Raw genomic sequence first — 56,870 nt, 5'->3', positions numbered from 1 at the left:
AGCAGCCGCCCATCGGGTTCTGCCCCCGGGGGCTGCACACCACCGCCCTGACCCCCGCCCGCAGCGCGGCGCGCAGCGCCTGGGGTCTGATCCCCTCGTCGTCCACCGCGACCGGCACCATGCGCAGCCCCAACGCCGGTACGAGGTCGAGGAGATGGTGAAAGCCCGGGTCCTCGACGGCCACCGCGTCGCCCGGCTTCAGCTCGGCGGAGAGCAGCCGGGCCATGCAGTCGAGTGCTCCGTGCGCGAAGGTCACGCGGCTGTCCGGAACCCCGTCCCGTGCGAACCACTCGCGGGACATGTCCTCAAGCCCCGCGCGGCGCGGCGACCCGCGGTGCGAACCGCTGACGGGGACCAGTCGCTCGGGCGGCAGCAGCACCGGCAGCAGCGCCGGGTCCGGGTGTCCGCCCGCCAGGTCGCGCACCCCTCGCGGCACCTTCGGCGGGCGGCGCGCCCCGACTGCGGGGGTCTGCGCGACCACCGTTCCGCCACGGCCCCGCGTCACCACGATCCCGCGCTGCCGGAGCTCCTTGTAGGCCGTCGCCACCGTCCCCGCGCCGACACCGAGCTCGTCGGCGAGCCTGCGCACCGGGGGGAGGGCGTCGCCCGGACCCAAACGGCCCTCGGTAACGGCCTGTTCGACCGAGGAGGTAATGCCCTTGGCGGTCGTACCACTGATCGCATATTGTGCTGACACGTATTCAAATATGTATCGGTACAAAGTCATACGTCAAGTCGCAAGCCAAGGGGGAATGGTGAGCCTCAGCCGTGGGCGGGCCGCGCTGTACGAGCGCATACCAGGGGGTCTCGACGGCCGTCGCATGCTCTGGATCGCCTTGATCAACAAGGCGGGGACCGGGCTCTGGATGGGGGCGGCCGCCCTCTACTTCACTCTGGTCACCGGGCTCTCCGTCGCCGAGGTCGGCGTCCTCATGGGCGTCTCGGGGGCCGTGGGTATCGCGGGGGCGCCGCTCGCGGGCCACCTCGCCGACCGCTTCCCTGTCACGCGCGTCATCATCGGCGCCCAACTTCAGCAGGCCATCGCCCTGTTGGCCTTGCTGACGACGGACGACTTCTCGCTGCTCCTGCTGTACTCGGCCGTGAGCAGCCTCGCCGACCGGGGCGCCAACGTCCTCACCAAGCTGTACGCCGCCCGTATCGCGGGTCCGGACCGCACCAAGTACCAAGCCGTCCAGCGCACCGTGTCCAACGCGGGCTGGGCCATCGGCGGTCTGGCCGGCGCGCTCGCACTCGCCGTCGGCACCACCCACGCCTACCAGGCCCTGCTCGTCGGCAACGTGCTCAGCTTCCTCGTCGCGGCGGTCCTCACGCATCGCTGCGCGGAACCACCGTCCCCGTCCCGGGTGGTCACCGACTCCACGGCGTCCGCTCTCCCCGCCCCGCCGTCGAGCCCGTGGCGCGACCGCCCCTATCTGCTCTTCACCGCCACCGAGGCGGCGCTCTTCCTGGACGACGCCGTGCTCCAGGTCGGCATGCCCCTGTGGATCGTTCACGCGACGGACGCCCCGCACGGCCTCGCCCCGCTGCTCATGGTCCTCAACTGCGTGCTCGTCGTCTGCTGCCAGGTACCGCTGTCCCGCTTCGGGAGCACGCCGGACGCGGCCCGTGCCCTCCTCCTGCCCCTCGCCGCCTGCTTCGTCGTCGGCTGCGCAGCGATGACCGCTTCCGTGGCGGGCGGTACGTGGGTGGCAGTCATCGCTCTGGTGGTCGCGGCCATCGCCTTCACCTTCGCGGAGATACTGCACGCCATCGCGTCCTGGGAACTCTCCATCGCGCTCGCCCCCGACGACGCCCAGGGCGCCTACCTCGGCGTACACGGCCTGTCCTCGTCAGCCCAACGCAGCGGTGGGCCGCTCCTGGTCACCGCTGTGATCGCCGCGGGCCCCCTGGCCTGGCCGCTGCTCGGCGCGGGCGTGATCGCGACGGTCGCGGCGCAGAGCCGGCTCGTACGCAGGAGGCTGCACCGGTCGAACGGGCCGACGGACGCGCCCGGCGGCGCGCGGCGCGAACGAGGGATGCGGCTCGGGTCGTAGCCCGTCGCCGCACGGGGGCCCGACGACGACGTCCCGCCCGCCACGACTGCGTGGCGGGCGGGGAGGTGTCGTCGGTGTGGCGTCGGTTTCCGAGGTGGCTCAGTGGCCGATGCGGATGCGGTGCGCCTGGTCCTGGCCCTCGGGGCCGGAGCCGGACTTGTCCAGCACGAACGCCGTACCGCCCGTCACCTGCACGTGGTTGGGGTTGGCGCCGGTGGCCAGGGTCTCGACGACGGAGCCCTTGGCGGGGTCGACGACCGTGACGGTGCCGGGGGTCCGGTTGGCGACGAGGACCTTGCCCGAACGCCGGTCGGTGGCGACCGACAGGGCGCCCGCGCCGGTCGGCACGGACTTCGTCACGGTGCCCTTCTTGAGATCGACGACCGAGAGGCCGCCGGCGGCCTGGTCGGCGGTGTAGGCGGTGCGGCCGTCCTTGGAGAGCGCGATGGAGATCGGGCCGTCACCGGTGGGGATGAGACGAGGGCTCTCGCTTTTCCGGGTGATCTCGATGATGCGGTCGCCGTTGAGGTCGGCGGCGTACGCCGCGCCGGTCCGCGTGTTCACGGCGAGCCCCGCCGGGCCCGCGCCCTCGACCGTGACGCGCTTCTTCTCCTTGAAGGTGCGCGTGTCGAAGGCGACGACGGTGCCGTCACCGAAGCTGCTCGCCCACGCCGTGTTGTGCCTGGCGTCCACGACGACCTCACGGGCGTGGTTCACGCCGGGCAGCGACGCGAGGTGCTTGCCGGTGCGCTGGTCGTAGACGGCGACGGAGTTGTCGCGGGTGTTCGTCGTCCAGACGGTGTTGTGCTCGTCGTCCACGGCGATTCCGTAGACGGCCTCGACGGCGCCGGTCTCGGTGTTCGTGACCGGAGGCGTGTAGCCGGCCTTCACCTTCAGCGTGCGCGGGTCGACCTTCAGCAGGGTGGAGTTGGTGACGGGCGGCCGGCCCACCGCGGAGGTGGCCCACAGCACGTTGTTCCGCTCGGAGTACGCGGACTGGTAGAGACCCTTCACGAGCGGCGCGGACTCGACGGTCGAGCCGGCCGCTTTGCCGGAGTGCTGACCGGGCTGCGCGGACGCGGCACCGGTCAGGGCCAGCGAGCTGCCCGCGGCGAGCGCGACGGCAACTGCGGCGGTACGGCGGATGCGGCTGGTGAGTGAGGTCATGCTGCGTCAATCTCCTTGACTGAGGCGCCTCCGAGAGAGGCGATCACTCGATAACTTAGCTTAGCCTAACCTAAGTCGCACGCTCGTCATCGTGTGGCGCCCGCCACAGCCGACCCTATGGCCCCAAGGGGGAGCGCGGGGTAAATCCCCATCCCCACTTGCCAGTTGAGACATGAATCGGCCGTTCTTCAGCAGAGCAGCTCCGCCGTGTCCAGGAAGGGTCGGCCCAGTTCCTTCGCGCCGAAGTCGAGCATGTAGAGACCGGTGGACACCCGCTCGAGGTAGCCCCACTCCCAGATCGCCCGCTCGTCCATGCCGGTCCGGTTCGCGAGCAGCGCGCAGTACGAGCGGATCAGAGCGCGGGCCGCGGCCTTGTCCCTGCCTCGCAACTCCGCGCACCAGTCGCGGAGTACGACACCCAAGTCGTACGTGGGGTCCGCGAGGAAACCGTCCGGGTCCACGAAGACGAAACCGGCCTCGGCCCCGGCCCGAGGTGCGGTGACCCGCAGCGCGTTGCCGGGGTGCGGGTCACCGTGCACGACGACGCAGCGGCCGGGATCGAAAGCGGCGGCGCGGCGTTCGGCGTACGTCAGCGCTCGGGTCACCACGCGCTCCGAGCAGGGGCGGCCGAGGCTCTCCCACAGCCGTGCGACCAGCTCGCCCAGGGCGCCGGCCTTCTCCTCGGCCCGGTCGGCGGTGAGCTCCGGGGCGCGCGGCACCCGCCAGGCGCTCCGGAGCATCGCGCACAGCGTCTCGATCTGCTGCGGGGGAGCGAGGCCGAGCCGGTCCAAGGAGGGGCCGAGCGCTTCCTGGAGCATCGCGTGCCGGTCCAGGTCGTGGGCCAGGAGCCTCACATACTCCCGGCCGTCCGCGAGGCGCAGGGTCCGCACCTGGCTCGCGAAGTCCGGTGCGGGAAGGGACACCTTGAGCACCGCGTCCCGGCCGTCGCGGGTGCGGGCCCGCGCCACGTAGGAGGTGGTCCCGCCGGGTAGCGACGGGCCGGTCTCGATCGACAGGCGCCGCTCCAGATCCCTGACGAGAGCGGGCAGTTCGGCCAGCCACCGCTCGCCGGCGCCTCCAAGGCTGATGGCCTTCCGGCGTACGAGAGGCTGGACTTCGACGGCGGGTTCGCTCACGGCATCGATGTTGGCCGAAGGGGTGCGCCTAGGGCAGTGGGCCGCCCCGGGCCGTGATCCACAGGTCGTACCACTCCTCGTGGGTGAGTTCGGGCTCGCGGTGCACCGCGTCCCGGCAGGCGAGGATGCGGTCGGGGCGGCTGGTGCCGATGACGGGGGCGATCCGCGCCGGATGCCGCTGGAGCCACCACAGGAGGATCGTCTCCGGGGTCGTCCGCTTGCGTGCCGCGAGGTCGGCGACGAGCCGCGCGGTCGGGGTCTCGCCACCACCGGTGAACCGGCCCCGGGCGAGGGCGCCCCAGGCCTGCAGTTGGATGCCGTGGGTGGTGCAGTACTCGAGTGTCCCGTGCGGGAAGCCGCTGTCGGCGGCGGCCGGGGTGTTCACGAGCACCCCGGCCTCGATCCAGTCGCGGCTCTCCAGGCTCATCTCCAGCTGGTTGGCGACCAGCGGTACGTCGAGGTGCGCCCGCAGGTGCGCGATCTGCGCGGCGCTCATGTTCGACACGCCGAACCGGCGCACCAGGCCCTGCCCGTGCAGCGAGGCAAGTGCCTTCGCGATCTCCTCCGGTCCCGTCAGCGGATCGGGCCGGTGCAGGAGCAGTACGTCGATCACGTCGGTGCGCAGCCGTGTGAGGCTCTCCTCGACGCGCTGGACGATGGTCGGCCCCCGCAGGTCGTACAGGCCGGGCCGGACGCCGTCGGTCAGGCGGATGCCGCACTTGGTCTGCAGGACGATGCGCTCGCGCAGCCCGGACGCCCTGGACAGGACCTCACCGAAGACCGACTCGGACTTACCGTGCCGGTAGATGTCCGCCTGGTCGAAGACGGTGATGCCGGCCTCAAGTGCGGCCTCCACGGCGGCCTCGGCCGCGGCGATGTCCGCGGCGGCGTACGGCGTGGTGTCCCAGGTGCCACCGAGTCCCATGCAGCCGTACAGCACACGGCCGGTTGTCACGTCGGTCCGCGATGCCATGTCTCTTCCTCCGTGTCGCTCCGTGTCACTCCGTGCAGCCGCGTTTCGCTGCGTGGACGGCCTAGGCGTCTCGGCGCTCCGGCCGGCCGGACGCGGTCGATCCGCGGACCACGAGCTCCGGCATGAAGAGGAACTCGCTGTGCGGCGCGGGAGTTCCGCCGATCTCCTCCAGGAGGGTGCGGACCGAGGCCTGCCCCATCGCCTGGACCGGCTGGCGGACGGTGGTCAGTGGTGGATCGGTGAACGCGACGAGCGGGGAGTCGTCGTAGCCGACCACCGAGATGTCACGCGGTACTTCCAAGTCCCGTTCCCTGGCGGCCCGGACGGCGCCGAGCGCCATCATGTCGCTGGCGCACACGATCGCGGTGCAGCCCCGGCCGATCAGCGTGCCCGCCGCGGCCTGGCCGCCCTCCAGGGTGTAGAGGGAGTGCTCGACGAACTGCTCGGAGTCCGCGGGCGACATCCCGAGGCTTTCGCGCAGGCCGATCTGGAAGCCCTCGATCTTGCGCTGCACGGGCACGAAGCGCTTGGGGCCCACGGCGAGCCCGATGCGGGTGTGCCCCAGGGAGGCGAGATGGGTGACGGCGAGCCTGGCCGCGGCGCGGTCGTCCGTGGAGACGAAAGGGCCCTGCACCTTGGGGGAGAAGCCGTTGACGAGGACGAAGGGCACGCCCTTGCCGCGCAGCACTTCGTACCGCTCCATGTCGGCGGTGGTGTCGGCGTGCAGCCCCGAGACGAAGATGATCCCGGAAACACCGCGGTCCACCAGCATGTCGGTGAGCTCGTCCTCGGTGGAGCCGCCGGGTGTCTGGGTGGCGAGGACCGGCGTGTAGCCCTGGCGGGTCAGAGCCTGGGCGATGACCTGGGCGAGCGCGGGGAAGATCGGGTTGTCCAGCTCCGGCGTGATCAGGCCGATGAGCCCGGCGCTGCTACGTCGGCGCAGCGGCGAGGGACGTTCGAAGCCGAGCGTGTCCAGGGCGGCGAGGACGGATTCGCGGGTGGCCGCCGCCACGCCGGGCTTGCCGTTGAGGACACGGCTGACGGTGGCTTCGCTCACTCCCGCCTGCGCTGCGATGTCGACGAGCCGTGCGGTCATGCGGGGACTGTACCGGTGATCCGCCGGATTGCACACCGGTTGTGAAAGCTTGCAGAAAGTGCCGGTCCTGCAAGGAGCTTGCGGGGCCTTGCAGGTGACCTAGGGAGGGTCAACTGCCACCTCAGGGGCCTGTCAAGCGCAGCAAGGGCAACCGTAAGGACACACAGCGGTAACGATCAGCAGCCCTTGCTGAAATTTCTCGCAAGGTCTTTCGGTGGCTTTTCAATCCTGTTACGTTCCCTGGCAACCCGGCGCCGCGTCGAGTGCGGCTCGTAGGAGGCAGCTCTGTTGGGGGTCTCGCCTCCCCTTGTTCCGGGATCAGTTGAAGGAGTTCACATGCGGCGTGGCATAGCGGCCACCGCAATGGTCGCGGCCCTGGCCCTGACAGCGGCGGCGTGCGGTGGCGATGACAGTGACAGCGGTAAGAAGGGCTCGGGCAAGCTGTCCGGAACCGTCACTTTCTGGGACACCTCGAACGACGCGGAGAAGGGGACCTACGAGAAGCTCGCCAAGGGCTTCGAGAAGCTCCACCCGGACGTCAAGGTCAACTACGTGAGCGTCGCTTTCGGCGAGGCCAACGCCAAGTTCAAGAACGCCGCGGGCGGCAACTCCGGCGCCCCCGACGTGATGCGCACCGAGGTCGCCTGGGTCGCGGACTTCGCCAACCTCGGCTACCTCGCCCCGCTGGAAGGCACCCCCGCACTCGACAAGGCGGACGACTACCTCCCGCAGGCCGCGGCCAGCACCAAGTTCAAGGGCAAGACCTACGCCGCGCCGCAGACCATCGACACCCTGGCGCTCTTCTACAACAAGAAGATGCTCAAGGCCGCCGGTGTCGAGGCGCCCAAGACCTTCGACGAGGTGAGGACCGCCGCGAAGAAGATCAAGTCGAAGTCCGGCAAGACCGGCCTCTACCTGCGCGGCGACGACCCGTACTACTACCTCCCGTACCTCTACGGCGAGGGCGGCGACCTCCTGGACACCAAGAACAAGAAGATCACCGTCGACGACCCCCAGGGCGCCGCGGCCTTCAAGGTCATGAAGGACCTGGTCGACTCCAAGGCCGCCACCACCGACGCGAGCGACGGCTACAACAACCAGCTCAACGCGTTCAAGGACGGCGATGTCGCGATGGCACTCGACGGACCCTGGTCCATCGAAGGCGCCATGCAGGGCAAGGAGTTCAAGGGCGACAAGGGCAACCTCGGCATCGCCCCGGTCCCCGGCGGCAGCGACCGGCAGGCCTCCCCGCAGGGCGGCTGGAACCTCGCGGCCTACGCCGGGTCCAAGAACCTCGACGCGAGCTACGAGTTCATCAAGTACATGAGCTCGGCCAAGGTGCAGCAGCAGACCACCGAGAAGCTGAGCCTGCTGCCCACCCGCACCTCGGTGTACGACGTGAAGTCCGTCAAGGACAACCAGATGGTGCAGTTCTTCAAGCCGGCCGTGGACAAGTCGGTGGAGCGGCCGTGGATCCCGCAGGCCAACGCCCTGTTCGAGCCGATCCGGCTGCAGATGGAGAAGGTGCTCAGCGGCAAGACCTCGCCCGATGACGGGGCGAAGGGTGTCGGCGACGCCTACCGCAAGCTGCTGAAGGACTACAAGTAAATGGCTGTTGACAGCAGCCAGACCCTGACCGGGGCCGTGGACGCGAAGGGCGTCCACGGCCGCGGCCGGGGGACCGGCAAGACTCCCGGGCGCCTGCGCAGGTCCCTTTCCACGCACTGGTACGCGTGGAGCATGGTCGCCCCCGTGGTGGCCGTGATCGGCGTGATCATCGGATACCCGCTGGTGCGGGGCCTGTACCTGTCGACGACCGACGCCAACGAGGCGAACGTCGAGCGCACCATCGGCGTCAACCACATCCCGGCGACCTACGAGTCCGTCGGCCTGGACAACTACACCGCGGTCTTCAACGACGGCGTGTTCTGGGACCGGCTGACCTGGACGGTCATCTGGACCGTCTCCTGTGTCGCGATCTCCTTCGCGCTCGGCCTCGCGCTGGCGAACATGCTCAACCGCAAGCTGGCGGGGCGCTCCCTCTACCGGATGGCGCTGATCCTGCCGTGGGCGGTGCCTGCCTTCGTCTCCGTGTTCACCTGGCGGCTGCTCTTCAACGAGAAGAACGGCATCCTCAACAAGATCCTCGCCGGCGGCGGCATCGACGCGATCCCGTGGCTGAACGACCCCACCTGGGCCAAGCTCTCGGTGATCACGGTCAACGTCTGGCTCGGCGTCCCGTTCATGCTGGTCGCCATGCTCGGCGGACTCCAGTCCATCCCCGGAGAGCTCTACGAGGCCGCGGAGATGGACGGCGCGAACGCCTGGCAGCGCTTCCGGCACATCACGCTGCCGGGTCTGCGGACCGTCAGCAGCACCGTGATCCTGATCAGCGGCATCTGGACCTTCAACATGTTCCCGGTGATCTTCCTGCTCACCCGGGGCGGTCCCGGAGACGCCACCGAGATCCTGGTGACGTACGCCTACCGGCTCTCGTTCGTCGTGAGCCCGCGCGACTTCGCGGGGTCCGCGGCCTGGGGCGTCATCATTCTGCTGCTCCTTTCGCTCTTCGCGGTCGTCTACCGCCGCGCGCTCCGCAAGCAGGGAGAAGTGTGGTGACCACCGTGACCGACCCGAAGAAGTCGCCGTTCTCGTCGGACTCGTCCGACTCGTCCGCGAGCCGGCCCAGGAAGGTCAGGGAGCGCGGCGAACGCGGCCCGCTGGCCTCGGTCGCGCTCCACGTGGGCCTGCTCGTCGCATCGGCCACCGCGGTGCTTCCGCCGCTGTGGCTCCTGATCACCTCGTTCAAGCCGACGAGCGAGGCGTTCTCCACCGACCTGGTCAAGGACTTCACGTTCCGCAACTACGACCACGTCGTCAACGACACCGAGTTCCTGAGCTGGCTCGCCAACTCGCTGCTCGTCGTGGGACTGACCACGGTGATCGGTGTCTTCATCGCCGCGACCACCGGCTACGCCGTCAGCCGCTTCAAGTTCCCCGGCATGCGGCCGCTGATGTGGCTCCTGCTGATCACGCAGATGTTCCCCGTCGCGGTGCTCATCGTGCCGCTCTACAACCTCCTGGCGAGCCTGGGCCTGCTCAACCAGCCCATCGGCCTGGTCGTCACCTATCTGACGATCGCCGTGCCGTTCTGCGCCTGGATGATGAAGGGGTACTTCGACACCATCCCGGTGGAGATCGACGAGGCCGGGCGGGTGGACGGGCTCAACCCGTTCGGCACCTTCTGGCGGCTCATCGTGCCGCTCGCCAAGCCCGGTCTCGCCGTCACCGGCTTCTACAGCTTCATCACCGGCTGGGCCGAAGTCGCCTACGCCTCCGCCTTCATGACCGGCGAGGAGAACCTCACCCTGGCGGGCGGCCTGCAGACCTTCGTCAATCAGTACACCAGCGACTGGGGCTCGCTGACGGCCGCGGCCGTGATCGTCGCCGTGCCCGCCGCGGTGATCTTCGGCTTCGTGCAGCGCCACCTCGTCTCCGGTCTCACGGCCGGTGCGACGAAGTCCTGACTCGAAGCCTTGACACGAAGCCCTGACACGAAGCCCTGAATACGTCGCACACGTACGGCACACACCCCTCTCGCACTCGACCTCTCGATCTCAGGGAAGACATGACCCAGCATCTCGCTGCCCCTGCAGCCCCCGCCTCCGGCACGCACACGGACTGGTGGCGTGGCGCGGTGATCTACCAGGTCTACCCGCGCAGCTTCGCCGACGGCAACGGTGACGGAATGGGCGACCTGGACGGCGTCCGTGCCCGCCTGCCCTACCTCAGGGATCTCGGCGTCGACGCCGTCTGGCTCAGCCCCTTCTACTCCTCACCGCAGGCCGACGCCGGCTACGACGTCGCCGACTACCGAGCGATCGACCCGATGTTCGGCAGCCTCCTCGACGCCGACGCCCTGCTGCGGGACGCCCACGACCTGGGCCTGCGCGTCATCGTCGACCTGGTCCCCAACCACTCGTCCGACCAGCACGACTGGTTCCAGCGCGCCCTGCGCGAGGGCCCGGGATCGCCCCTGCGTGAGCGCTACCACTTCAGGACGGGCAAGGGCGAGCACGGTGAACTCCCGCCCAACGACTGGGAGTCCGTCTTCGGCGGTCCGGCCTGGACGCGGACACCGGACGGCGAGTGGTACCTGCACCTCTTCGCTCCCGAGCAGCCCGACTTCAACTGGGAACACCCCGCCGTGCACGACGAGTTCCGCTCGATCCTGCGCTTCTGGCTCGACATGGGCGTCGACGGCTTCCGCGTCGACGTCGCCCACGGCCTGGTCAAGGCCGAAGGCCTGCCCGACATCGGCCGCAGCGACCAGCTCAAGCTCCTTGGCAACGACGTCATGCCGTTCTTCGACCAGGACGGCGTGCACGAGATCTATCGCACCTGGCGCAAGGTCCTCACCGAGTACGCGGGTGAGCGTGTCCTCGTCGCCGAGGCGTGGACGCCCACCGTCGAGCGCGCCGCCGCGTACGTGCGCCAGGACGAGATGCATCAGGCCTTCAACTTCCAGTATCTGGGCACCCATTGGGATGCTGCTGAGCTGCGCGAGGTCATCGACGCGTCGCTGGCCGCGATGCGGCCCGTCGGCGCCCCGGCCACGTGGGTGCTCTCCAACCACGACGTCACCCGTCACGCCACGCGGTTCGCCAACCCGCCAGGACTGGGCACTCAGCTGCGCACCGCGGGCGACCGCGCGCTCGGCCTGCGCCGCGCCCGCGCCGCGACCCTCCTGATGCTGGCACTGCCCGGCTCCGCCTACGTCTACCAGGGCGAGGAACTGGGCCTGCCGGACGTCACGGAGCTGCCCGACGAGGTGCGCCAGGACCCCTCGTTCGTCCGGGCGAGCGGACAGGACGGCTTCCGTGACGGCTGCCGGGTGCCGATCCCCTGGACCACTGACGGCTCCAGTTACGGGTTCGGCGCGGGCGGCAGCTGGCTGCCGCAGCCCGCAGGGTGGGGCGAGCTCAGTGTTCAGGCGCAGACCGGCGACCCCGCGTCCACCCTGGAGCTGTACCGCAGTGCGCTCGCCGTGCGCCGCGAGCAGCCCGGCCTCGGCGCGGGTAACTCGCTGGAGTGGCTGGAGGCGCCCGAGGGGGTTCTCGCCTTCCGCCGGGAGAGCTTCGTGTGCACGGCGAACACCACCGGCGCGGCGGTGCGTATCGCGGCCCCCGGCCGCATCCTCCTGACCAACGCCGAGGTGGAGACGGCGGACGGCAAGGTCGAGCTGCCGGCCGACACCACCGTCTGGTGGGCGGTGTGACCCTCTCCCCGCCGCGGGACGCCGACCCGGGAGACCGGGGCGTTCCGCGGCTCGCGGACATCGCGGCCCAGTCCGGCGTCAGCGAGGCCACCGCGAGCCGGGTGCTCAACGGCAAGCCGGGAGTGGCCGCGGGCACCCGGCGCCGGGTGCTCGCCGCCCTGGACGTGCTCGGTTACGAGCGGCCCATGCGGCTCAAGCGGCACAGCGCGGGCCTGGTCGGTCTGGTCATCCCCGAGCTGAGCAACCCGATCTTCCCCGCCTTCGCGCAGGTCGTCGAGCAGGTGCTTTCCGGGCACGGCTACACGCCGATGCTGTGCACCCAGATGCCGGACGGGGCCAGCGAGGACGAGCTGGTCGAGCAGTTGGAGGAGCGCCGGGTCAGCGGCATCGTCTTCCTCTCCGGGCTGCATGCCGACACCACGGCCGACCCGACGCGGTACCTCGAACTGCACGCCAGAGGTGTGCCGTTCGTCCTGATCAACGGCTACAACGAACACATCCCGGTGTCCTTCGTCTCGCCCGACGACCGCGCGGCCGTCCGGATGGCGGTGCGCCACCTCGTCGACCTCGGCCACGAGCGGATCGGTCTCGCCATCGGCCCCACCCGCTACGTCCCTTCGCTGCGCAAGGCGGAGGGCTTCACGGCGGCGCTGCACGCGCTGCTCGGTCGGGAACAGGGGGAGGCCGAACAGCGCGTGCAGCGCACGCTGTTCACGGTGGAGGGCGGGCACGCGGCGGCCAGCGCGCTGCTGGACCAGGGATGCACGGCGATGGTCTGCGGCAGCGACATGATGGCGCTCGGCGCCGTCCGCGCGGCGCGTGAGCGCGGCCTCTCGGTGCCGGGAGACGTCTCCGTGGTCGGCTTCGACGATTCTCCCCTGATCGCCTTCACGGACCCGCCGCTGACCACGGTGCGCCAGCCGGTGCAGGCGATGGCGAGCGCCGCGGTGGGCGCGCTGATCGAGGAACTGCACGGAAACCCCGTACAGCACACGGAGTTCGTCTTCCAGCCCGAGCTCGTGGTGCGTGGATCGACGGCGCAGGCGCGGCGCTGAGTGTGTGCGGAGGGTTGACCGGGGTTCTTGAGGGTCGTACGGTCTCGACCGAAAACGGCGTCGCAATATTTCTGCAACATCCTTCAATGGCCATGCAGGAGGCCCTCATGACCGGCCGAAAGAGCAGAGTCCGCAGACCCTTCGCCGCCTCCCTCGCCCTGGTCGCGGGCGCCGCCGGCAGCCTCGTCGCCGGAGCACCGCAGGCGCAGGCCGCGCCGCCCGGCGCCAAGGACGTCACCGCCGTACTCTTCGAGTGGAAGTACGACTCGGTGGCCAAGGCGTGCACGCAGCAGCTCGGCCCCGACGGATACGGCTACGTACAGGTCTCCCCGCCCCAGGAGCGCATCCAGGGCGAGGCGTGGTGGGCCGCCTACCAGCCGGTCAGCTACAAGATCGGCAGCCGACTCGGTGACCGGGCCGCGTTCAAGAACATGGTCGACACCTGCCACGGGGCCGGGGTGAAGGTCGTCGCCGACGCGGTGATCAACCACATGACGAACGCCTCCGGTACGGGCTCGGCGGGATCGGTCTTCACCAAGTACGACTACCCGGGCACGTATTCGGGCGCGGACATGGACGACTGCCGCTCGGACATCAGCAACTACCAGGACCGCTGGAACGTCCAGCACTGCGAGCTGGGGGGCCTCGCCGATCTCGACACCGGTGAGGAGTACGTACGGGGGCGGATCGCGGCCTACCTGAACGATCTGCTGTCCCTGGGCGTCGACGGCTTCCGGGTCGACGCGGCCAAGCACATCCCCGTGGACGACCTGAAGAACGTCAAGTCCCGGCTCAGCAACCCCGGCGTCCACTTCAAGCAGGAGACGATCCACGGCGCCGGAGAGGCGGTGTCCCCGAGCGAGTACACCGCCACCGGCGACGCCCAGGAGTTCCGCTACGGCTGGGACCTCAAGCGGGTGTTCAACGACGAGAAGCTCGCGTACCTGAAGAACTTCGGCGAGGGCTGGGGCTACCTGCCCGGTGGCTCGGCCGCCGTCTTCGTCGCCAACCACGACACCGAACGGCACGGCCAGACCCTCACCTACAAGGACGGCGCGAACTACACCCTCGCGCACGTCTTCATGCTGGCCCTGCCCTACGGCTCACCGGACGTGCACTCCGGCTACGAGTTCAGCAGCAACGACGCCGGATCGCCGAACGGCGGCCAGGTGAACGCCTGTTACAGCGACGGCTGGAAATGTCAGCACGCCTGGCCCGAGATCAGGAGCATGGTCAAGTTCCGCAACACCGCGCGCGGGACCGGCATGACCAACTGGTGGGACAACGGCAACGACGCCATCGCGTTCGGCCGGGGTGACAAGGCGTACGTGGTCATCAACCACGAGGGCTCGACCGTCGACCGGACCTTCCAGACCGCACTCGCCGCGGGTAGCTACTGCGACATCCAGAGCGGCAGGAGTGTCACCGTCAACGGCTCGGGCCAGTTCACGGCCGCCGTGGCGCCGAACACCGCGCTGGCCCTGCACACCGAGGCCAGGGGCTGCTGACCGCCACGCTTCACGGGTCGCCCGGCGTTCGCTTCCCCGCAGCCGGGCGGCCCTGCTCCCGCACCCTCCCGTACCTCCGGCCCCCCGCTTTCACCCCCGTACCTCCCGTCATTCATCCGCAAGGAGAACCGCCCGTGACCGGCTCCCCGCGCCGCACCCTCGTGGCCACGGCCCTCGCCCTGCTCGCCGCCGTCGCACCCCTGACGTCCCTGGCCGGCGCTGCGCCGGGAGCTCCGGCCGCCGCCGCCGACGCGCCCGCCCAACTCGACCTGGCCACGTCCCGGGCCCAGTGGATCGACAAGAACACCGTCGCCTGGGACGTCCAAGGGGACGCCTCATCACAGGAGTTGGTGTATGCCCGCGACGGCCGGCTCACCCTCAAGGACGGCGAACTCGCCGGCGAGGGCCGTCGGATCCGTCTCGCCCCGGCCGACGGCGGGCTCACCGAAGCACAGCGCAAGAAGTACCCGCACCTGAAGGACTACGCGGCCTTCACCGTCGACCCGCGCGACCGGGACCGCATCCGGCATGCCCTGACCGGCCAAGTCGTCGCCACCCGAAGCGGCGCCGACGGCACCCTCCTCGCGGCCACCGGCGTACAGACGCAAGGCATCCTCGACGACCTCTACAGCGCCACCGCCACCAAGGCGGCCCTCGGCCCGCAGTTCCGCGACGGCCGCCCCACGCTGGCCCTGTGGGCTCCCACCGCGCAGTCCGTCAGCCTCGAACTCGACGGCAAGCGCGTGGCGATGCGGCGCGACGACGCCAGTGGTGTGTGGTCCGTCGCCGGGGGCCGCAGCTGGTCGGGCCAGCAGTATCGGTACGTGGTGAAGGTGTGGGCGCCCAGCGTCCAGAAGGTCGTCACCAACAAGGTCACGGACCCCTACTCCACGGCTCTCACTGCCGACTCCCGGCGCAGCATCGCCGTCGACCTCGACGACCCGAGGCTTGCGCCCAAGGGCTGGGAGCGGCTGAAGAAGCCGAAGGCCACACCGCTGCGCGACGCGCAGATCCAGGAGCTGCACATCCGTGACTTCTCCGTCGAGGACCGCACGGCGCGCCACCCAGGCCAGTATCTGGCCTTCACCGACAAGGCGTCCGACGGCATGAAGCACCTGCGCAAGCTGGCCAAGTCAGGGACTTCTTATGTCCACTTGCTGCCCGCCTTCGACATCGGCACCATCCCCGAGCGCGCCGCGGACCAGGCCGCACCCGACTGCGACCTGACGGCGCCCGGCCCGGACTCCGAAGAGCAGCAGGCCTGCGTGACCAAGACCGCGGCCAAGGACGCCTACAACTGGGGTTACGACCCCCTGCACTACACCGTGCCCGAGGGCAGCTATGCGAGCGACCCCGCCGGAACCCGCCGCACGGTCGAGTTCCGGCAGATGGTCCAGGGCCTCAACGGCTCCGGCCTGCGCACCGTCATGGATGTCGTCTACAACCACACGGTGGCGAGCGGGCAGGCCGACAAGTCCGTACTCGACAAGATCGTGCCCGGCTACTACCAGCGGCTGCTCCCCGACGGCACGGTCGCCACCTCCACCTGCTGCGCCAACACCGCGCCCGAGAACGCCATGATGGGCAAACTCGTGGTCGACTCCCTGGTCACCTGGGCCAAGGAGTACAAGGTCGACGGCTTCCGCTTCGACCTGATGGGTCACCACCCCAAGGCGAACATCCTCGCTGTGAGAAAGGCCCTGGACGCCCTGACCGTCGGGAAGGACGGCGTCGACGGCAAGAAGATCGTCCTCTACGGCGAGGGCTGGAACTTCGGTGAGATCGCCGATGACGCCCGTTTCGTCCAGGCCACCCAGAAGAACATGGCGGGCACGGGCATCGCCACCTTCTCCGACCGTGGCCGCGACGCGGTGCGCGGCGGCGGCCCGTTCGACGAGGACCCCGGCGTCCAGGGCTTCGCCAGCGGCCTGTTCACCGACCCCAACGCCTCGAAGGCGAACGGCACCCCGGCCGAGCAGAAGGCGAGGCTGCTGCATTACCAGGACCTCCTGAAGGTCGCCCTCACGGGCAACCTCTCCGCGTACACGTTCACGGACTCGGCGGGGAAGCGGGTCAAGGGCTCCGAGGTCGACTACAACGGCGCCCCGGCCGGATACGCGGCGGCCCCCGGCGACGCCCTCTCCTACGCCGACGCCCACGACAACGAATCCCTTTACGACGCCCTCGCGTTCAAGCTGCCCGCGGACACCACGGCAGCCGAGCGCTCCCGCATGCAGGTCCTCGCGATGGCGACCGCGACCCTGGCCCAGGGCCCTTCCCTCTCCCAGGCGGGCAGCGACCTGCTGCGCTCGAAGTCCCTGGACCGCAACTCCTACGACAGCGGTGACTGGTTCAACGCCCTGCAGTGGAACTGCCGGGCCGGCAACGGCTTCGGGCGAGGCCTGCCCCCGGCCGCCGACAACAAGGACAAGTGGCCTTACGGAAAGCCCCTACTGACCTCCACGTCCCTGACCCCGGGCTGCGCCGAGATCAACGGCACCTCGGCCGCCTACCAGGACCTGGTCAAACTGCGCGCGACGGAACCGGCGTTCTCCCTGACCACGACCGCCCGGGTCCAGTCCCACCTCACGTTCCCCCTCTCGGGCACACCAGCGGAAACCCCGGGCGTCATCACCATGCAGCTCGGAAACCTCATGGTCATCTTCAACGCAACCCCGGAGCCCCAGAAACAGAGCGTCACACTGCCGAAGGGCGCCACCTACTCCCTCCACCCGACCCAGGCAAAGGGCGCGGACGAGGTGGTCAAGTCCGCGTCTTACGAGAGGGGTTCGGACACGTTCGACGTCCCTGCTCGCAGCGTCGCGGTCTTCGAGCGAGACTGAGCGTCGCTCGGAACGAGGTCAGTGTCGCGTGGTCCCGGCCACTCGCAGCGCGGCGCGCGCGCCGGTGCCGCGTTAGCGTGGGCCCTTCAGGGAAAGGCAGTGGAAGTCGCTGCAGGCGCTACTAGGCGGGGAGATCCTGACGTGGCCAGTAAGTTCACCGAGCTTGCGATCGACTGTGTCGATCCTGACGCTCTAGCCCGGTTCTGGTGCGCCGTCCTCGGCTACGAGGTGCAGGAGGCCGAGGACGGGTTCATCTCCATCGGTTCGCCTCTTGAGGCTGACGGCGCGCAGCGCGTCGGGTCGGTGCCGCCCACGCTGGGGTTCGCGCGGGTGCCCGAGGGCAAGGCCATCAAGAACCGGCTCCACATCGACGTCAATCCGACCGACAGGGAGCAGGACGAGGAGGTCCGTCGACTGCTCGGCCTCGGTGCTCGGCACGCCGACGTCGGCCAGACCGGCGACGAGAGCTGGGTCATCCTCGCCGACCCTGAAGGCAACGAGTTCTGCGTCCTCGCGACTCGCCGTCCTTGAGAAGCGGCGCTCCCGCAGCACCGTGGCCGCGATGATGGGCTCCGACCGGTAGGGAACCGCGGACTCACGCGCCCGTAGTCGAAGGAGCCGCATGGCCAAGCTCATCTACTCGATGATCACCTCGCTCGACGGCTACGCCGAGGCGGCGGAGGGCGACCTCGGCACCGGCGCCGAGGACCAGGAGGTGCACACCTTCATCAACGACCTCTTCCGCCCCGTCGGCACGTACCTCTACGGCCGACGGATGTACGAGACGATGGTCTACTGGGAGACCGCGCACACCGAGCCCGACCAGCCGCCGCACATCCTGCAGTACGCCCGCGACTGGCAGGCCGCGGAGAAGATCGTGTACTCCACGACGCTCGATTCGGTGTCCAGCGCGAAGACCCGGATTGAGCGCACCTTCGATCCGGACTCGGTGCGCAGGCTCAAGGCGGAAGCCGAGCACGACCTCACCGTCGACGGCCCGAACCTCGCAGGCCAGGCGATCGCAGCCGGCCTGGTGGACGAGTACCACCTGTTCATCACCACGAGCGTGGTCGGCGGCGGCAAACGCTTCTTCCCCGACGGCGTGCGCCTCGACCTCGATCTCGTCGAGGAGCGCGCCTTCGACAGCGGACTGATCTACGCGCGCTACCGGACCCGCTGAGTCGGCGCCGTGCCGCCGTTGCCGGTGTCTCCGAGGCGGCAGACGCCGAACGCAATTCGGCGAACAGAACCAGCGCGGAACGACTCAACTTCACGCACCCTCGATCGCCAATAGGGGGTGCGGCGTCAGGCGGCTGCCGCTATCTGCGGAGACGCGCCGCCGTCGGGTAGGGCCCGCTAGCGTGTGGCCCGCACTTGTTCCCGTCGGGCCACCTCGGCCCCGGAGGTGAGAGATGGCGGATACCGGCTCGGCGTCGGTCGGTACGGTCCCTGTCCAGCATCTCCGGGCCGGCGACCACGCGTTCGTCGGTTACGCCGACGACGACGCGGGCCGCGACGTGGTGTCCGCCTTCGCGTGGGCAGGGCTCGTACGGCGCGAGAAGGTGATGGTCTTCGCCGCTCCCCACATGGACGACGAACGGGTGTGGTCCCGGCTGGACGCGCCGGGAGCCCTGCTGGGATCCGCCCGCGAGAGCGGGCAGTTGGTGCTCAGCAGCATGCGTGCCCTCATCCACCCGGAGGACGCGTTCACCCCCCACCGCCAGTGGGAGCGCATCACGGAGGAGACCGACAGGGCCCTGGCCGAGGGCTACACCGGGCTGCGCACCTATATCGACATGCACTGGGTGGGGGCCCTGGGCGCTGACATCGAGGTGATGATGCACCGCGAGTCCCACGCTCAGCATCTGTTCACCGACCGCCCCTACACCGAGATCTGTGCCTACGACACCCGCTGGTTCGATCCCGACGTCGTGACGGCCATGCACAAGGCGCACCCCTGTCGGCTGCTGCCACGCCTGGGTGCTCTGCACGCCGAACTGGCGGAAGGCAGGGTGCAGTTGGTCGGCGAAGCGGACCTCGCCACTCGGGAGCAGTTCATCGGCGCCGTGCGCGAAGGGCTCAGACGAGCCGAGGACTCCCGACAGCCGCTGGTCGTGGACCTGTCCGGTCTCGTGTTCCTCGGCGTCGCATGCGCCGTGGACCTGCTGCGGCTGGTGCTCGACCATCCGCACGGCCCGGTCCGGGTCCACTGTCCACCGGCATCGGCCCGCATACTGCGCCGAGCCGGCGCCGATCAGGTGCCTCACCTGGTGCTCAGCGAGGTGGCCCGCTGATGACGACCGCGCCGGGCCCGCACGAGGCCTCTCCCGTCACCCTGCTGGAGTCTCGCTTCACGCAGGACGACCTGCCCCGGCTGCGTATGCTCGTCGCGCAGTTCGCCGACCACCAAGGACTGCCCGAGCCACGGCGCAGCGAATTCATCGTGGCCCTGGACGCGGTGGCGGTCAACGCGGTCGAGCACGCGGGCGGCGGCGGCACGCTGGTCCTGCAGCGCAGCAACGGCCATCTGGCCTGCCACATCCACGACGCGGGCCCCGGCTTCAGCGCCGACGTCATCCCCGACCTTGCCCCCGGTCTCGACGGTCGCGCGAGCGGCCGAGGCCTGTGGCTCGCCACCCTGCTCACCGACGAGCTCACCGTTTCAGGCGGCCCCGACGGCAGCAGGGTGACCCTGGCCGTGCGGCTCCCCGGCCCTCACTGACGCGTCGTCACCGGCTGAACGGGCGCCGCAGCTTGACCGTGTAGTTGGTCCGGGTGGAGGGCGCTCCGTCCGGGGCCGTCAGGGAGTGTTCGTGGGTTTCGCAGGCGAGTACGTCCCACTGCCCGGCCGGCAGATCGAGTGAGGCCAGGACCTTCTCTGGGGTGGGGAAGTCGACGCCCGGGTGAGGTTCGGTCTCCCAGGCGGGGAAGCCCATGTGGCCGACGATCAGGAGTGTGCCGCCCTCGGCGACGGCCGCGGCGGCGGCGCGCAGGATCTGCTCGCGCGGCATTTCGTGCAGGGAGTGCAGGAACTGGGCGGAGACCAGGTCGTAGCTGCCGGCCGGGAAAGAAGCGCCCAGGTCGTGGTGCTGCCAGTCCACGCGGTCGGTGACCCCGGCCTGGTCCGCGTGCTCGGCCGCGCGGGCGAGGGCGACGCGGGAGATGTCGGTGGCGGTGACGCGCCAGCCCTGCCGCGCGAGCCAGATCGCGTCGCCCCCCTCTCCGCAGCCCAGATCGAGGGCGCTCCCGGGGGTGAGCCCCTCGGTCTCGCGGACGAGGGCGGCATTGGGTTCGCCGCTCCACAGACGGCCGCTCTGGTTGTAGCGCTCGTCCCAGAACTCCTCGGCCGATTCGGCGGCGGAGACGGCGGGGGCGCCGGAAGCGGCGTGGGTGCCGGGCGTGGGGTCGGTCGTGTGCTCGCTCATGTGGGCTCCTTCTGCTCTGCGGCAACCCTGCGCGCGGCCCCGGCCGCTTGACAAAGATATTTGCCGACCCGGCAAATGGAGGGATGAGCGACGATGCCGAACTCACGGATGTGCTGACCGCCGTCGGGCCGCGGCTGCGGGCGCTGCGCAAGGCGCGGGGCGCCACCCTGGCCCGGCTGAGCGAGGAGACCGGCATCTCCCTGAGCACGCTCTCGCGCCTTGAGGCCGGACAGCGGGAGCCGACCCTGAAGCTCCTGCTCCCGCTGGCCAAGGCGTACGGAGTACCGCTCGACGAACTGGTCGGCGCGCCCCAGACGGGTGACCCGCGGATCCACCCGCGGCCGTTCCTGCGCCACGGCAACACGTGGGTGCCCCTGACCCGCTACCTCGGCGGAATGCACGCCTACAAGCAGGTCATGCCGGTCGCCGGGAACGGCAACCGGCAGACCACGCGCCCCGAGCAGGGCACGCACGAGGGCTACGAGTGGCTCTACGTACTCTCCGGCCGGCTGCTCCTGGCCCTGGGCGACCACGACCTGGTGCTCACGGCGGGCGAAGCCGCCGAGTTCGACACCCGCACCCCGCACGGCTTTTCCAACGCCGGTGACATCCCCGTCGAATTCCTCGCCCTGTTCGGCGCCCAGGGCGAACGCATGCACGTACGCGTCAGGCCGGGCGGCGGCGAGGGAGACGACGGGGACCAGCACCCCTAGGGGGACCCAGCACCCCTAGGAGGCAGTCAAGGCGGCAGGGTCAGGCCGTGCGGAGCGCCGGGTCGCTGGTGCCGGGCTCGCCCGTCTCGACATGCCCCGCCAGCCGCCGCAGATAGGCGCTGTCGCTGTCGGACCGCACCCGCAGGTCGTACCAGCGCTTGCTGTGGCCGAGGTCCACCCAGCGGGTCTTGCGTCCGCCCGCGGCGACGGTGAGCTCAGTGCTCTTGTCGCCGTAGGCGTTGGTGATGGTCAGGCGGCAGGCGGTCTTGGCGTGGTTGGTGAACGTGAGCTCGATGCGACCACTCCGCTCGTCGTGACGGCCGGCGACTTCCGGGCCCGGGGTCGCGGCGGTGCCTTCGTACGTCCGCAGATATCCGCCCGGCCCGTGCACCGTCAGCTCGTACGTCCCCTCCGAGGGGGCGGTGCTCCACGTGTCGGAGATCTCCTTGCCCGCCGATGCGGTGTACGTCCAGGGCCCGTCGTCGCGGTTGCCGGACGTGACGAGGAAGCAGGCGCCCGTCTCGTCACCCGGCGTGAAGGTGAGCCTGACGTTGCCGTCGGCGGGCTTGACGGCCGCCGTGACCAGCGGCGCGTAGGGCAGGGGCCGGGTGGGCCGCGCGCCCTTCTCCTGCTTGGGCAGGGCGGGGGAGGCCGGCGGGGAGTGCTGGTAGCTGCCGTGCCGTTCCTGGTCCGGCGGCTCATAGGCGTCGGTTCTCGGCAGGTCCGCGCGCTCGGTGTGCTTGAGGCTGAAGTCGAAGGCCGATGTGAGGTCGCCGCAGATGGCGCGGCGCCAGGGGGAGATGTGCGGTTCGTGGACGCCGAAGCGGCGCTCCATGAACTGGATGACGGAGGTGTGGTCGAAGACCTCGGAGCAGACGTAGCCGCCGGTGGACCAGGGGGAGACGACGAGGGTGGGGACCCGCATGCCGAGCCCGTAGGGGCCCGCGCTGTAGTCGCTGTCGCCGGGGAAGTGGTCGAGTTCGGTGTCCACGGTGGACGCGCCCCAGGAGGAGTCGGCCGGCGGGTAGGGCGGCGGCACGTGGTCGAAGTAGCCGTCGTTCTCGTCGTACGTGATGATCAGGGCGGTTTTGCTCCACACCTCGGGGTCGGACGTCAGTGCGTCCAGGACCTGCGAGATGTACCAAGCCCCGTAATTCGCGGGCCAGTTGGGGTGTTCGCAGAAAGCTTCCGGGGCGGCGATCCAGGAAATCTGCGGGAGTTTCCCCGCCTTGACGTCGGCGCGCAGGTCGTCGAGGAGATGGCCGCCCTCCTTGACCTTCGTTCCCTTCCTCGCCTTTTCGTAAAGGGGGTCGCCCGGCTTCGAGTTGCGGTACTTGTTGAAGAACATCAGCGAGTTGTCGCCGTAGTTTCCGCGGTAGGCGTCCTCCAGAACGCCCCACAGCCCGTCCTCGGTGAGTCCGTCACCGATGTCCTGATAGATCTTCCACGACACCCCGGCCTTCTCCAGACGCTCGGGATAGGTGGTCCAGTCGTAGCCGACTTCTTCGTTGCCGAGGACCGGGCCGCCGCCCTTGCCGTCGTTTCCGGCATGCCCGGAGTAGAGGTAATAGCGGTTGGGGTCGGTCGCGCCCATGAACGACGAGTGGTAGGAGTCGCAGACCGTGAAGGCGTCGGCCAGCGCGTAGTGGAAGGGGATGTCCTCCCTGGTCAGATAGGCCATCGTCCCCGACGACTTGGCCGCTATCCAGTCGTCGTACTTTCCCTTGTTCCACGCCTGATGGCCGGTCTCCCAGTCATGGTCGAGGCCGGCGATGAACTGCATGCCCAGGTCGTCCGCGTCGGGGTGATAGGGCAGAACTTCCTCACCGTCGCCGGACTGATGCCATACGGACTTTCCGCTCTCCAGGGTCAGTGGGCGGGGGTCACCGAAACCGCGGACGCCGCCCAGCGTCCCGAAGTAGTGGTCGAAGGAGCGGTTCTCCTGCATGAGGACCACGATGTGCTCGACGTCGTCGATCGACCCCGACCGGGCGGAGGCGGGGATGTCGGCGGCGCGCATGATGCTGGCGGACAGAGCCGCGACGCCGGCGGTGCCACCCGCTGCCTGGAGGAAGCGTCGACGGTTGAATGCGGGCATGAAGATGTACCTCTGAAACATGGGGGATAGAGGACCGGTCACCGTAGACCGGCCTGCCCTCGGCGTTCAAATAGTGAGAAGAAAAGGTGAAGGAATGAACGGCGCAGCCGATGCGAACGACGCAGCCGATGCGAACGACGCAGCCGACGCGAACGACGCGGCCAGCGCCGACGACGCGGTCGAAGCACCCGTCATCCTGAGCAACGCACCCGGCTCCTTCCCCCGAAGCGTGCTCGCGGAGCGGCATCCCGCGCTCATCAAGAAGGTCCGCGACGCCTTCCCCTACGGCCCTCGGCAGCATCGCGCCCTCGACGCTCTCCTGACGCAGGCCACGGAGGGCGTGATCGAGCCGCTGGGGCCCGAGGCGCACGACCGCCACCTGTGGGAGCGATGGGGGCGCGAGTACTTCGGCCTGTCCTGGTTCGACGTGCCCTTCCTGTGGGCCGAGAGCTACTTCTACCGCCAACTCCTCACCGCTGTCGGTTACTTCGAGGCCGGCCCCTGGCAGGGCATCGATCCGTTCCGCCCCTTCAAGCAGGCCGAACTCCACACCGGGGAGGCCGACGAGGAGCTGGCCGCACTCGGCCGCCTGGCCCCGCGTCCGGACGACGAACGGCGCCAGGCCATGCTCCTCGGCTCCCTGTGGGGCAACCGCGCCGACCTCGGCTTCGCCGTGGGCGGCGGCGGATCCGGGACCGTCGACTCGCGGCTCGTCGCCGACGACTCCGAGCTGCTGTGGTCCCTGCTCCCCGAAGGTGGTGCGGCCACGCTGTGCCTGGTCGCGGACAACGCCGGACGCGAGCTGCTGCCCGACCTCATCCTCATCGACCACCTCCTGCGCCGACGGCGCGCGGAGCGGGTCGTGCTGCACGTCAAGCCCTACCCGTACTACGTCTCGGACGCCATGACCGCCGACGTGATCGACTGCCTGCACCGTCTGAAGGGCGCACGGGGCGTCGCCGCGGAGGTGGGCGAACGCCTGTGGTCGGCCATGGGCGACGGCCGGATCACCGTACGCAGCCACACCTTCTCCAGTGCCCCTCTGCCGTACGCGCGGATGCCCGAGGATCTGCGCCGGGAATTCGCCGAGGCCGACGTGACCGTCATGAAGGGCGACCTGAACTACCGGCGCCTGGTCGGCGACCAGCTGTGGCCCGCCACCACGCCGTTCGCGGAGCGCACCGCGTACTTCCCGGGACCGGTGGCCGCCCTGCGGACACTGAAGTCCGACGTGATCGTCGGACTCGACGGGCGGACCGAGGCGACGCTCGTCGCCGAACACGGCCAGGGGTGGCGCACCAGCGGCACCCACGCCCTGATCCAGGCACGGCCGTGACCCCGAGGGTCATGATCCCGAGCGCCGTGACCTGCAGAGATGGCGTAAGGCTTTGCCAATCTCCCCCAAGGTCGTTATCGTCTCGAACGGCCCTGTTGTCTCCGATAGAGGTGGACGTTGCGCATCTGAGGTTCGCGATCATCGCGCCGTACGGCCCTCGCCGTACGCCCGTCACGCCGCAGCCCGGCCTTGCCGTGCCGCCCGTGACCCCGCGTGGATGCGACCTCGGTGCATGAGCCGTCCCTCGATCTCCCGGACCGCCGCACCCCTCTCTCGGCCGGTCGCCGCGTGGTGCTCGCATACGACGCCCCCGCCCACTGCGCCCTGCGACTGCGAGATTCATCATGTCTGTACCCACCACCCCCAGCGCCTCCCTGACCTGCTCCGCCCTGTCCTTCCAGTGGCCGGACGGCACGAGCGTCTTCGACGGTCTCTCCGTCAGCATCGGCAGGGGCCGCACCGGACTCGTCGGCGCCAACGGCACCGGAAAATCAACCCTGTTGCGCCTGCTCGCCGGTCAACTGCGCCCCTCCCAAGGGTCGGTGACCGTCGGCGGCACCCTGGCCCATCTCCCGCAGAACATCACCCTCGACACAACCCTGCGCGTCGACCAGGCCCTGGGCATCGCCGAGCGGCGTGCCGCACTGCGTGCCATCGAATCCGGCGACGTACGCGAGGAGCACTTCGAGACGGTCGGCGACGACTGGGACGTCGAGGAGCGGGCGCTGGCCCAGCTGGGGTCACTCGGCCTCGGTGACATCGAACTCGACCGGACGGTGGGCCAGTTGTCCGGCGGGGAGACCGTGCTGCTGCGCCTGGCGGCGCTCCTCCTGGAACGCCCGGACGTCCTCCTCCTCGACGAACCGACCAACAACCTCGACCTGTTCGCGCGCCGCAGGCTCTACGAGGCCGTCGACTCCTGGCGCTCCGGCGTCCTCGTCGTGGTCAGCCACGACCTCGACCTGCTGGAACGCGTGGACCGCATCGCCGAACTGCGTTCCGGGTCGGTGAGCTGGTACGGCGGCGGCTGGTCCGCCTACGAGGAAGCGCTGGCCACCGAGCAGGAAGCGGCAGGACGGATGCTGCGTGCCGCGGAGGCCGACGTACGCCGCCAGAAGCGCGAACTGGAGGAGACCCAGGTCAAGGTGGCCCGCCGCCAGCGGCACAGCAAGAAGATGGACGCCCAGCGGCGCGCCCCGCGTATCGTGGCTGGCGAGAAGAAGCGCTCGGCGCAGGAGTCGGGGGACAAGCTCCGGGGTCTGCACGAGGAGCGGCTCAGCGAGGCGCGCGAGCGGCGCGAGGAGGCCGCGGACGCGATCCGCGACGACGCCGAGATCCGCGTCAGCCTCCCGCACACCGCTGTGCCCGCGGGCCGCACGGTACTGACCCTGCGCGAAGTGCGACCCCGCTTCGGTACGTTGCGGGAGGGCACCCTGCAGGTGCGGGGGCCCGAGCGGATCGCGCTCGTCGGGCGCAACGGCGCCGGCAAGACGACGCTGCTGCGCACCCTCACCGGGGGGTTGGCCCCACTGTCCGGCGAGGTCAGGACGTCGGTGCCGCTGAGGTTTTTGCCGCAGCGCCTGGACGTGCTCGACGACGGGCTGAGCGTCGCGGCGAACGTCGCCCGCCTTGCACCCGGGCTCACGGAGAACCACATCCGCTCGCAGCTGGCGCGCTTCCTCTTCAAGGGGGCTCGTGCCGAACAACTGGCGGGCACCCTCTCGGGCGGCGAGCGCTTCCGTGCCGCGCTCGCGGCGATGATGCTCGCCGCGCCGGCCCCTCAGCTGCTGATCCTCGACGAGCCGACCAACAACCTTGACCTGGCCAGTGTGCGCCAACTCACCGGCGCGCTCGAGTCGTACGAGGGAGCGCTCCTTATCGCCAGCCACGACTTGACGTTCCTGGAGTCGATCGGCGTCACGCGCTGGGTGCATGTCGCGGAGGAACTCCAGGAGACCACCGCGGACGAGGTCCGCGATGTCTTGGCGGCGCGCGGCAAGGCGGATACCGGAGAATCCTCGGCCTAGGCCAAGAACCTGACGAGAAGCCTGACGAGAAAGCTGACGAGAAGGGAGAGTCACCAAGTGCGTGTGTTGTTGTCTACGTACGGTTCGCGCGGGGACGTCGAACCGCTGGTGGGACTCGCGGAGCGGTTGCGGGAGCTCGGCGCGGAGGTGCGGGTGTGCGCACCGCCGGACGAGGACTTCGCGCAGCGGCTGGCCGCTGTCGATGTGCCCTTGGTGCCGGTGGGCCGGTCGGCGCGCGCCCTGACCACCGCCGCGCCGCAGCCGTCGTCCCTGCCCCAGCGTGCCGCCGAGTTGATCGCGAGCCAGTTCGATGCGGTGAGCGCGGCGGCCGAGGGGTGCGACGTGTTGGTGGCGACCGGTGTGATGCCGGCCGCGGCCGGTGCGCGGTCCGTGGCCGAGAAGCTCGGTATCCCTTCCGTGTCCGTGACCTTCCAGCAGATCACCCTGCCGTCGCCGCACCACGCGCCGCTGGCGTATGCGGGGCGGCCGTTCCCGCCGGAGGTGACGGACAACCGGGTGCTGTGGGAGCTGGACGCCGAGAGCATCAACGCGCTGTTCGGCGAGGCGCTCAACAGGAACCGGGCGTCGGTCGGCCTGCCCCTGGTGGACAACGTCCGTGACTACGTCATCGGCGACAAGCCGTGGCTGGCGACGGACCCGGTCCTTGACCCGTGGCGGAAGACACCGGACTTCGACGTCGTACAGACCGGTGCGTGGATCATGCCGGACGAACGGCCGCTCCCCGCCGAGCTGGTGGCGTTCCTGGACGCCGGAGAACCACCGGTGTACGTGGGCTTCGGCAGCATGCCGATGGGCGCGTCGAAGGAGGAGTCACAGGACGCGTCCCGGGTGGTCGTCGAGGCGGTCCGCGCGCAGGGCCGCCGTGTGCTCGTCTCCCGCGGCTGGGCCGATCTCGACCTGCTCGACGACCGGGACGACTGCTTCGTCGTCGGCGAGGCCAACCACCAGACCCTGTTCGGCCGGGTGGCCGCCGTGGTGCACCACGGCGGCGCGGGCACCACGACGACCGCCACTCGCGCCGGAGCACCCCAAGTGGTGGTGCCCCAGGCCACGGACCAGCCGTACTGGGCCGCCCGCGTAGTCGACCTGGGCATCGGCGCGGCACACGACGGCCCAACCCCGACCGTCACATCCCTGTCCGCCGCGCTCGGAACGGCCCTGACCCCCGAGACCCGCACGCGAGCAAAGTCGTTGGCAGCCACGATCCGCACGGACGGCGCGCAAGTGGCGGCGAAGCTGCTGCTGGACTTGGCCGGCCGCGGGGGGCAGGGGGTCGCCGGCTCGCGGGGGTGAGCCTTCGGCTGAGGGCCGCTCGCCCCGACGTTCGCCTGCCTTCCGCCGCGCTCGGGGCGGCCTTGCCTCCCGAGACCCGTGCGCGTGCCTGCTCGGCATGGTCGGCCGCGGGGAGGCGGGTGCGGCTCGGGTGGGTGGGTCTTCGGCTGCGGGCTGCCGTCAGTCGTGCAGGGCCACCAGGACGATCGCGGCCGAGACCGCGCCGAGGGCCACGGCCGCGAGGCCGTGGGAGAGGCGGTGGCTGCGGGGGACGGGCAGGAGGTGGTCCGCGGCGAACCTGCCGGGGCCGGCGAGGGCCAGGCTCACTGCCGCGGTGAGCAGGACCAGGTCGTACTCGATGCCGGAGGGGTTGAAGAAGCCGTTGCCCCATTTCATGGCAATGGCATTGAGCATGATCCCGACGATGCCCGCCCCGGCGAGCGGGGTGAGCAGGCCGATGACGAGGCCGAGGCCGCAGAGCGTCTCCGTCAGACCGGCGACCGTGGCCATGGTCTTCGGGACGGAGTAGCCGTCGCTCGCGAAGAACCCCGCGGTGCTGTCGAGGCCCGCCCCGTTGAACCAGCCGAAGAGCTTCTGGCTGCCGTGGACCGCCATGGTCAGACCGACCGCGCAGCGCAGCAGAAGGAGGCCGATGTCAGCGCCGTACCGCGCGGGGGCGAGCGGGGAGTTGGTGCCGCGGAGAGCGGCGGTGTGCGTGCTGGTGGACGTGGAAGAGGAAAGGGGCATGCGGATCTCTCCTGTTGATCGATGCAGGTTGTGCCGTGAGGTGGTGATGTGGTGACGCCGACCGGTCCCGTCGGCGGGGTGCGGGTGGAGAGATCCCGTCTACGTTCTGATGACCTGGGTTCTGTAGAGGTCGACGGACGTCGCGTCCGGGGGAGCGGCGCCGGGCAGTTCGCCGGCCTCGTCACGCGTCTCGTACGGCGCGGGCGTCGCCTCGAAGGTGGGTGAACTGGTCCGCTCGGGAGCGGGCAACGCCCCGCGCGGCGCCCTGTTCTCCCCCTCGTGACAGCCACGTCCGCCGTCACGTCCCCCGTCCCGTCCGCTGTCACGGCTGTCGGCCGCGCGCTCGGCGTGCGAAACGTCGGGCATCGCCGTCACGACAGCACTGCCCGACGGTCCGTCGATCCCGAGCAGGGCGAGGAGGAAGAGAGAGGCCATGGCGAGCAGAGCCGTGCGCACCGCACCGCCCTGGAGTCGCATCTCCCGTGTGGCCATGTCCGATCGATGGTAGGTCAGAGCGGGCGGCCGGCACAGGAGGAGACCCCTGGCGGAGCAAGAAGCAGCGGTGCGGCTCGCCCACTACCGCCGGGCGCACGCGATGTCGCGGGCCGGAAGAGCGCCGGTGCGCAGGTAGTTGTTGACCGCGCGGTCGGCGCAGGGGACGGGGCGCAGTCCTTCGAGACCGCGGCCGTACACCCCGTGCGAGCGGATGTCCGCGGTGATCAGGCGGGAGCCGGTCAGTTTGCGGTGCAGGGCCAGGGCTCCGGCATAAGGGACGTTGTTGTCGCGGCGGGCCTGGAGCATCAGTACGGGTACGTCGTTGGAGATGGCCGTGCCGGGCTCGCGGGGCTCCGCGGCCCAGAACGCACACGGGGCGATCATGCCGTTGACGTAGGGGCCGAACATGGGCTGGGTGGTACGGCTGCGCACGCTGTTCTTCCAGTACGTCTCCGGGTCCTTCGGCCAGCCGCCGGCAGGCCAGCCGCCGTCACCGCACATGAAGAGCGCCCCGCCCACCATGCTGTCCGCGAGGTCGGGCGAAGCGAGCAGCTCCAGCATCGCGGCGAGCTCGGGGCCGGGCTCGACCGGCTCTCCCGCCGCCGCCTCGACCAGGTCCCGGACGATGGCGGCCAGCGTCGGGTCGTACTCCGTGTGCTGAATCGGCTGCTTCAACAGCAGCCGTAGAACAGGGGCGTTGAGACGTTGCCCCTGGACGCTTACCGGCTGACGCTCGGCCTGCGCGATGAGCTGCTCGACACGCATCCGTACGTGCGAGGCAGTGCGGCCGAGCCGGTACGTGCCGTGGTGGCGTGCGGTCCAGGCGGCCCACTCGTCCAGCGCTTCCTCGGCCGGTGCGCCGGAACTCTGGAACAGTTCGTACTGGGTGGCGGACGGGTCGGTCGAGGAGTCGATGACCATACGGTCCGTGCGGCGGGGGAACAGCTGCGTGTAGACGGCGCCCAGGTCGGCGCCGTAGGAGATGCCGTAATAGGAGAGCTTCCGCTCGCCGAGGGCGGCCCTGATCACGTCCATGTCGCGGGCCACGTTGCGGGAGGAGGCGTGTGGCAGCAGTTCCGCGTTGCCGCCGTGCTCCGAGCAGCGCCGCGCCGTGTCCCGCGCGGACCGCACCGATGCGTCGAAGTCAGCGCGGGGCGATGTCGAGGGGCCGGGCGGGGCCGGCGGCTCGGCCCGCGCACAGGTGATCGGGGAGCTCTCGCCGAGGAACCGCGGGTCGAACCCGATGAGGTCGTAGCCGTCCGCCACCTGCTTCAACGCGGGCCGCAGAGCAAGGGTGTTGGCGAGGCCACTGCCGCCCGGTCCACCAGGATTGGACAGCAGCACGCCGCGGCGGTGTGACGACGACTTGGCCTTGACGCGCGAGACGGCGATCCGGAGGGTACGGCCGCCGGGGGCGGAGTAGTCGAGGGGGACCTTCACCTTCGCGCACTGCGCCCCGGCGGCGCTCAGCTCCGCCTGCGCCTTGGAGCAAGGACCCCAGCTCAGCCGCTGCTGCTCGTAGGAGGAGAGCGGGCCGGTGGCCGGGAGGGAGATCGCCGTCGACGGCGCTGCTCCGGCGAGCAGCCCGGCCAGGCTCAGGCCTGTCGCGAGTGAGGGGATGACGCCGCGCATCGTGCTCCTTGGGTGTGCCTGAGGCAGGGACGGACGGAGTCGACGCTAGGAGCAGGGGAGGTGACAGAACATCAGGTCACCTGGTCGATGCGTGCGGGGGCTAACCCCCGTCGGCGCCCCGGCGATAGCGTCCGGGCGTCGTGCCCACGTGGCGGGTGAAGTGCCGGTTCAGATGGGCCTGGTCGTGGAATCCCACACGGGTCGCGACCTCGGCGGGGCGACGGCCGTCGAGCAGCAGGTGGCGCGCCCGGTCGATGCGCTTGCCGGTGAGGTAGGTGTGCGGCGGCAGGCCGTAGGTCTGCCGGAAGCAGCGGATCAGGTGGGTGGGGTGCGCGTGCAGCGCGTCGGCGGCCTCCTGCAGCGGGAGGCCGGTGACGGTCCGGGAGTCGAGGAGTTCACGCAGTCCGGTGGCCAGGCGGTTGGCCTCGCGGCCGGGTGTGCGGGGCCGCAGCGCGTCGAGATGGACGTGGAGCCGCTCGCGGACGAAGGAGAGGCGCGACTCCGCTTCGAACTCGTCTCCCGTGTGGCTGAGCGAGGCATGGAGTTGGTGGATGCGCCGGCGCAGCAAGGGGTCCAGAAGGATCGGCCCGTCCACCGCGCCGCCGATCAGGCGCCGGGGGAGCACGGAGTCATCCAGATACAGGACGCGTTTCCGGAAGCCCGATTCGGTGACCGTCCGCCCGTCGTGCGGCACGCCAGGAGGAAGCAAGAGGACGTTGGCGGTGCCGGTCGCATCATGGCGGCGGCGGTCGAGCGCGAAGTCGACGGCTCCGTCATCGAGGATCATCAGGTCCCACGTGTCGTGGGTGTGAGCCGGATACGCGTGGTCGGTGAAGTGCGCGTGGAAGACCTCGGCGATCCCCGGAACCGACGGCCGCCAGGCGCTGATGGACGTGCGGGGCCGCTCTTGGCTCATGCCAGGAACGTACAAGACCGTTCGAGTCCGGTCGCGGCAAGCTCATGGTCATGGAAAACGAACACCGCACCTCCAAGAAGTCCGTCCCCGTCAACATCGCCGACAAGCTCGCGGGGTTCAGCGAACTGTGGTCGCAGAAGACAGTGGCCACCCTCAACGACTACGAGGTCAAGCTGGCCAAGGTGCAGGGGGAGTTCGTCTGGCACAGCCACGAGGACACCGATGAACTCTTCCTGGTGATCAGCGGACGGCTGACCATCCAGCTCAGGGACGGCGACGTGACCCTGGCACCGGGCGAGCTGTTCGTGGTCCCCCGCGGCGTCGAGCACTGCCCGGTGGCGGACGAGGAGACCGCCATCCTGCTCTTCGAGCCCGCGGGGACACTGAACACCGGCGACGTCGGCGGCCCGATGACCAAGGCCGCCGAGCTCGTTTCGTGATGTGAGGGCGGTCACAGCAGGGACCCCGCGACAGTCCTCCTGAGAGTGACGAGCACCACCTGCCGGGGCATACGCAGGCCATCGCTTTGTATCCTCGGCAGGCAGTGCCGATACCTCCGTCGCAGACCCGGGCAGCTCACAGGACCGGGCGGCGCCGACAACGTAAGGACACACCATGACCACCGAGCTGAGCCCCGACGCCGTGACCGGGCTCCTTGAGCGGGCCCGCCAGGACTACCAGGACCTCGCAGGACGCGGGCTCTCGCTCGACCTCACGCGCGGCAAGCCGGCGCCCGAGCAGCTCGACCTCTCCGAGGACCTGCTGAGCCTGCCGGGCGGTCGGCACACCTCCGCGGACGGCACGGACGTACGTAATTACGGTGGTCTGCAGGGTCTGGTGGAGCTCCGGGAGATCTTCGCGGACGTGCTGCAGGTGCCCGCCGGGCAGCTCCTCGCGCTCGGCAACTCCAGCCTCGAGCTGATGCACGACTGTCTGGTGCACGCCCTGCTGAGCGTGGTGCCCGGCGCCGATTCACGCTGGGTGGACCAGGAACGGATCGCGTTCCTGTGCCCGACTCCGGGTTACGACCGGCACTTCGCGCTCTGTGAGCGGTTCGGGATCGACATGATCCCGGTGCCGATGACCGCCGACGGCCCGGACATGGACGTCGTGGAGCGGCTCGTCGCCGAGGACCCGGCCGTCAAGGGCATCTGGTGCGTCCCGAAGTACAGCAACCCCGACGGTGTCTGCTACAGCGACGAGACCGTCGCCCGCCTCGCCTCGATGCAGGCCGCGGCGCCCGATTTCCGGATCTTCTGGGACAACGCGTACGCCGCGCACCACCTCACCGCGGAGCCCGTCGAGATCGCCGACCTGCTCACCGCCTGCGCGGACGCCGGCAACGCGGACCGTGTCTTCGTCTTCGGCTCCACCTCGAAGATCACCGCCGCCGGTGCGGGCGTCGCCTTCTTCGGCTCGTCGCCCGCGAACCTGAAGTGGCTGCTCGCCAACAACGCCAAGCGGTCGATCGGCCCGGACAAGATCAACCAGCTGCGACACGTCATGTTCCTGCGCGACGCCGAGGGGGTGCGCGCCCACATGGAGCGCCAGCGCGCCCTGCTCCAGCCGAAGTTCGAGGCGGTGGCCCGGATTCTGGAGGCGGAGCTCGGAGGCACCGGCCTCGCCCGCTGGACCGACCCCAAGGGCGGCTACTTCGTCACGCTCGAAGTGACCGACGGCTGCGCCAAGGAGGTCGTACGCCGCGCCGCGGAGGCAGGCATCGTGCTGACCCCGGCCGGCGCCACCCACCCCTACGGCGACGACCCGCGCGACGCCACCATCCGCATCGCGCCCAGCTACCCGAGCCTCGCCGAACTCGAGCAGGCCATCGCGGGACTCGCCGTGTGCGTACGGCTCGTGGGGTACGAGCAGCGGGTCGCCTAGCCCCGAGGACACTCACGGGCAGAGCCCGAAGCCCCGAAGCGGGAACGCGTGCCCATGCGTTCCCGCTTCGAGGCCTCGGCCCTGGTGACAGCAGTCCGGTTCCGGCCAGTAAACTGCGCGCGCTCAGAGGCGTCGCAGGAGGCGAGGGGGAACCGTGGCACACGGGGGATATCAGGGCTGGGGACCGGGAAACGGTCAGCCGCAGGGCGGTGGCCCTCATCCGTACGGGCCGCAGGGTGGTGGCCCGAATCCGTACGGACCGCCGCAACCCGGGCCATACCCGCCCCCGCAGCCGTATCCGTACCCGCCGCAGCCCGTCCGGCGGCGGCGCTCGGGGTGCGCGCTCTTCTTCGTCTCGCCGCTCATCCCGTTCATCCGCTCCGCACGCCGCCGCGCCGAGGCGATCTTCAACCAGCCCGGCGCAGGCCGCGTCGCGGACCCGCTCGTGACGAAGGTGCAGCTGGGGCGCGCGATCATCGGTGCGGCAGCCAGCCTCCTCCTCGTCTACACCTACGGCGCGGACGACGGCTGGAGCGGGGTCGCCAACGACGGCGTCGTGAAGCTGATCCTCGCCCCGCTGCTGCTCATCTTCACCGGGCCGCTGGTCGTCCTGGGCTTCATCCGCTACGCCCCCGCCGCGCAACGCCGTGTGCTCCGCTCCCGGCTGCGGGCGCCCCTCAAGGCCGTGGCCTGGTACGTCGGCATCCTGGTCGGTGTCGTGCTCGTGCTGGCGGGCAGCGCCCTGGTGCTCAAGCAGAACTACGGCACGCTCGTGAACGGCCTCATCGCGCTCGCCCTCCTCATCGGTCTCGTCTGGCTGCTGCCGTTCCTCCTCTTCGCCTCCGCGTACGCCGCCCGCTACGCCTTCAACACGTCCAACGTGCACGCCGCTCTCCCGGCCGCGCTCACCGTCGTGCTCGTCTGGGAGCTGATGCTCTTCAGCGTCGCGCTCGAAGGGGGTCTTCCGTACGGGCCACCGGCCGCGCAGTGGAGCGCGGTCCTCGGCGGCCCGGTGTCCGTGACCGCGGTGGCCCTGTGGGAACTGCACCGCATGCGAACCCGCCACGGCGTGCGCATCCGCACCCACGGATGACGCGCGGGGTGCGCGGTCGCGAGGCGACCGCCACCTGCCTGACGAGGCCCTGACCTGGCACGTTACGGTGTGAATCCGCCAATACGGCGCGAGCCCGCCCTATTACGGTGTGAGCCGTCCCCGTTCCCGCTTCCTCGCCCCGCAGGAGAACCCCCCATGCCCGCGCGCACCGTCCTGATCCTTCAGCACGTCGAGGTCGAGAAGCCCGGCCTGATCCTGGACGTGCTGGCGGACAGCGGCCTCGACGTCGACATCCGGAACCTGATCGACACTCCGGACGCGTCGGCCCGCGAGCTGCCGCCGGTGTCCGAGCTGGCGGGACTCGTCGTGATGGGCGGTCCCATGAACGCCGACGACCTGGCGGCACATCCGGCCCTGAAGCTGGAGCGGGACCTCCTTGCCGACGCGCTGCGGGCCGGGGTCCCGACGCTGGGGGTATGTCTGGGCGCCCAACTCCTCGCCCGCGCCCAGGACATAGCGGTACGGACCGGTGCCGCTCTAGGCCGGGGGAGCGAGATCGGCTGGGCTCCGCTGCTCGACGTGGACCGTGCCGATCCGGTCGTCGGCCCGCTGGCCGACGCCCGCGCGGTGCTCCACTGGCACGGCGACCGCATCGTTCCCGCCGACGGCACTCGCGTCCTCGCCAGGACCGGTACCACCGAGTGCCAGGCGTTCCGGGCCGGACCGGTCGCCTGGGGGCTCCAGTTCCATCTGGAGGTCACTCCGGCGCTCCTCGACGACTGGCTCGCCGAGCCGTCCTTCGCCACTGAGGCCGTGGACGTCCTCGGCGCCGGTGCCGAGGAGCGGCTACGGGCCGATGCCCGTGCCGTGGCCGCGGAGCTTCGTCCGCTGGCGGAGCGGAGCCTGTCCCACCTGCGGGGCCTGTTCCTCGGGCGCGCCGGCCTCTGACAACTAGCGCTCCTCGAGAACCATTTCCCGCTCCACCTTGGAGGGATCGTCCTTCATCGGGACGGTCTCCCCGGAGCGCACGAACCCGTACCGCCGGTAGAAGCTCTCGGCCCGCGCGTTGTCCTCGTGGACGTACAGGCGCACCCGCGCCACATCCGGCACGGACCACGCCCACTCGACGGCCGCCCCGAAGAGTGCGTCGATCACTCCGCTTCCGCGGTGGTCGGGGCGCACATAGACACCGGCGAGATGCGCCTGGCGCTTTTGAATGGGTCCACCGAACACGTCGTCGCTGTCCGCGTCCTCGATGAGCACGGTCACCGATCCGTTCCAGGTCCCGTCGGTCCCCTCGGCCACGAACTGGCGCACCCGCGTGCCGTCGGCCGCCTTTTTGGCCCGCTCCTGCCAGAAGGAGTCCGGCTCCGCGGCGGCCTTCTCGTACGTCTCGAGAAAGGCGATCGGAGCCACCGGATCCTGTAGCGACGAGAGCCGCAGCTCCTTCACCTTCGGCCACTCATCGGCACGTATCGGGCGGACGGCATGGCGGGAAACTTGGTTCATGCAGCCGCACCCTACGTGACCCCTGCCGGGGATGCCGCGGCATTTTCGCAGGTCCACGGGCCGCGGCCGCGCGCACCGGGGGAGCGGCCTACTCCTCCGTCTCGGCCGTCACCACACCCAGGAGCCCGGGAAAACGCTGCTCAAGATCCGCCCGGCGCAGGGTGGCCATCCGGCTGTTACCGCGGGCGACCTGCTCGATCAGCCCGGCCTCGCGCAGCGCGCGGAAGTGGTGGGTGACGGTCGCCTTGGAGACAGGCAGCGCGAAGGAACTGCAGGTGCGCGCGGTGCCGTCGGGCGCGGCGGCCAACTCGCGCACCACGCGGCGACGCAGCGGATCCGCCAGTGCGGCGAGCACCGGCCCGAGCCGCATCTCCTCGACGGTCGGATGACCTTCGTCGTCGGGCATGCCGGACGCCTCCCTTTAGGTACGGCTTGCATCGTACCTCTGGGCCCGCTAGCGTCCGTCCGGCAGATAGGTACGAGATCAATCGTACCTATGTCTTATGCATCGGGCCGCCCGACAGAGGAGAACTTGCATGGCGCGACTGGAACAACTGGAGCAACTGGGGCGACGGGACCGGCCGTTCACGCTGGTCGGCACCGCTCGCCCCAAGCCCGAACGCGCGGCCGAGCTGAAAGCGCTGCTGCTCTCGTTCGTCGAGCCGACGCGGCAGGAGGCAGGCTGCCTGGAGTACCACTTCCACGAAGACCGGGACGAGCCCGGGGTGTTCGTCTTCTACGAGGCCTGGCGCTCCCAGGCCGATCTCGACGCCCACCTGGCTCTCCCGCACCTGCGGGCCTTCTGGGAGCGGCGGATGGATTACCTGGAGTCCGACCTCGACATCCGTTTCCTGACGATGCACAGTCCGTACGAGTACCCGGTCGAGGCCTGAGGATCGGGCCCCTGGTGGGTGAATCCGGCCATGTTGAGGGCTTGTTCGGGCACGTTGCTACTCATCGATGCCCCTCACACCTATGGTGATTGGGACATGACTGGGTGCCTGGGGGTGAGACCGATGGCTTTCACTGAGATTGCCGTAGCCGTGATTACGGCCGGGCCTGCCTATATCGCGGTCTACTTGGCCGCGCGGAAGGCCCAAGGCGAGCCGGCGCAACCGCAGGCTTGTGCACAGCACGCCGTCTGCGAGCAGTGCACGGGTCGAACCACGAGGGACAGCGTGCCGGACAGTGTCATGGGCTGGGCCCTGGCAGCCTGACCCGACCCCCACCACTTCGCAGTACCGCACCGGGCCCGCCACCTTCAGGGTGACGGGCCCGCTGCGTGCTCGGGAATCTCCGTCGGCGGCGATGAGTTGCTCACGACTACAACGGCAGCTACAAAGAAATGAGTCGATGAGCCTTCGTCAGTACGAGTACGCCCTGGCCGTCGCCGAGGAGGGCTCGGTGACCGCGGCGGCGGAGCTCCTGCACGTCGCTCAACCGTCGGTGTCCCAGCAGATCCGCGGTCTGGAGCGGAAACTCGGCGTGGAACTCTTCGCCCGTACGCCGACCGGCCTCGTGCCCACCGTGGTCGGCCGCGCGTTCCTGCGGGAGGCGGAGATCGCGGTGAGCGCGTCCCGGCGGGCGAGGGCGACGGCGCGGGCCGGCGCCGACGAACTGGTGGGCGAGCTCGTGGTCGCGGTGCAAATGGGCTTCGGCACCCGGCAGTTGCCCGGTGCGCTGGCCGCACTGCGACGCCGTTTCCCCCGGCTGGAGGTCACCGTCTTCGAGGAGCCGAGCTCCGCCGAGCTCGAACGCCTCGGGCGGCGCGGCGCGCTGGACCTGGCCCTGATGGCGGCCTGCGAGCAGAGCCCCGACGACGCCCACCACCTCGGCGACGAGGAGTTCGTGGTGGTGCTCGCCGCCGGGCACCGGCAGCTCGCCGTGGACCGGGTCGAGCTGCGCGAACTGGCGGGCGAGCCATGGCTGAGGTTCGACCGTGACAGCGCGCTCGACGGCGTACTGCTCGACGTGCTGCGGACCAACGAGCTGACTCCGGCCACAGCCGCCCGCGTGTCCCAGACGGCGACGGCCGTGCGCTGGGCCGCCCACGGGCTGGGGGTGGCACTCGTCCCGGCATCCGCGGTGCCGCACGGGCACGAGCATCTCGTCCGCCCCGTCTTCCCGGCCGTGTCCCAGCCCGTCATCGCCGTGGTCCGGCCCGCGGCAGGCCCGGCGGAGACGGCCCTGCTCGAACTCCTTCGCAAGGAGAGCTGGTCCACCGAGCCTGCTATTTCCTTCGCGGTGTCCTGACGGTTGTGAATGCGGAGGAAATGGAGAGGATGAAAAGCGGCGTCAGCTCCTGGGGAATTCACCGCCGTCCACGACGAGATTGCTCCCGGTCAGCCAGCCCGCCCGGTCGGACAGGAGGAAAAGCATCGCGTCGGCGATGTCGTCTGGCCGCCCGTCGCGCCCCAGCGGAGGCCGCGTGGTGTCCTGGCCGGGCCCCGCGTCCAGACGCGCCCACTGCTCCCGCGTCGCTTCGCCCCCGGGGGTGGCGGTCCTGCCGGGAGACACCGTGTTGACCCGGATTCCGAACGGGGCCAGCTCCGACGCCAACCCCCGGCTGTAGGCCTCGAGCGCCGCCTTCGCCGTCACGTAGTGCAGGAACGGTGGCGCCACAGTGGGGACCGCGGCCGACGAGACGTGCACGACCACTCCCGAACGCCGCTCCCGCATTCCCGGTGTCAGCAGCGAGTTCAGCCGCACGGACGCCAGAAAGTTCAGGTCCAGCGCGTTCTGCCACTCCTCGTCAGGGATGGCCGAAGCGTCCTTGTACGGTTGCGCCCCGCCCGCGTTGTGGACCAGGACGTCCACCCCGCCGAGCTCTTTGTGCGCGACCGCCGCGAGCGCCTCCGCCCCCGCACGCGTCCGCACGTCGGCCTCCACGAAGGTGGCCCCCTCCGGCACTGTGCCCGTCGCCGACCTGGCGGTCGTGAGCACCTCGGCCCCCGCGTCGAGGAGCCGGCGTACGACGGCCGCTCCGATTCCGCGGGTTCCGCCTGTGACCAGAGCCCGCTTTCCCGCGAATTCCCGCATTCCAAATTCGTTCTCAACCGTGGTCATGTCACCGGTCCTCTCCATCACTCATTCGTCCGATCGACCTGTTTGACGGTAGGTCCGGAAAAGGAGTGAAAGCAAAGACGAAATGGCAGCAGGCGATATAGGGGATGCCTATATCCGGGAGGGGAACGGGGGAACGGGGGAACGGGGGAATCGGGGAATGGGGCGAAGAGCTCGAAGCTGTAGGGGCCCGGGGGGTCAGGCGGCCTTCCAGGCCGCCTCGATCATCTGGAAGATCTCGTCCACCGCGGCCTCCGGATCGGCCGCATCGCGGGCCAGCGAAAAGGCGTCGATCGCGAACCGCGCGATCGCCCGGCAGGCCGTCGCGGACCGTGCCAGGCCGGGATCGGCGGCGATGACGCTCGCCACCGCCTCCGCGTGGCGCAGCCTCATCGCCTCCTCGTACTCCCGCAGGGCGGGCGAGGCGTCGATCATGCGCCAGAGCGGGGCGGCACCGTCCGCCGTGCAGTGCCGCACGAGAGCCAGGATCTCGCGGTGCAGCGCGGGGACAAGCGGCTCGTCCGGGGCGCGGTCGGTGACCGCCCTGGTGAGGCGTTGCTCGAAGTTCTCGTCCTGCTCGAACACCAGCGCCTCTTTGGAGGCGAAGTGGGAGAAGAGCGTGGTGACGGCCACGTCGGCCTCGGCGGCCACGTCGCGGATGCCCACCGCTTCGTACCCGCGTTCAAGGAAGAGCCGCAGGGCGGTCTCGGCGATCTTCTGGCGGGTCGCGGCCTTCTTGCGCTCGCGACGTCCGGTCGGCACGGTCATTCGCTGATGCTACCAGTTACAAAGTCACAACCGTTGTTAAACACTAACCGTTAGTGTTATGTTCGGCGACATGAAGAGAGTGAGCTTCACCGAGTTCGGTGGCCCTGACGTACTACGACTCGAAGACGCCGATGAGCCCCACGCGGGCCCCGGCCAGATACGCATCGCCGTGCGGGCGGCGGGCGTGAACCCCGTCGACTGGAGGGTCCGCGAAGGTCAGAAGCTGGGAGCCCATCCGGTCGAGTTGCCCGCCGGAGTCGGGCTGGACGCCTCCGGTGTCGTGGACGAGGTCGGTGAGGGCGTCGAAGGGGTCGAGGTCGGCGACCACGTGTTCGGCGAAGGCTCGTGTACGTATGCCGAGTTCGCCGTGCTGGGGGCCTGGGCCCGGATGCCCGAGGGGCTGACGTTCGAGGAGGCGGCCGGCTACCCCTCCGTGGTGGAGACCGCGCTGCGCATCATCGACCAGGTCGGTGTGCGGGCCGGGCAGACGCTGCTGGTCAGCGGTGCGTCCGGGGGAGTGGGATCGGCGGTACTGCAGATCGCCCGCGAGCGCGGCATCACGGTGATAGGTACGGCGGGGGCCGCGAACCAGGACTATCTGCGGGGCCTGGGCGCCGTTCCCACGACGTACGGCGATGGCTGGGTCGAGCGGGTGCGGCAGCTTGGAAACGTCGACGCGGCTCTCGATCTGGCAGGTTCGGGCGTCATCCGTGAACTCGTCGAACTGACCGGGGATCCACGGACGGTGATCTCCATCGCCGATCTCGGTGCGCCGGAGTTCGGCGTCCGGTTCTCCGGCGTGGCCGGGAGCGTGCCGGAAGCGCTCGCCGAGGCCGCCGACCTCATCTCGCGGGGGAGGCTCCACATCCCGGTCGAGAAGTCGTACGCGCTGGCCGATGCCGCGGCGGCGCACATCGACAGCCAGGCCGGCCACACGCGCGGGCGCCGGGTCGTAGTCATCTGAGCCGATTCCCGCGCAGGCGCAGGCGCAGGCGCAGGGGCAGGTGGCGCCGGCCGACGTCTGTGAACTGTTGCGCGGCGGCCCGCGGTTCGCGTGATCGTCGAGCCGGCGGCCGCGCTCCGACGGTCGGGAAAAAGTTCGTTCCCGTCTCTTGACCCATCGCCCCGAGCCCCGCACAGTACTCGTTAATGCGCATAACTAATACGCATTAACGACGGGGGGCAGCGGTGGACCAACCCAAGAAGCGGGCCGCGCGAGGCCGGGCGTCCGCGCCGGTAGGGCGCACCGGACGCCCGCGTCAGGCCGAGGTCGCCCGGCTCGCGGGGGTCTCGCAGGCCACGGTGTCGTTGGTCCTCGCCGGGAAGAAGCAGGGCGTGGCCATCTCGGACGAGACCCGGCAGAAGGTGCTCGACGCGGCCGCGAGCCTCGGCTATGTTCCCGACCCCGCGGCGCGGCGCCTAGCGGCGGCACGCAACGGCCTGCTCGGAGTCTTCAGCTTCACGGCCACCTTCCCCACGGATGTGCAGCACTCGTACTACCCGTTCCTGGTGGGCGTGGAGCAGGAAGCCGCCGCGCAGGGATACGACCTGGTGCTCTTCACCGGGTCGAGTACCGGCGGCGCGGGGGCCGGCGGGCCGCGCGCGCTCAACAGGGCGCGGCTCGCCGACGGGTGTCTCTTCCTCGGCCGCCACGCCCCGGTGGACGAGCTGCGCAGGCTCGTGGACGACGGGTTTCCCGTGGTCCACCTGGGTCGCAGGGAGGAGCCGGAGGGGCTCGCCTGGGTCGGCGCCGACTATGTGAGCGCCAGCCGCGAAGTCGTCCAGCGGCTCGCCGCCCTTGGGCACCGTCGCATCATTCTCGTACGCGAGGACGACGACGCGCCCGCTTCGACCGACCGCGAACAAGGCTTTCTGGAGGGCCTGAAAGCCGCGGGACTGCCCGGTGGGCACGCTGCCGTGTTCCGCAGCGCGAAGCCGCAACGCGAGCTGGGCCCCGAGCACTTGCGGCGGTGGGCGGCAGAGGGTGTCACCGCGTTCGTGGCCGAAGAGACCGACAGCGGCGCCGCCTGGCGAGCGCTGAGCACGGCTGCCCGCGACGCCGGTCTGCGATGCCCCGACGACATCTCACTCGCGGTGCTCGGCAGCCCGCCCCCGGATCTCGCGGACGAGCCGCAGCCCAGCGGATTCGACATCCCCCGCGCGCAGTTGGGCGCCGCTGCCGTGCGCCTGCTCGCCACGCTCGTCGCGGGCGAGGACGCTCCCGACCCCCTGGTGGCCTGCACATTCCGGCCGGGCGCCAGCACGGGCCCCCCACCCGAGGTGCTCCCGGACAGCGCATGACGGGCGCGGGGGGCCACGCCCCACCGGGCTCGCTCCCCGCATCCCACTGCACAACCACGTACAGCACAGCCAGCACTAGGAGAACCGTGATCCCTGAACCGGACATCCTCATCGTCGGTGGCGGCCTCGGTGGCGTGGCCGCCGCGCTCGCCGCCTGCCGCGCCGGCCGGACCGTCGTCCTCACCGAGGAGACCGACTGGATCGGCGGCCAGCTCACCTCCCAAGCGGTGCCGCCCGACGAGCACCCCTGGGTGGAGCAGTTCGGCACGACCGCCTCGTACCGCAAGCTGCGCGAGTCCATCCGGGACTACTACCGCCAGTGGTATCCCCTGCGTTCGGAGGCGCTTGCCCTGACCGGTCTCAATCCGGGAGCGGGCCGGGTGAGCAAGCTGTGCCACGAGCCCCGCGTCGCCCTCGCCGTGATGGAGGGTATGCTCGCGCCCCATCTCGCCTCGGGACGGCTGACGCTGCTCACCGAACACTGGGCTGTCGCTGCCGAGTCCGACAACGATGTCATCACCTCGGTGACCCTGGAGAACCTGCGCGACGGCGACCGCACCACACTCCACGCCCGCTACTTCATCGACGCCACCGAGACCGGCGAACTCCTCGAACTGGGCGGTGTCGAGCACGCCGTCGGCGCCGAGTCACGCGCCGAGTTCGGCGAGCCGCACGCGCCGGACGAAGCGCAGCCCCTCAACCAGCAAGGCATCACCGTCTGCTTCGCGCTCTCCCACCACGAGGGCGAGAACCACGTCATCGAGCGCCCCGTCGACTACGACTTCTGGCGCTCCTACCAGCCCGACTTCTGGCCGGGACCGCTCCTCGGCTTCCTCGCCCCCGACCCGCGTTCGCTCGAAGCGGTCCCGCGTACGTTCGTACCGAACCCGGAGATCGACCCGCTCGCCGTCAACGCCGACCAGAGCGCCGACGCGGGCGACAAGGAACTGTGGGGCTTCCGCCGCATCCTCGCCCGCAAACTGCACCGGCCGGGCGCCTTCGACTCCGACATCACCCTGGTCAACTGGCCCCTCAACGACTACTGGTTGAAGCCACTGATCGGTGGCGGCGAGCAGACCTCGGTCCAGGCGCTGGCCGAGGCGCGACAGTTGTCGCTCTCGGTCCTTTACTGGCTGCAGACCGAGGCGCCCCGCGAGGACGGCGGCACCGGCTTCCCCGGCCTGCGCCTTCGCCCCGACATCACGGGCACGGCGGACGGCCTGGCCAAGGCGCCCTACGTGCGGGAGTCGCGGCGGATCAAGGCCGTCACCACCGTCACCGAGCAGGATGTCGCCATCGATGTCGTCGGCCCTTACGGGCGTACGAAGTACCGGGATTCGGTGGGTGTCGGCAACTACCGGATCGACCTGCACCCCTCCACCGGCGGTGACAACTACATCGACATCGGCTCCGTGCCGTTCGAGATAGCGCTCGGTGCCCTCGTGCCCCGCCGGGTCCGCAATCTCCTGCCCGCGGGCAAGAACATCGGCACCACCCACATCACCAACGGCTGCTATCGCCTCCACCCCGTGGAATGGAACATCGGCGAGGTGGCCGGCGCCCTGGCCGCGCACTGCGTGTCCGAAGGGGTCGAACCCCATCAAGTCCAGGGCGAGGACAAGCGGTTCGACGAGTTCGCCCGGCTGCTCGACCGAGACGGAGTGCAGCGCCACTGGCCCGACGTACGCGGCTACTGAGAGCTGACCGCTCTCACAAGTGCCGGGTGGGACAGCTCCACCTGTCCCACCCGGCCCGCCCGCGCACCGCCAACCCGCACAAGGAGGTGCCCAACCATGACCACCCACCGCATCCGCGTCGGCATCGACGTGGGCGGAACCTTCACCGACGCCGTGGCCGTAGACGCCACGACCCTGGAACTCCTGGGACAGGTGAAGGTCCCCACCAGCCACCATCACGAGGACGGCGTGGCCCACGGCATCGTGGAAGCACTGAGCCGTCTGCTGGAAGAGACCGGCCGCGCACCCGAGGATGTCGCCTTTCTGGCGCACGGCACGACACAGGCTACCAACGCCCTGCTGGAGGGCGATGTCGCCACCGTGGGCCTGCTCGGCATCGGGACAGGCCCCGCCGCCGCCCTCACCCGCAGGCTCGCCGCGCTCGGCAAGCTCCAACTCACCCCGGGCAAGAGCCTCCCGCTCGTCTACGCCCACGTCACGGACCCCGAGGATGCGGCGGCCGTCCGGCGCGCCGCCGACTCGCTGGCCCAGGCGGGCGCCCAAGTCCTCGTGGCCACCGAACCGTTCAGCGTGGACCGTCCCGAGGGCGAGCGGTCCGTGGTGTCGACGGCGCGTTCCGCCGGGCTTCCGCTGACCGCCGCGCACGAGATCACTTCCCTGTACGGGCTGCACAAACGCACCCGTACGGCCGTGGTCAACGCGGCGATCCTGCCGCGCATGCTGGCCACCGCGGATCTCGTCGACAGCTCCATCACCAAGGCCGGAGTCGACTCCCCGCTGATGGTGATGCGCTGCGACGGCGGCGTGATGTCGCTGGACGAGATGCGGCGCAGGCCCCTCCTGACGGTCCTCTCGGGCCCCGCGGCAGGCGTGGCGGGCGCGTTGATGCAGGAACGGATCAGCGAGGGCGTCTTCCTGGAGACCGGCGGCACCTCCACCGACATCAGCGTCGTCCGGCGCGGCAAGGTGGCCGTCCAGCACGCCACGATCCTCGGCAAGAAGTCCTACCTCAACGCCCTGGACGTACGCACCGTCGGAGTCGGCGGCGGTTCCATGGTCCGGGTCGGCGGCGGGAAGGTGACCGGCGTCGGGCCGCGCAGCGCCCATATCGCCGGGCTGCCCTACGCGTGCTTCGCGACCCTCGACGACCTGCGCGACGCCACGCTCACCACCATCCGCCCGATGCCCGACGACCCGGCGGACTACGCCGTACTCGACGCCGCGGGCGGCCGCTTCGCCCTCACCATGACGTGCGCGGCCAACGCGGCAGGACGCGTGCCCGAGGGCGACTTCGCCCGCAGCGACCAGGACGTCGCGCGCGCGGCGATGACCCCGCTCGCCCAGGCGCTCGGCGTGGACGTCGCCACCGCGGCGGCCCGACTCCTCGACGTGGGAACGGCGCACGTCAAGAAGGTCGTCGACACGATGATCCGCGACTACCGGATGGACAAGGACACCGCACTGCTCGTCGGCGGAGGCGGCGGCGCCGCGTCCGTCACCCCGCACCTGGCCGAAGTCAGTGGCCTGGAGGGGCGGATCGCCCGCCACAGCGAAGTGATCAGCCCCATCGGTGTCGCGCTCGCGCTGGTGCGCGAGCAGATCGAGCGGACCATTCCCGGAGCCGGACAGGAACAGATTCTCGCCGTGCGGGCGGAGGCGGAGGCGGCCGTCGTCGCGCAGGGCGCCGCCGCCGACGGAGTCGAGGTCGAGGTCACCGTCGACCCGCAGACCAGCACCGTGCGGGCCGTGGCCACCGGCGCCACCGAACTGCGCACCCAGGACCGCGCGCACCGGGCGGACGAAGCGGAACGGCTACGGACGGCGGCCGCCAGCCTCAAGGCCGACCCCTCCCAAGTCACGGTCCTCGCCGGCACTTCCGCCCACACCGTGTACGGGACCGAGGTGAGGCGCACCCTGCGCACCACCCGGCATCCGGTACGGATCGTCGACGCCGACGGAGTCATCCGCCTCCACGTCCCCGACGCCCGCGTGGAGGCCACCCGGGTCGCCGACGCCCCCGACGTCCTGGCGAAGCTGGTGCGCGAGACCACCTCGTACGGCGACGGCGGCGTCCGCGCCCCGGCCGTGCGGCTGCTGCTCGGCTCCCGGATCGCGGACCTCTCGGGCGTGCTCGATCCCGGGGCGCTGCTCGCGCTGGCCCGCAGCGAACTCGACGCGCGCGCCGCCGACGAGCCGGTCATCGCCGTGCTCGAGGTACGCATATGAGCACGCCCGCGCGCGCCTCCACGAGCAACCTCACGGAGCCGCCGCCCGAGGCCCTCGACGACCTGGAGCACGCCGTCCAACTCCTCGCCGCGACACCCACCCACGAGGGTCGCGACCCGCGGCTGCTCCGCCAATGGGCGCGCACGGCTGAGGAGTTCGGTGCCGCGCTGGCCCCCGTGCCGTGCCGGGCCAGGATCGTGGAGCGCTCCGACGGCCTGGAACGTGGTCTTCTCGCCCGCTACACCTCACGTCCGACTCCCACGGTGGAGCTCTACACCGACACCCTCGCGGCGGCCGAAGCGCTGATCGACGAACGGGGCTGGCGGCAGTGGTACCCGCCAGGATCGGTGCGCGCGGCGGCCATCGCCCATGAATCCGTGCACGAACACCTCCACCACGGCCCGGCGAAGGCCGCGCTGAAGCGGGCGCTCGGCCATGTCGTCCTGCGCGCGGGGCGGCTGCGGCTCTACGGGCACGTGGCGGGCGCGGAGGAGATCGCCGCCCACGCCCATGCCCGTACCGTCTGCGGGCTCGGCCGCAGCCCCCTTCTCCTCACGGCCGCGCTCGGCGACGCCGTGACCCAAGTGACCCACGAGACCCCAGTGACCCACGAGACCCACAGAGGGAAGTAGCGCCATGGGCGTTGTCATCTTGATCGTCATGGCGGTGGGTGTCGCCGCCATGCTCACCCGCAAACTCCCCACGGCCTTCGCCCTGGTGCTGCTCGGCGTCGTCATCGCACTCGTCGCCGGCGCACCGCTGACCGGCAAGGAGAGCGTCTTCGACACCGTCCTCCAGGAGGGCGCCCCGATGCTCGCGTCGACGATGATCGCGGTGCTGCTCGGCTCGTGGCTCGGCAGACTCCTCGACGAGACCGGCATCGCCGGGACCATCGTCCGCAAGATCGTGGAGTTCGGCGGCGACCGGCCCACGGTCGTGGCACTCGGCGTGCTCGCCGTGTCCGCGCTGGTCGGCACGGTCACGGGCTCGGCGCCCGCCGCCATGCTGGCCGGCATCATCGGCATCCCCGCGATGGTCGCCGTGGGCATCCCCAAGGTCACCGCGGCGGGCACCATCCTCATGGGCATCGCCGTCGGAGTCCCCTTCGAGCTCCCCATCTGGCAGTTCTTCTCCACCGCCCTCGACCTGCCGGTCGCCACGGTGCGCGACTTCATGGTGAAGCTGTTCCCGCTGGCCCTGGTCGCTGCCGTCGCCTTCGTCCTCGTCGAATCCCGCCGCCGCGGGGTCGAGCACACCTGGGCGCTGAAGACGGCCGTCGACAAACCTCGCTCACGCCGCGAACGGCTCGGCGACGCACCGTGGTACGCGCTGCTCACTCCCGTGGTGCCCCTGGTCCTGGCCCTCGGCCTCGAACTGGCCATCATTCCCTCGCTGTTGGCCGGTGTGCTCTACGCCCTGGTCACCACGACCCGCCCGCGCGAGATGAACAAGCGCCTCCTTCGCACCCTGTACGGCGGCTTCGAGGTCGCCGCGCCCCCGATCGCGCTGTTCATCGCGATCGGCATCCTGCTCGCCGCGGTGAAACTGCCGGGCGCCATCGAGGCGCTCGAACCGCTGGTCAAGGCCGTCAGCCCGCAGAACCCGGTGCTGTTCGTCCTGGTCTTCACCCTGCTGGTGCCGCTGTGCCTCTACCGGGGGCCGCTGAACGTCTACGGCTTGGGCGCCGGCATCGCGGGCGTCCTCATCGCCGCCGGCATCTACCCCGCCATCGCCGTGCTCGGCATCGCCGCCTCGTACAACCAGGTCTTCGGCGTCGCCGACCCCACCAGCACCCAGACCGTGTGGAGCGCCCAGTACGCGGGCGTCGGCCCGCAGCAGGTCATGGTGCGCACCCTGCCCTACGTGTGGGCCGTCGCGCTCGGCGGATTCTGTGTCACCGCCGCCACCTACCTCTGACACCGCCACGCCCGTCCGACCCTGCCACGCACCTCTGACATGCACCTCCCGGGACGGAGAACAGCAATGAACGAGCCGCAGCACGACACCGCACAGCACGACACCGAGCAGCACCACCCCCGGCCCTTCCCGCGCCGCGTCTTCCTGCGCGGGGCCGCCGCCACCGGTACCGCCCTGGCGCTGGGCACCACGACAGGGGGCACGGCCGCGGCGGCCCCGGGCGGCTTCCCCGACTACACCTACGTGAAGACGGTCCTGAAGCCCGGAGACCTCGCGTACAACCCCACGGGCGAGATCATCTTCCCGTGCCTGCGCGGCACCGTCGGCCGGATCTCGGGCGCACTCGGCCGCTACTACCTCTACTACGCACCGCATGACGCCCCCGGCGGCATCTGCCTGGCCTACGGCGACTCGATCGAGGGGCCCTTCACCGAGTACACGGCCAACCCCATGGTCACCAACGACTGGCAGCCGCACTACAAGGTCAGCCATGTCTCCTCGCCGCACGTGCTGTGGAACGAGGACGCGAAGGAGATGTGGCTGTACTTCCACGGCGAGAACACCACGACACGCCTCGCGCGTTCCAAGGACGGCATCCACTTCACGTACGACAAGGTGGTGCTCTCCACCTCGATGCTGCCGAGCGGCTCCACCGAGACGTCCTACGCCCGCGTGTTCCGTCACGACCTGCCCTCCCGGGGCGCCCGCTACGTGATGCTCTTCATGCTGAACAACACCACCAACCACCGTGACATCGCCTGGGGTTGGTCGCCCGACGGCCGCAACTGGACCTTCGACCAGACCCCACTGATCCGTCACGGAGAGGTGGGAGCGCAGAACGTGGGCGGGCCCCACCTGCTGACGCGCGGGGACAGCGCCTACGTCGTCTACAACACGGACAAGGCCAGTGGCGGCAACATCCTGATCACCGAGGTCGGCAAGGACTTCTCCCGCCGTGACCACCTCGGGATCTTCCACGACTCGATGACGGGCGCGCCGGACAACGGGCGCAGCGCGTCACCGAGTTTCGGGACGGAGAACGGCGTGCCCTACATGATGTACGAGGCGGGGGAGCGGCTCCAGGGGGCGATAGCCCTGGCTCGGGCGAAGTAGCCCCGCCCCTTGAAGCCGCTGCCCTCCTCGTGACGTGAGGGTCAGCGCGAGGTGATGGTCAACGCGGTCAGTGAACCTCCGGAGCGGGCGGTGACACGCAGCGCCACATAGCGTGCCGTGCGGTCGACGCGCAGGGTGCCGCGCGTCGACAGCCGTGCGGAGCCGCTGTACGTGCGGCCGTCCACGCTGAACTCCACCTGCGCGGCGGGGGCGTGGCCGCCGCGCCACCGGGTGCGGATCTCACCGACGTGCTGTTCGGCGCCGAGGTCGACGACCATGCGATCGTCCTGGCCCGCGGTCCACGCGGTCGCCTCGTCACCGTCCACCGCGGCCCGCGGGTCCGACATGCCGGGCGGCAGCGGCGACGTCGGGAAGGTGACGCGGCCCAGCGCCAGGTCGGAGAGGGGGTACGGCGTGGCGCGAGGCACGGTGACCGTGGTCGTGCGGCCCGCGCGGACCGTCGCGCCGACCCGTCTGCCCTGCGCGGAGACGGTGACCCGGCAGGCGGGACCGCTCAGCCGTACGGTGCTGCCGTCGACGACCTCGGCACGTAGGCCTACGGGAAGGCGGCCGGCGGACAGGGTGATGCGGGGCGGCGCCAACACGGCGGATGCGGCGGGCAGTTCGGCGCGCAGGGCCGTGCCGGACTGTGTGAGGGTCTGGACGCCCTCGTAGAGCTGGACCTCCTCAGCGGATGTGCGCGGGATCGTCACCGTCGCGGTCACGGGGTCGCCTGAGAGGTTGAACAGACTCAGGTGGTGTTCGGTGAGGGCGGCCTTGACGTCAGCGGCGTCCGCCGAAGGCGTCTTGCGGGCGGCAGCCGCGCGCAGTTCCGCCGGCGTCGCACCGGGCAGTCCCTCGATCAGCAGGCTCTCGGCCGGTCCGTCGGAGAGCACGACGGTGTCGCCGTACACCGCGATCGGATGGGCGCCACCACGCACGACGAGACCGGCACGGCCGTCGATGTCCAGCCACTGCCCGCGGCTGGTGAGATCCGGCCGTGGCCAGGCGACCAATTCCGTCCACTCCTGTCCGTCGGCCGACCCCTGGAGCCGGTAGGCCCGGCCCGCCGCGGCCTCCCAGCGCAGGGTCACCCTGTCCATGGACCGGGAGGAACCGAGGTCGACGGCGATCCAGCTGTCCGGCCGTGAACGGTCCGCGCGCGACACGGCCCAGCGGCTCGAACCCCCGCCGTCGATCGCGAGCGCCGCCTCCTTGCCCGGTTCGAAGGAGGAGGCCGTCGCCGCAGCCGCGTCGCCGCGTGCCAGGTCCTCGCCCGAGGCGCCGTCGCGTATCTCGAAGGCGTACAGCGAATAGCCGTACGACGGGTCGGGTCGCACCCCCAGCATGCGCACGTGCCGGAACTGCCTGCGCGGAAAGCTGAGTTCGTCGACGCGCGGCCCCGCGGACGACTGGCCCTCGGTCTTCGCCTTGACGGTGGCCCTTGCGTCGGCGGCCCGATAGGTACGGCTGCCGTCCAGGCCCGGTACGCCCGGCATGGACAGGTTGCGCACCTCCAGGTGGCCCTCGCCGTCCGCCGTGCCCGATGTCGCGTAGACCACCGCGCCCGTGGGCAGGGTGGTGAACCCCGCATGCCCGTGGTCCAGCGTCAGCAGGCTCGCGCTCCCGTCGAAGCCGTCCCGCCGCCGCGTGTACGTGACGGCGGACCGCTTGACGACCTTCGCTCCGGTGCTGGGCAGGAACATGGGTGTCGGGCCGCTGAGTGCGAACAGCCAGTCGTCGTGGGCCGGCTGCCAGGCGAACTTCACGAAGCCCGGCTTGCTGACCGTGCCCGCCCAGGCGCCGCGGGACTGATGGGAGACGAGGCCGGGCCCCGTGCCGTGATCGGTGACGCCGCTCGCCTGCTCGAAGAGCTCACTCGGGGAGAGAGGGCGAACGCGCGGGTGTCCCGAGCGGTCCCGCCACTCGTGCAGGAGGTAACTGATGGCCAGTTCGGCGCGTGCCTCCGGCTCGTACTTGGGCTCGCCCGAGAACTTCGCGATGCGGTACTGCGGCGGATACTGCTGGTACGCCTCCAGCCTTTCCGCGAGGGCGTGTTCGCAGGCTGCCGCGGCGCGATCACCGGCGACCTGGGCGAGGAAGGCGAGGGGGATGACGTCGCGGCCGTAGAGGTGTTCGCGGTCCGCGACCATCGGCATCAGGGGCTCGCCCGCGTCGCTCATCACGCCGAGCAGCGTGCGCCACAGCGGAGCGGCGTTGGGCTGGGCGGTCAGCACTTCGGGCAGGGCCTGGCCCGCCGTGAGGAAGTGGGCGGAGTTGCGGCCGGACGTACGCCAGAGTTCTTCCTGGTAGTGCGGGCCGAACGACCCGTGATTCTCGACGATGAAGGTGTCGTACAGGTTCTGCGCGGTGTTCTCGCTGACGGCGACGCCGTCCACCCGGGCGGGGTTCGCCAGGTCGGCCGCGGGCAGTCCCGCCTCGTTGCGGCTCCACCGGCCGAAGGCTGCGCGCCACGCGTCGAGCCGCTGGTCGTCGCCCGCCCAGGCCAGGGCAGGCGCGAGCGTCTGGGCGTAGATGCCCATCTCCTCGAGTTTGGTGTCGCCCTCGAAGCCGCCCGTGAGCCCGTGGGGTGACCAGTCGCCGGAGTCGGGGTCGTCGCCCGTGCCCAACTCCACGGTGTACTGGGCCTGTTCACGGACGATGGTGTCGACGTTGTGCCGGGTCGCCTCGTCGAGGTCGTCCCAGAGCAGGCGCGCCGCCAGGACGAAGTAGGACTGGAAGGTGGTGTCGAAGAACAGCTTCCGGCCCCACTCGGTGCCACCCGTCAGCCGGTTCGATGCGGCGAAGTGCTTCAGCGTGGCGAGTGTGCGGGTGCGCAGGGTGTCCCTGGAGACTCCGGCGCGCTCTGCGTCGTAGGGGCCACGGGTCAGCAGTACCGCGTTGCCGAGCACGACGGCGAAGCCGAAGTCCTTGTTGGTGTAGTGGCCTTGGGCCCCGTCCCACTGGGTCTCGGACCAGCGGGTGTGCGACAGCAGGACGCGGTAGTACGTGTCCGCGACGGCGTCCTGCTCCCGGGGGTCCGCGTCGGCAGCCGTCGCGGACCCCGTGCCGAGGGTGAGCGGGAAGGCCGCCACGGCACTGGAAACCCCTAGGAGCTGCAGAGCTTGACGTCGGGTGGGGCCCCAGGCGTGTTGCGGCATCGTGCGCGACCTTCCCTTAGACAACGTTGTCAGAGTGGGGTCATTCTTCGGTGGCCTCGTCGGCACGTCAAGGGTTCTGCTGCATCACGGGTCACTTCCCGATCGCATTACGGGGCCCTTGCGAATCCGGTGATCGGATCGTTCCCGCCCTGTTGACCGGTGCGCCGGCGCGATGCTTAGGTGGCGCGAGTTCGGAAAGCGCTTGCTGTCCCAGGTCGTCGGGAGCGGCGGCGAGTTGGAGTGGCTGGGGGTCCGTCCGCGTGGGCCTTAGGGCGCGCCGTTCCGAGGGGTTCCGTGCGGGGCGTGGAACGAGGTGCCCCTGCGTTCCGACAACGATGTCAGAGCGAGTCGAGCGAAGGCAATGACGAAGGATGGTGCCGCAATGTCCCCACTGAGCCGTCGACTCTTCCTTGGCGCGGCCTCGGCCGCCTTGGTGGGCGCGGGTACCGGGACCGGAACCGCAGCCACGGTGTCGGACAGCATCGCGCGAAGGGCCAGACACTGGACCTTCGAGAACGACTCCCTCAAGGCCACCGTCACCTACGAGCGAGGCGGCATCCAGCTCAGCAGGCTCCGCAACAAGCCTGCCGCACGCGACTACTTGAGCGGCCCCTCTCTGCTCTTCGCCCACGAATTCGACGACGGCGACACCGTCCGCGCGGACGACGGAGGGTGGAGCCTGGGGGCGGCGAGCAGGGAACTCATCACCGTTCGCACGAAGGAGAAGTCCTGGCGGGTCGGCGAACGCATCCGCATCCCGCTGCGCAGGGCCACGCCCCGCCGGTTCGCCGTCACCCTGGTCTTCGAGATCTACGACGGTGAAGCGGGTCTGCGGTACTACACCCTCGTCCGTAACGAGGACGCGGCCCGCGTACTCACCCTGACCCGCTCCACGATTCTCGATCTGCGCCTTCCCGACGAGCCGCACACGCTCCACTACGTCCCGAACATGAAGTGGTTCAGCACCCGCGGATCGCTGAGCACGGAACCCGTCGGCAAGTCCTGGCCGAAGAAAGCTCTCACCGTGTACGACTCGGGGGACGGCTGGAGCGTGAGCCCCGAGCTCAACTGGAAGACGCAGCGCGGCAACGGCAATCACGAGACCGACTACATGCTGCCGCCGTTCGCCGGGATCAACGCGTGGCACGAGCAGGCGAGCGTCTCGGTCGACACACACCCCGAATCGCTGCACCTGACGCTGTTCCCGCAGGAGGAGTTCGAGTACCTCGCGGTGAATCTCACCGTCTTCAAGGGCGATGTCGTCGACGGCAAGATGGCGGACGAGCTGCACTTCCGCAAGCGGTTCAAGTACCACCACACGACCACGCTGTTCCACCAGAACGACTGGGACTACCGGGGAGGCCCGGGTCAGGAACTGCCCCCCGGCTACTACTACGAGGTCGTCATCCCGCAGACCAAGCGGGCGGGCCTCGACATGGTGATGCTCGACGACTACTGGAACACCACCCGTGACACCATCGAGCCCAGTGACTCCATGAAGAAGGCCATCACCAGCCTGGGCACACTCTCCAAGACCCTCAGGGACAACAGCCTCGGCTTCGGCCTGTGGTTCTCCCTGTCCGGCGGCGGACACCTCCAGGGGCGCGACCTCGCCGACCCGGCCCAACTCGCCTACAAGAGGCGGCAGATCGAGTCCCTGCTCAACGATCACGGTGTCACCCAGCACATGATCGACCTGACCGAGTACTGGCAGAACGAGAGGACGACCGCGTACTCCCACGCGGGCGACAACGTCTACCGCAAAGCGGTTCTCACCCGGAGCATGCTCGACGACCTGGTGACCGAGAACCCGCAGTATCTGCCCAAGCTCACCAGCGAACTCGACATCGCGCCCACCCAGGGCGACCGCAACAACGGCCTGCTGCACATCGCGTACAACGGCTGGAACACCTCCAACGGCGGCATCACCGGAGAGGACCTGTCCCTGCGCACCGCGCTCACCGCGTTCGGGCATCTGCCGATGAACTCGACGTATATGAACGGCGGCAAGATGACCGGCCGCATGGAGGACTACTACTCCTACATGGCTGTACGCGCGGTCAAGTTCGGCCAGGACCCTGGTGACGAGGCCAAGTGGCCCGATGCGGCGGTGAAGTTGATGGGCGTGTTCAACGCCTGGCGGAGGAGGCCGGAGATCACGGCCTTGACGGACGGTCAGTTCCTCCCCGTCCACCTGGGCCAGGCGTGGGGCACCGAAGAGTGGGACAGCAGCAAAGGCCCGTACGTATGGATGTGGACGGACGACCGGCGCCGCCGGGCCCTGCTGATCGCGACCGGGGCCGGCACGGCGCAGACCCGAGTCGACGCCAAGGTGCGCTGGCTGGAGGACCGTACGACCTACGGCGTCACCGACATCACGATCGACGACGACGGCACGCAGGCCCGCGCCGCGAAGGGGGAGTTCACCGGCGAACAACTCCGTGCCGAGGGGCTGCCGGTCGATCTGTCCGAGAACACCTCGAAGGGCAAGGCCTTCTGGCTCGAGGCCAGGTGATCAGGGCTCAGAAGGCGGGGTGTCGGCCGCCGCACCGTCCGAGCGGGGTGACGGCGCGGGCGGCCATGTGGGGCGGTGCGCGGGGGGCAGGGCAAGCAGGGCCTGGCCCACCGTGAGATAGCGGGGAAAGATCTCCGTGCTGCCGGTCAGCGTCAGGAGTTCGGCGAGATGCCGACCGGCCCCCGCCAGCAGCAGCCGGCCCTCGCGGCGCCTCAGCAACCACCGCACTCCGAGCAGGCAGTTGAGCCCGCGGGAATCGCAGAACACCAGCGCCGTCACATCGAGCACGAGATGTCGATGACCCGCCATGACGGCGGCGCCGAGGGTGCGCAGAAAGAACTTCTCGCCGCTCTGGTCGAGTTCACCGCTCACCCGCAACACAGCGCACTCGTCACACCGTGCGAGCTCGTGGATGATGAGGCGATGGGTCTGCGTCGGCATCGCGCCTCCCTGTGGCCGCCCCGTTCCGGGTCCCCAGTCCATCCTCCCCACGCCTCGCCCCTCCCATCCCGACACGGGAACGGCGAGTGACGCCGCCCACGCCCCCGGACCGGTCGGTAACCACGGGTGGTGGCATAGAACTGCGAGGGGGCTTGGCCGTCAGGCCGGGCGCCACGTTGATGACCGATCCGGGTGACCGGGGATTGAGGGGGCTTTACTCATGGCGCTCACCAGCTGGGGCTTCATCTACACCGCGGCAGGCAGCGAGGCGAGTGGTGAGGTGAACGTCGTCGACACGGGGCAGTGCCGCACGGTGCTCGTGGGGGTGCCCAAGCCGGAGGACGGCGTCGAGGCCGCGCGCCGTCTGGTCGGTGAAGGTGTGCAGATGATCGAGCTGTGCGGAGGCTTCGGGCCCGTGTGGGCCGGGCGCGTGATCGAGGCGATCGACGGCGCGGTCCCGGTGGGCGTCGTCGGTTACGGGCCCGAAGCGGTCGACCAGGTGCACGCGATCTTCTCCTGAGCCCAGGGGCGGGGCGGGCTCGGCCCTCCCCGCCGGAGCGGCCGGATGGTAAGATCTTCGGTGTTCGTGTGATCCGGTATCGAGGATGTTGGGAGTTGGGGCTGATGACCGCGCTCAAGGCCACTGCCATGCGCACCGCCCGGACCACCCTCACGTCCCGGGTCGTGGCCTGACCTCAGTTGGATTCGCCCTCGCTGGGAGCGTGAGCTCGCGGGGCACCACCCACACGAACCCACCATGAAACGGATCTCCGTCCATCATGAGCAATTCCCTGAGCAACACCTGGATCACGCGCGCCGAGACCAGCGCTGACATCCCCGCCATTCGTGCCGTCGTCGTCGCCGCGTTCGACACCCCGGCCGAGGCCGACCTCGTCGACGCGCTGCGCGCCGACCCCGCGTGGATCGACGGACTTTCCGTCGTCACCACCGACCAGGGCGGCAAGATCGTCGGCCACGCGCTGCTGACCCGCTGCCACATCGGGGACACCCCGGCCCTGTGCCTGGCCCCCGTGGCCGTACTCCCCGAGTACCAGAAGACCGGTGCCGGTTCCTCGGCGATCCGGGCCGCGCTCGACGTGGCCAGGGACCGGGGCGAGCGCTTCGTCACCGTCCTCGGGCACCCGGCGTACTACCCGCGGTTCGGCTTCACCCGTGCCTCCGCGCACGGCATCGGCATCAGCATCGAGGTTCCCGACGAGGCCATGATGGCTCTCGCCCTCGACGCGGGTCACCCGCTGCCCAGCGGCATGGTGCGCTACGCCGCGCCGTTCGGCATCTAGCCGAAACCCCCGCCGTGGGGGGGGGGGCCCCCCCCCCCCCCCCCCCCCCCAACCCCCCCCCCCCCCCCCCCCCCCCCCCCCGGGGGGCCCCCCCCCCCCCCCCCCCCCCCCCCCCGCCCCCCCCCCCC

The 56,870-nt window shown here is 70.2% G+C and carries 48 protein-coding genes and 1 pseudogene (1 of these 49 running past the window's edge); 32 read left to right on the top strand and 17 right to left on the bottom strand.

Annotated features, from left to right (window positions below; translation table 11 throughout):
• Positions 1-697 carry the 5' portion of an aminotransferase class I/II-fold pyridoxal phosphate-dependent enzyme gene (locus ACIBCK_RS23670; protein WP_399393231.1) on the bottom strand. It extends 623 nt beyond the left edge of the window, so the window shows 697 of its 1,320 coding nt (coding positions 1-697); the start codon lies at positions 695-697; the stop codon falls past the left edge of the window.
• Positions 698-752: 55 nt separating this feature from the next.
• On the opposite strand from ACIBCK_RS23670, the gene ACIBCK_RS23665 reads away from it, so the two are divergent.
• Positions 753-2,054 (top strand): MFS transporter, encoded by a 1,302-nt coding sequence (locus tag ACIBCK_RS23665; protein WP_399393229.1) that lies wholly within the window; start codon positions 753-755, stop codon positions 2,052-2,054.
• 99 nt (positions 2,055-2,153) lie between these two features.
• On the opposite strand, the gene ACIBCK_RS23660 is transcribed toward ACIBCK_RS23665, so the two are convergent.
• The 4 genes from ACIBCK_RS23660 to ACIBCK_RS23645 all read right to left on the bottom strand — a co-directional run bounded on the left by ACIBCK_RS23660 (position 2,154) and on the right by ACIBCK_RS23645 (position 6,426).
• The gene (locus tag ACIBCK_RS23660) at positions 2,154-3,221 is read right to left on the bottom strand and encodes a cytochrome D1 domain-containing protein (RefSeq protein ID WP_399393228.1); all 1,068 of its coding nucleotides are present in this window, start codon (positions 3,219-3,221) and stop codon (positions 2,154-2,156) included.
• 188 nt (positions 3,222-3,409) lie between these two features.
• Positions 3,410-4,357, bottom strand: coding sequence for an aminoglycoside phosphotransferase family protein (locus ACIBCK_RS23655; RefSeq protein WP_399393226.1), 948 nt, complete (start codon positions 4,355-4,357; stop codon positions 3,410-3,412).
• 28 nt (positions 4,358-4,385) lie between these two features.
• Entirely contained in the window at positions 4,386-5,330 is a 945-nt protein-coding gene (locus ACIBCK_RS23650; protein ID WP_399393224.1) for an aldo/keto reductase family oxidoreductase, read from the bottom strand.
• Positions 5,331-5,391: 61 nt separating this feature from the next.
• The gene (locus tag ACIBCK_RS23645) at positions 5,392-6,426 is read right to left on the bottom strand and encodes a LacI family DNA-binding transcriptional regulator (protein ID WP_399393222.1); all 1,035 of its coding nucleotides are present in this window, start codon (positions 6,424-6,426) and stop codon (positions 5,392-5,394) included.
• A 336-nt stretch (positions 6,427-6,762) separates the two neighbouring features.
• Between ACIBCK_RS23645 and ACIBCK_RS23640 the strand changes: the two genes are divergently transcribed.
• From ACIBCK_RS23640 to ACIBCK_RS23590, 11 genes and pseudogenes are all read left to right on the top strand, one after another.
• The gene (locus ACIBCK_RS23640; protein WP_399393220.1) at positions 6,763-8,034 is read left to right on the top strand and encodes an extracellular solute-binding protein; all 1,272 of its coding nucleotides are present in this window, start codon (positions 6,763-6,765) and stop codon (positions 8,032-8,034) included.
• Positions 8,035-9,045 (top strand): sugar ABC transporter permease, encoded by a 1,011-nt coding sequence (locus tag ACIBCK_RS23635; RefSeq protein WP_367047675.1) that lies wholly within the window; start codon positions 8,035-8,037, stop codon positions 9,043-9,045.
• Positions 9,042-9,953, top strand: a complete 912-nt coding sequence (locus ACIBCK_RS23630; protein ID WP_399393218.1) for a sugar ABC transporter permease — start codon at positions 9,042-9,044, stop codon at positions 9,951-9,953. Before ACIBCK_RS23635 ends, ACIBCK_RS23630 begins: the two co-directional genes overlap by 4 nt.
• 101 nt (positions 9,954-10,054) lie before the next feature.
• Positions 10,055-11,704 (top strand): glycoside hydrolase family 13 protein, encoded by a 1,650-nt coding sequence (locus ACIBCK_RS23625; protein WP_399393215.1) that lies wholly within the window; start codon positions 10,055-10,057, stop codon positions 11,702-11,704.
• Complete coding sequence (locus ACIBCK_RS23620) at positions 11,692-12,759, top strand: LacI family DNA-binding transcriptional regulator (protein WP_399393213.1); 1,068 nt, start codon at positions 11,692-11,694, stop codon at positions 12,757-12,759. The genes ACIBCK_RS23625 and ACIBCK_RS23620 overlap by 13 nt, the downstream gene beginning before the upstream one ends.
• A 107-nt stretch (positions 12,760-12,866) precedes the next feature.
• Positions 12,867-14,264: pseudogene (locus tag ACIBCK_RS23615) on the top strand (alpha-amylase family protein); the annotation flags it as partial.
• Between the two features lie 137 nt (positions 14,265-14,401).
• Positions 14,402-17,110: a pullulanase-type alpha-1,6-glucosidase gene (gene pulA, locus ACIBCK_RS23610; RefSeq protein WP_399393211.1), complete on the top strand. Its 2,709-nt coding sequence runs from the start codon at positions 14,402-14,404 to the stop codon at positions 17,108-17,110.
• A 141-nt stretch (positions 17,111-17,251) separates the two neighbouring features.
• Complete coding sequence (locus tag ACIBCK_RS23605) at positions 17,252-17,641, top strand: VOC family protein (protein ID WP_399393209.1); 390 nt, start codon at positions 17,252-17,254, stop codon at positions 17,639-17,641.
• A gap of 91 nt (positions 17,642-17,732) precedes the next feature.
• Complete coding sequence (locus tag ACIBCK_RS23600; RefSeq protein WP_399393207.1) at positions 17,733-18,290, top strand: dihydrofolate reductase family protein; 558 nt, start codon at positions 17,733-17,735, stop codon at positions 18,288-18,290.
• Positions 18,291-18,522: 232 nt separating this feature from the next.
• A complete protein-coding gene (locus tag ACIBCK_RS23595; protein ID WP_399393205.1) occupies positions 18,523-19,404 on the top strand; it encodes an MEDS domain-containing protein in 882 nt (293 codons plus the stop codon).
• Positions 19,404-19,832, top strand: coding sequence for an ATP-binding protein (locus tag ACIBCK_RS23590; protein ID WP_399393203.1), 429 nt, complete (start codon positions 19,404-19,406; stop codon positions 19,830-19,832). The genes ACIBCK_RS23595 and ACIBCK_RS23590 overlap by 1 nt, the downstream gene beginning before the upstream one ends.
• Before the next feature lie 7 nt (positions 19,833-19,839).
• Here the strand turns inward: ACIBCK_RS23590 and ACIBCK_RS23585 are convergent, their stop codons facing one another.
• The gene (locus tag ACIBCK_RS23585; protein WP_399393202.1) at positions 19,840-20,535 is read right to left on the bottom strand and encodes a class I SAM-dependent methyltransferase; all 696 of its coding nucleotides are present in this window, start codon (positions 20,533-20,535) and stop codon (positions 19,840-19,842) included.
• A gap of 83 nt (positions 20,536-20,618) precedes the next feature.
• Here ACIBCK_RS23585 and ACIBCK_RS23580 point away from each other — a divergent pair, with 83 nt between their 5' ends.
• Positions 20,619-21,248 carry a helix-turn-helix domain-containing protein gene (locus ACIBCK_RS23580; RefSeq protein ID WP_399393200.1) on the top strand — a complete coding sequence of 210 codons (630 nt, stop codon included), beginning with the start codon at positions 20,619-20,621 and terminating at the stop codon, positions 21,246-21,248.
• Positions 21,249-21,288: 40 nt separating this feature from the next.
• Here ACIBCK_RS23580 and ACIBCK_RS23575 read toward each other — a convergent pair whose 3' ends face one another.
• Complete coding sequence (locus tag ACIBCK_RS23575; protein WP_399393198.1) at positions 21,289-23,346, bottom strand: phosphocholine-specific phospholipase C; 2,058 nt, start codon at positions 23,344-23,346, stop codon at positions 21,289-21,291.
• Between the two features lie 94 nt (positions 23,347-23,440).
• On the opposite strand from ACIBCK_RS23575, the gene ACIBCK_RS23570 reads away from it, so the two are divergent.
• The 3 genes from ACIBCK_RS23570 (at position 23,441) to ACIBCK_RS23560 (ending at position 28,023) form a co-directional block, all read left to right on the top strand.
• The gene (locus ACIBCK_RS23570) at positions 23,441-24,682 is read left to right on the top strand and encodes a damage-control phosphatase ARMT1 family protein (RefSeq protein WP_399393196.1); all 1,242 of its coding nucleotides are present in this window, start codon (positions 23,441-23,443) and stop codon (positions 24,680-24,682) included.
• Positions 24,683-25,026: 344 nt separating this feature from the next.
• Positions 25,027-26,709 carry an ABC-F family ATP-binding cassette domain-containing protein gene (locus tag ACIBCK_RS23565; protein WP_399393194.1) on the top strand — a complete coding sequence of 561 codons (1,683 nt, stop codon included), beginning with the start codon at positions 25,027-25,029 and terminating at the stop codon, positions 26,707-26,709.
• A gap of 57 nt (positions 26,710-26,766) precedes the next feature.
• Complete coding sequence (locus ACIBCK_RS23560; protein WP_399393192.1) at positions 26,767-28,023, top strand: glycosyltransferase; 1,257 nt, start codon at positions 26,767-26,769, stop codon at positions 28,021-28,023.
• A 159-nt stretch (positions 28,024-28,182) separates the two neighbouring features.
• Here the strand turns inward: ACIBCK_RS23560 and ACIBCK_RS23555 are convergent, their stop codons facing one another.
• From ACIBCK_RS23555 to ACIBCK_RS23540, 4 genes are all read right to left on the bottom strand, one after another.
• On the bottom strand, positions 28,183-28,749 hold the full coding sequence (locus tag ACIBCK_RS23555) for a DoxX family protein (protein WP_399393190.1): 567 nt from the start codon (positions 28,747-28,749) through the stop codon (positions 28,183-28,185).
• A 99-nt stretch (positions 28,750-28,848) separates the two neighbouring features.
• Entirely contained in the window at positions 28,849-29,241 is a 393-nt protein-coding gene (locus ACIBCK_RS23550; RefSeq protein ID WP_399393188.1) for a hypothetical protein, read from the bottom strand.
• A gap of 84 nt (positions 29,242-29,325) precedes the next feature.
• Positions 29,326-30,876 carry an alpha/beta hydrolase gene (locus ACIBCK_RS23545; protein ID WP_399393186.1) on the bottom strand — a complete coding sequence of 517 codons (1,551 nt, stop codon included), beginning with the start codon at positions 30,874-30,876 and terminating at the stop codon, positions 29,326-29,328.
• A 100-nt stretch (positions 30,877-30,976) separates the two neighbouring features.
• Entirely contained in the window at positions 30,977-31,792 is an 816-nt protein-coding gene (locus ACIBCK_RS23540) for an AraC family transcriptional regulator (RefSeq protein WP_399393184.1), read from the bottom strand.
• A 50-nt stretch (positions 31,793-31,842) separates the two neighbouring features.
• On the opposite strand from ACIBCK_RS23540, the gene ACIBCK_RS23535 reads away from it, so the two are divergent.
• From ACIBCK_RS23535 to ACIBCK_RS23520, 4 genes are all read left to right on the top strand, one after another.
• Positions 31,843-32,232, top strand: a complete 390-nt coding sequence (locus ACIBCK_RS23535; protein WP_399393182.1) for a cupin domain-containing protein — start codon at positions 31,843-31,845, stop codon at positions 32,230-32,232.
• A 175-nt stretch (positions 32,233-32,407) separates the two neighbouring features.
• Positions 32,408-33,676, top strand: coding sequence for an aminotransferase class I/II-fold pyridoxal phosphate-dependent enzyme (locus tag ACIBCK_RS23530; RefSeq protein WP_399393180.1), 1,269 nt, complete (start codon positions 32,408-32,410; stop codon positions 33,674-33,676).
• A gap of 154 nt (positions 33,677-33,830) precedes the next feature.
• Positions 33,831-34,769, top strand: coding sequence for a hypothetical protein (locus ACIBCK_RS23525; RefSeq protein ID WP_399393178.1), 939 nt, complete (start codon positions 33,831-33,833; stop codon positions 34,767-34,769).
• A gap of 156 nt (positions 34,770-34,925) precedes the next feature.
• Positions 34,926-35,678 carry a type 1 glutamine amidotransferase gene (locus ACIBCK_RS23520; protein ID WP_399393176.1) on the top strand — a complete coding sequence of 251 codons (753 nt, stop codon included), beginning with the start codon at positions 34,926-34,928 and terminating at the stop codon, positions 35,676-35,678.
• A 3-nt stretch (positions 35,679-35,681) separates the two neighbouring features.
• Here ACIBCK_RS23520 and ACIBCK_RS23515 read toward each other — a convergent pair whose 3' ends face one another.
• Together ACIBCK_RS23515 and ACIBCK_RS23510 are read right to left on the bottom strand one after the other, a co-directional pair.
• Positions 35,682-36,239: a GNAT family N-acetyltransferase gene (locus ACIBCK_RS23515; protein WP_399393174.1), complete on the bottom strand. Its 558-nt coding sequence runs from the start codon at positions 36,237-36,239 to the stop codon at positions 35,682-35,684.
• An 88-nt stretch (positions 36,240-36,327) separates the two neighbouring features.
• The gene (locus ACIBCK_RS23510) at positions 36,328-36,645 is read right to left on the bottom strand and encodes an ArsR/SmtB family transcription factor (protein WP_399393172.1); all 318 of its coding nucleotides are present in this window, start codon (positions 36,643-36,645) and stop codon (positions 36,328-36,330) included.
• Positions 36,646-36,775: 130 nt separating this feature from the next.
• Between ACIBCK_RS23510 and ACIBCK_RS23505 the strand changes: the two genes are divergently transcribed.
• Both ACIBCK_RS23505 and ACIBCK_RS23500 read left to right on the top strand, forming a co-directional pair.
• Entirely contained in the window at positions 36,776-37,132 is a 357-nt protein-coding gene (locus ACIBCK_RS23505; RefSeq protein WP_399393170.1) for a putative quinol monooxygenase, read from the top strand.
• 460 nt (positions 37,133-37,592) lie between these two features.
• On the top strand, positions 37,593-38,492 hold the full coding sequence (locus ACIBCK_RS23500; RefSeq protein WP_399393168.1) for a LysR family transcriptional regulator: 900 nt from the start codon (positions 37,593-37,595) through the stop codon (positions 38,490-38,492).
• A 42-nt stretch (positions 38,493-38,534) separates the two neighbouring features.
• Here the strand turns inward: ACIBCK_RS23500 and ACIBCK_RS23495 are convergent, their stop codons facing one another.
• Together ACIBCK_RS23495 and ACIBCK_RS23490 are read right to left on the bottom strand one after the other, a co-directional pair.
• Positions 38,535-39,305, bottom strand: a complete 771-nt coding sequence (locus ACIBCK_RS23495; RefSeq protein ID WP_399393166.1) for an oxidoreductase — start codon at positions 39,303-39,305, stop codon at positions 38,535-38,537.
• A 195-nt stretch (positions 39,306-39,500) separates the two neighbouring features.
• Entirely contained in the window at positions 39,501-40,070 is a 570-nt protein-coding gene (locus ACIBCK_RS23490) for a TetR/AcrR family transcriptional regulator (protein WP_399393164.1), read from the bottom strand.
• A 70-nt stretch (positions 40,071-40,140) separates the two neighbouring features.
• On the opposite strand from ACIBCK_RS23490, the gene ACIBCK_RS23485 reads away from it, so the two are divergent.
• The 7 genes from ACIBCK_RS23485 to ACIBCK_RS23455 all read left to right on the top strand — a co-directional run bounded on the left by ACIBCK_RS23485 (position 40,141) and on the right by ACIBCK_RS23455 (position 49,324).
• The gene (locus ACIBCK_RS23485; protein ID WP_399393162.1) at positions 40,141-41,034 is read left to right on the top strand and encodes an NADP-dependent oxidoreductase; all 894 of its coding nucleotides are present in this window, start codon (positions 40,141-40,143) and stop codon (positions 41,032-41,034) included.
• Between the two features lie 224 nt (positions 41,035-41,258).
• On the top strand, positions 41,259-42,371 hold the full coding sequence (locus tag ACIBCK_RS23480) for a LacI family DNA-binding transcriptional regulator (protein WP_399393160.1): 1,113 nt from the start codon (positions 41,259-41,261) through the stop codon (positions 42,369-42,371).
• 86 nt (positions 42,372-42,457) lie between these two features.
• Positions 42,458-44,068 carry an FAD-dependent oxidoreductase gene (locus ACIBCK_RS23475; protein WP_399393158.1) on the top strand — a complete coding sequence of 537 codons (1,611 nt, stop codon included), beginning with the start codon at positions 42,458-42,460 and terminating at the stop codon, positions 44,066-44,068.
• 96 nt (positions 44,069-44,164) lie between these two features.
• The gene (locus ACIBCK_RS23470) at positions 44,165-46,294 is read left to right on the top strand and encodes a hydantoinase/oxoprolinase family protein (protein ID WP_399393156.1); all 2,130 of its coding nucleotides are present in this window, start codon (positions 44,165-44,167) and stop codon (positions 46,292-46,294) included.
• Positions 46,291-46,926 (top strand): hypothetical protein, encoded by a 636-nt coding sequence (locus tag ACIBCK_RS23465; protein ID WP_399393154.1) that lies wholly within the window; start codon positions 46,291-46,293, stop codon positions 46,924-46,926. The genes ACIBCK_RS23470 and ACIBCK_RS23465 overlap by 4 nt, the downstream gene beginning before the upstream one ends.
• Before the next feature lie 4 nt (positions 46,927-46,930).
• Positions 46,931-48,211, top strand: a complete 1,281-nt coding sequence (locus ACIBCK_RS23460) for a TRAP transporter large permease subunit (protein WP_399393152.1) — start codon at positions 46,931-46,933, stop codon at positions 48,209-48,211.
• Between the two features lie 66 nt (positions 48,212-48,277).
• Entirely contained in the window at positions 48,278-49,324 is a 1,047-nt protein-coding gene (locus tag ACIBCK_RS23455) for a hypothetical protein (protein WP_399393150.1), read from the top strand.
• 41 nt (positions 49,325-49,365) lie between these two features.
• On the opposite strand, the gene ACIBCK_RS23450 is transcribed toward ACIBCK_RS23455, so the two are convergent.
• Positions 49,366-52,485 carry a discoidin domain-containing protein gene (locus ACIBCK_RS23450; protein ID WP_399393148.1) on the bottom strand — a complete coding sequence of 1,040 codons (3,120 nt, stop codon included), beginning with the start codon at positions 52,483-52,485 and terminating at the stop codon, positions 49,366-49,368.
• 382 nt (positions 52,486-52,867) lie between these two features.
• On the opposite strand from ACIBCK_RS23450, the gene ACIBCK_RS23445 reads away from it, so the two are divergent.
• Positions 52,868-55,000 (top strand): hypothetical protein, encoded by a 2,133-nt coding sequence (locus tag ACIBCK_RS23445; RefSeq protein ID WP_399393146.1) that lies wholly within the window; start codon positions 52,868-52,870, stop codon positions 54,998-55,000.
• Here ACIBCK_RS23445 and ACIBCK_RS23440 read toward each other — a convergent pair whose 3' ends face one another.
• Positions 55,001-55,441 (bottom strand): STAS domain-containing protein, encoded by a 441-nt coding sequence (locus tag ACIBCK_RS23440; protein WP_399393144.1) that lies wholly within the window; start codon positions 55,439-55,441, stop codon positions 55,001-55,003. It abuts the gene before it with no gap.
• Positions 55,442-55,661: 220 nt separating this feature from the next.
• Between ACIBCK_RS23440 and ACIBCK_RS23435 the strand changes: the two genes are divergently transcribed.
• Together ACIBCK_RS23435 and ACIBCK_RS23430 are read left to right on the top strand one after the other, a co-directional pair.
• Positions 55,662-55,961, top strand: a complete 300-nt coding sequence (locus tag ACIBCK_RS23435; RefSeq protein ID WP_399393142.1) for a DUF6506 family protein — start codon at positions 55,662-55,664, stop codon at positions 55,959-55,961.
• Between the two features lie 259 nt (positions 55,962-56,220).
• Positions 56,221-56,742, top strand: a complete 522-nt coding sequence (locus tag ACIBCK_RS23430) for a GNAT family N-acetyltransferase (RefSeq protein ID WP_399393141.1) — start codon at positions 56,221-56,223, stop codon at positions 56,740-56,742.
• The last annotated feature ends 128 nt before the right edge of the window (positions 56,743-56,870 follow it).

Source organism: Streptomyces sp. NPDC051218 (genome assembly GCF_044455475.1).
Taxonomy (GTDB): Bacteria; Actinomycetota; Actinomycetes; order Streptomycetales; family Streptomycetaceae; genus Streptomyces.
The sequence above is the reverse complement of the archived record's forward strand: the minus strand, read 5'-3'. Positions and strand labels throughout refer to the sequence as shown.

Bases quoted from the DNA above. Each gene is read 5' to 3' on its own strand.
- ACIBCK_RS23665 (WP_399393229.1), top strand. From the start codon at position 753: ATGGTGAGCCTCAGCCGTGGGCGGGCCGCGCTGTACGAGCGCATACCA.
- ACIBCK_RS23660 (WP_399393228.1), bottom strand. From the start codon at position 3,221: ATGACCTCACTCACCAGCCGCATCCGCCGTACCGCCGCAGTTGCCGTC.
- ACIBCK_RS23650 (WP_399393224.1), bottom strand. From the start codon at position 5,330: ATGGCATCGCGGACCGACGTGACAACCGGCCGTGTGCTGTACGGCTGC.
- ACIBCK_RS23645 (WP_399393222.1), bottom strand. From the start codon at position 6,426: ATGACCGCACGGCTCGTCGACATCGCAGCGCAGGCGGGAGTGAGCGAA.
- ACIBCK_RS23640 (WP_399393220.1), top strand. From the start codon at position 6,763: ATGCGGCGTGGCATAGCGGCCACCGCAATGGTCGCGGCCCTGGCCCTG.
- ACIBCK_RS23635 (WP_367047675.1), top strand. From the start codon at position 8,035: ATGGCTGTTGACAGCAGCCAGACCCTGACCGGGGCCGTGGACGCGAAG.
- ACIBCK_RS23625 (WP_399393215.1), top strand. From the start codon at position 10,055: ATGACCCAGCATCTCGCTGCCCCTGCAGCCCCCGCCTCCGGCACGCAC.
- ACIBCK_RS23600 (WP_399393207.1), top strand. From the start codon at position 17,733: ATGGCCAAGCTCATCTACTCGATGATCACCTCGCTCGACGGCTACGCC.
- ACIBCK_RS23595 (WP_399393205.1), top strand. From the start codon at position 18,523: ATGGCGGATACCGGCTCGGCGTCGGTCGGTACGGTCCCTGTCCAGCAT.
- ACIBCK_RS23590 (WP_399393203.1), top strand. From the start codon at position 19,404: ATGACGACCGCGCCGGGCCCGCACGAGGCCTCTCCCGTCACCCTGCTG.
- ACIBCK_RS23585 (WP_399393202.1), bottom strand. From the start codon at position 20,535: ATGAGCGAGCACACGACCGACCCCACGCCCGGCACCCACGCCGCTTCC.
- ACIBCK_RS23580 (WP_399393200.1), top strand. From the start codon at position 20,619: ATGAGCGACGATGCCGAACTCACGGATGTGCTGACCGCCGTCGGGCCG.
- ACIBCK_RS23575 (WP_399393198.1), bottom strand. From the start codon at position 23,346: ATGCCCGCATTCAACCGTCGACGCTTCCTCCAGGCAGCGGGTGGCACC.
- ACIBCK_RS23570 (WP_399393196.1), top strand. From the start codon at position 23,441: ATGAACGGCGCAGCCGATGCGAACGACGCAGCCGATGCGAACGACGCA.
- ACIBCK_RS23565 (WP_399393194.1), top strand. From the start codon at position 25,027: ATGTCTGTACCCACCACCCCCAGCGCCTCCCTGACCTGCTCCGCCCTG.
- ACIBCK_RS23555 (WP_399393190.1), bottom strand. From the start codon at position 28,749: ATGCCCCTTTCCTCTTCCACGTCCACCAGCACGCACACCGCCGCTCTC.
- ACIBCK_RS23550 (WP_399393188.1), bottom strand. From the start codon at position 29,241: ATGGCCACACGGGAGATGCGACTCCAGGGCGGTGCGGTGCGCACGGCT.
- ACIBCK_RS23545 (WP_399393186.1), bottom strand. From the start codon at position 30,876: ATGCGCGGCGTCATCCCCTCACTCGCGACAGGCCTGAGCCTGGCCGGG.
- ACIBCK_RS23540 (WP_399393184.1), bottom strand. From the start codon at position 31,792: ATGAGCCAAGAGCGGCCCCGCACGTCCATCAGCGCCTGGCGGCCGTCG.
- ACIBCK_RS23535 (WP_399393182.1), top strand. From the start codon at position 31,843: ATGGAAAACGAACACCGCACCTCCAAGAAGTCCGTCCCCGTCAACATC.
- ACIBCK_RS23530 (WP_399393180.1), top strand. From the start codon at position 32,408: ATGACCACCGAGCTGAGCCCCGACGCCGTGACCGGGCTCCTTGAGCGG.
- ACIBCK_RS23520 (WP_399393176.1), top strand. From the start codon at position 34,926: ATGCCCGCGCGCACCGTCCTGATCCTTCAGCACGTCGAGGTCGAGAAG.
- ACIBCK_RS23515 (WP_399393174.1), bottom strand. From the start codon at position 36,239: ATGAACCAAGTTTCCCGCCATGCCGTCCGCCCGATACGTGCCGATGAG.
- ACIBCK_RS23510 (WP_399393172.1), bottom strand. From the start codon at position 36,645: ATGCCCGACGACGAAGGTCATCCGACCGTCGAGGAGATGCGGCTCGGG.
- ACIBCK_RS23505 (WP_399393170.1), top strand. From the start codon at position 36,776: ATGGCGCGACTGGAACAACTGGAGCAACTGGGGCGACGGGACCGGCCG.
- ACIBCK_RS23500 (WP_399393168.1), top strand. From the start codon at position 37,593: ATGAGCCTTCGTCAGTACGAGTACGCCCTGGCCGTCGCCGAGGAGGGC.
- ACIBCK_RS23495 (WP_399393166.1), bottom strand. From the start codon at position 39,305: ATGACCACGGTTGAGAACGAATTTGGAATGCGGGAATTCGCGGGAAAG.
- ACIBCK_RS23490 (WP_399393164.1), bottom strand. From the start codon at position 40,070: ATGACCGTGCCGACCGGACGTCGCGAGCGCAAGAAGGCCGCGACCCGC.
- ACIBCK_RS23485 (WP_399393162.1), top strand. From the start codon at position 40,141: ATGAAGAGAGTGAGCTTCACCGAGTTCGGTGGCCCTGACGTACTACGA.
- ACIBCK_RS23470 (WP_399393156.1), top strand. From the start codon at position 44,165: ATGACCACCCACCGCATCCGCGTCGGCATCGACGTGGGCGGAACCTTC.
- ACIBCK_RS23465 (WP_399393154.1), top strand. From the start codon at position 46,291: ATGAGCACGCCCGCGCGCGCCTCCACGAGCAACCTCACGGAGCCGCCG.
- ACIBCK_RS23460 (WP_399393152.1), top strand. From the start codon at position 46,931: ATGGGCGTTGTCATCTTGATCGTCATGGCGGTGGGTGTCGCCGCCATG.
- ACIBCK_RS23455 (WP_399393150.1), top strand. From the start codon at position 48,278: ATGAACGAGCCGCAGCACGACACCGCACAGCACGACACCGAGCAGCAC.
- ACIBCK_RS23450 (WP_399393148.1), bottom strand. From the start codon at position 52,485: ATGCCGCAACACGCCTGGGGCCCCACCCGACGTCAAGCTCTGCAGCTC.
- ACIBCK_RS23445 (WP_399393146.1), top strand. From the start codon at position 52,868: ATGTCCCCACTGAGCCGTCGACTCTTCCTTGGCGCGGCCTCGGCCGCC.
- ACIBCK_RS23440 (WP_399393144.1), bottom strand. From the start codon at position 55,441: ATGCCGACGCAGACCCATCGCCTCATCATCCACGAGCTCGCACGGTGT.
- ACIBCK_RS23435 (WP_399393142.1), top strand. From the start codon at position 55,662: ATGGCGCTCACCAGCTGGGGCTTCATCTACACCGCGGCAGGCAGCGAG.
- ACIBCK_RS23430 (WP_399393141.1), top strand. From the start codon at position 56,221: ATGAGCAATTCCCTGAGCAACACCTGGATCACGCGCGCCGAGACCAGC.